Source organism: Actinoplanes sp. NPDC051343, from assembly GCF_044455125.1.
GTDB lineage: Bacteria > Actinomycetota > Actinomycetes > Mycobacteriales > Micromonosporaceae > Actinoplanes.
In genome coordinates this window covers 453,406-511,076 of the sequence record NZ_JBITEL010000005.1, presented here as the reverse complement: position 1 = coordinate 511,076, position 57,671 = coordinate 453,406, and the positions used below count along the sequence as shown (strand labels likewise).

The window sequence follows — 57,671 nt, the reverse complement described above, 5'->3', positions numbered from 1 at the left end:
GCGGCGCACCCTTTCAGGCGCGCCGCCCCCGGCGTACGGGGAAAGGCCTCAGCCCTCGAAGGGGCCGAACTTGACCACCGTGACCTTGATGTCGGCGCCGCTGGGCGCCGTGTAGGTGACCGCCTGGCCCGCGGCGGCGCCGAGGATCGCCTTGCCGAGCGCCGACTCGGGGCTGTAGACCGTCAGGTCGGTCGTCGAGGCGATCTCGCGTGAGCCGAGCAGGAACGTCTCGGTGTCGGTGTTGTCCTCGTCGAAGTAGATCGTGACGACCGAGCCGGGCGTGACCTCGTCGGCCGTCTGCACCTCGCCGACCTCGGCGTTACGCAGGAACTCCTTGAGGTATTGAATGCGGTGCTCCTGCTTGCCCTGCTCCTCGCGGGCGGCGTGGTAGCCGCCGTTCTCCCGCAGATCGCCCTCTTCGCGGCGGGCGTTGATCTCGGCGGCGACCGCCGGCCGGGCGGCGATCAATTCGTCGAGCTCAGCCTGCAACCGGTCGTAGGCGTCCTGCGAAAGCCAGGTCTTCTGCGCCTCGGAACTGGACACGGTTGATCTCCTTGCTGGGACGGGGCAGTTTCAAGATCAGTGCGTCCGTTCAGCCGAGTGGTGCCGCTGTGCTCGTGTCGGGCTGAACGGAGCGAATCACCAAGCTTACCAGCGGTACGCACCGCGCCTGGATTGCTCGATCTTGCACCATTTCGGATGCGCGGGGATCCGCTAGTCGGCTGCTTGACAACCCAGTACGTAGCCCGCGGCGGCCTTCGCCTTGGTCGGGACCGGTTCCTTGGCGTCGATCGAGGTGGCGTGGCCGACCGGGCGCACCACCACGTCGCGGTCGCCGAGGTCGTTGCCGCCGAAGTCGCGGGCCTGCAGCGCGCACCGGGCGGGCGCGCCGGCCGGCACCGTGACCGTGAAGTGGATCAGGATCTGCGAGTCGGTCGGCGGGTCCCACCCGACGATCTGCGCCTGGTAGGTGGTCTGGCCGAACTGCTGGTAGAGCTTCACCGTCACGGCCAGCGAGGCGGCGATGACCACCGCCAGGATGATCAGCGGTACGACCGGGCGGCGACGGCCCTCGCGCCGGTGGCCGTAGCGGCCAGGAGGAAAGACGGCCGTGGTTGTGGCGCGTGTCTCGCTCACGTGACGACCTCTCATGCGTTTGTTGTCGGGGGGATCGGCCAGAATGGCAGAGTCCATCTTCGCAGCCAGTCCCAGCCGCTTCCGGCGGGGTCCGGGGGAGCAGGGAGTTTTCGGTGCCTGGAACCAGCACGGAGCAGTTGCGGCTCATGGCGGTGCACGCGCACCCCGACGACGAGTCGAGCAAGGGCGCGGCGACCACGGCTCGTTATGTGGCCGAGGGCGTCAAGGTGCTGGTTGCCACTTGCACCGGCGGCGAGCGTGGCAGCGTGCTCAACCCGAAGATGGAACGTCCCGAGGTGCTGGCGGACATCGCCAACATCCGCCGGGCCGAGATGGCGCGGGCGCGCGAGATCCTCGGCATCGAGCAGGCCTGGCTCGGTTTCGTCGACTCCGGGCTGCCCGAGGGCGACCCGCTGCCGCCGCTGCCCGACGGCTGCTTCGGCCTGGTCGACCCGGAAGAGGGCGCGCTGCCGCTGATCAAGCTGATCCGGGAGTTCCGCCCCCACGTCATGACCACCTATGACGAGAACGGCGGCTACCCGCACCCCGACCACATCATGTGCCACAAGGTGTCGGTCATCGCCTTCGATCGGGCCGGCGACCCCGACTACCACCCCGAGCTGGGCGACCCGTGGCAGCCGAGCAAGCTCTACTACAACTCCGGGTGGACCCGCGCGCGCATGCTCGCGCTGCACGAGGGCATGCTGGCGGCCGGTCTCGAGTCGCCCTACACCGAGTGGCTGGAAAAGAGCGAGGACCGCCCGGACCGAGGCGACAAGATCACCACGCGGGTCGAGTGCGGCGAATACTTCGAGGTCCGCGACGAGGCGCTGCGGGCCCACGCCACGCAGGTCGACCCGGACGGCTTCTGGTTCAAGATCCCGCTCGAGCTCCAGCAGAAGGTGTGGCCGACGGAAGATTTCGAGCTCGCCCGCTCGCTGGTCGACAGCCCGGTCCCCGAGTCCGACCTGTTCGCCGGCATCCGGGAGTCGGTGGACGCCCGCTGATCAGCAGGCACCCGGGGTGGTAGGCGGCGGGGGCAGTAGGCTTCGTTGCATGCGCAGCTTCGCGGTCAACAACTTCGGCGACACCCGGTCCGGTGGCCTCGCCGGGCCGATGGGCCTCTTCGTGATCGTGTTGCTCTGCATAGCAACTGTTCTGCTCATTCGCAATATGAATAAGCGCTTGCGTCGGCTTCCCGACAGTTTTTCCTCGCCTGAGCAGACGCAGCGTGAAGCTGAGATTGCCCGGCTGAACGCCGATCTCGACCGTCCGGACGCCGGAACGACGCCTCGCAACGTCGAGGAACCTCGATCGGCGACCCCGGTCGAGGGCGCGGAAGACGAGGTCAAGGCCGTCAATACTGAGGGTGACGGTCTTTCCGCCGACCGCGACGAGCGGCACATCTGACCACGTCGAAGGTCGTCGAAGCGCCGCGCGCGTCGGAACGCAGGGTATTCGTCAGACCGATAGGTGACACGCGTCCTTCGCCTACCCCTGTTGCGTTCATCGGGATTGATTTAGCCTTCCGGCCGGGGGGCTTAAAAGCCCCTTGACCCTGTGCGGAAGGGGGCGTTGAAAATGACCATTCCTCGCCCCCGGCATTCTCAACTGCAGATGCACGTGCATCCGCGAGTGCCGCTCATGAACTGGGGGAACTCATGAGCGCGCCGCCCGTGAGCCAGCCCGAGGTGCGTCGATCGTGGCTCGATGTGATCGGCCTTGGTGGACGGCCGAAAGCAGTTAGGGTCCTTACCGCGGTAATTGTCGGAGCGGCCGTTCTAATCGCTGTTGCCGGCACCTTGATCGCGACGCCCCTTCCGTCCGGTCGCCCATTCCCGGCGGCGGCCGGCATAGTCGCTGCCACCGTGCTCGCGGCGGTCGCCCAGCTGGCCCGTCTGCGCTTCCGGCTCGGCCGGGGCGTGGTGTCGGTCGCCTGGGGTGAGGCGGCCTTCATCGTCGGCTACATCGTGGCGCCCACCGGCTGGTTGCCGCTGGCGACCCTGGTCGGGGCGTCGATCGCCTGGGCCGTGCTCTCCTGGCTCAACGAGCACCGCAACGTCGCCGACGTGGCCCACCTCACCGCCTCGCTCAGCCTCGGCTCGACCGGCGCCGCCGTCGTGACCTCGCTGATCGTGGGCGACGCCGGCCCGGTCAGCGTGCACATGCAGGTCGGCCTGACCGCGGGCGCCGCCGTCTACCTCGTGATCACCTTCGCGCTCGCCGTGATCACGCTCCGGCTGCACCGCGACGCCGACACCCGGCAGATCCTCGCCCGTGTCCCGTACGCGAAGGTCCCCATCTTCGTCGGCAACGTGATCATCGGCCTCGGCGCCGTGTACGCCCTGTTCCGCCAGCCGCTCTGGCTGGTCGCGTTCGTGCCGTTCCTCTGGCTGCTGCAGCGCAGCTACCGGTTCCACCTGCGGGCCGAGGAGGAGCGCCGCATGTGGGAGGCGTTCGCCGAGGCGACCGCCGCGCTGCCCGGCGGCAGCGTCGCCGATGTCGCCGCGTCCGGGCTCAACGGTGCCCTCACGGTCTTCGGCGCCCGGCGCGCCGAGATCGAGGTACGCGGCGTGGACAGCATGACGCGCTACGCCAAGGACGGCCCCGGCATCGAAAATCCGGCCGCCGGACTCCCCGGCCCGGCGATCACCCGCACGATGGCGGTGGCCGGCGAGGTGATCGGCGAGCTGACCGTCTGGCTCTCCGAACCCACGCTGCCGGTGCCCCGCGACGAGGCCGCGATCTCGGCCTACGGCGATGCCCTCGCCGGTGCCCTGCACGACGCGGCGGGTCGCGGGCGGGTGGCGGCGCTGGAGGAGAGAGTCGCCTACGAGTCCGTGCACGACCTGCTCACCGGCCTGAAGAACCGCACCACCCTGGTCACCGAGGGCGACCGGGTGGTCCGATCACTCGAACGGGACAAGCCGCTCGCCCTGCTGCTCCTCGACGTCAACGACTTCCGCGAGGTCAACGGCACGCTCGGACACCGCTGCGGCGACGAGGTGCTCAAGCTGGTCGCCGGGCGGCTGGCCGGCCTGGCCCGCGCCGGCGAACTGGTGGCCCGCACCGGCGACGACGAGTTCGCTCTGCTCGTACCCCAGGTGCCCACGCTGGCCGACGCGGCCGGCACCGGCCTGCCGCAGGCCCTGCGCCGGGCCCGCGAGGTGGTCGAGGCGCTGTCCCAGCCGATGGAGGTGTCGAGCGTCCGGCTCGCGGTCGAGGTCGCGGTCGGGGTCGCGGTCACACCGGCCGGGCGGACCGACATGGTCGAGTTGGTGCGCCGGGCCGCCCTCGCGCTCGACCAGGCCAAGGAGGACGAGCTGGCGGTCGCGACCTACGACAGCGGGCAGGACGCGGTCACCACCGACGGCCTGGCGCTGCTGGCCGAGCTGCGGGACGCCCTCGACGCCGACGACCAGGTGGTGATGCACCTGCAGCCGGCCGTCGACCTGATCACCGCGGCGCCGACCGGGGTCGAGGCGCTGGTGCGCTGGAAGCACCCGCGGCGCGGGCAGCTCTCGCCGGGCGAGTTCATCCGTACGGTCGAGCACACCGAACTGCTGGCCCCGTTCACCCGCCGCATCCTCGACCTGGCCCTGTCGTCGGCCGCCGAATGGACGCAGGCCGGCATCGACCTGCCGGTGTCGGTCAACGTGGCCGCCCGCAGTCTGCTCGACCCGACCTTCCCGGCCCAGGTCGCGGACGTCCTGCGCCGGCACCGCATGCCGGCCTCCAGCCTGGTCCTGGAGATCACCGAGTCGGTGGCGGTCAGCGAGCAGGACATCGTCGACGACGTGCTCGGCGAGCTGCGCGAAAGCGGCATCCAGCTGTCCCTGGACGACTTCGGCACCGGCTACTCATCGTTGGCGATCGTCACCCGGGTACCGGTCGACGAGATCAAGATCGACCGGTCCTTCGTGGACGACATGATCGACCTGCCGGCGGCCGAGGCGGTCGTGCGGGGCGCGGTCGAACTGGGGTCGCGCCTGGGCGTACGCGTCGTGGCCGAAGGCGTGGAGACCACCGAGCAGCGGGCCGCGCTGATGGCCCTGAACTGCCCGACCGCGCAGGGCTACCACTTCTGCAAGCCGATGCCGGCCGACCGCATCGTCGGCGCGCTGATCCGCCTCAACGAGACCGCCCAGGATGCCGAGATCGTCCAGCTCCGAGCGGACGACGCTTCCTAGACGTGCAGGTCCCGGCCGACTCCGTGCGCCGGCACGCCGCCGCGGTGGACGCGATCGCCGCCGACGTCGAGCAGGCCGCGGCGCCGCCGCCGAGGTCACGATGGACACCCAGGCGTACGGAATGCTATCTGCTGTCGATGGCCATCGACCCGCTCGGCACGCTGGTCGACCAGCAAGGCGCGAAACGCTGCATTGGGCACATGGGTCATCGGCGCCTTATCGTCGTCGTGGCCCGCCATAGACTTTCACAACCGGCGAAATCACCCGAGAACCGGCTGAACAGCCGTATCCGTGGTCCCTGCGGTGAAGGCCGGGAAGTGGTTGAGGGCACATCACGTTCCTTGCCGCGCACCAACTACGCCATTATGGGTTTCCATCGGCTCGCGGCCGTAGTATAGTCCACTTCGCCCAATCGCAATTGGTGTTCGTGAATTTGCGACGGGTCCATCTCGAATTGTAAAAACGTAACGGGGAGTGGTCAGAAGTGCGTAGGTATCTGAAGCGATTCGCCATCACGGCTGCGTTGACCGTAGCGACGACCGCCGGCATTTCCTCGCCCGCGTGGGCGGCCAATTACGGCAGCTACCAAAACGAACGTCAGGGTGCCTGCCTTGACAGCAACAGTTCCGGCGACGCCTACACGCTGGGGTGCAACACCGGGCAGTACCAGGACTGGGACATCCAGAACATCAGCGGGAACCTGTACTACCTCAAGAACAGGGCGACGGGCCTTTGCCTCGACGCGAACTCGTCGAACAAGGCCTACACGCTTTCCTGCAACGGTGGCACAAACCAGCGGTGGGAGCGGGTCGGCTCCGGCTACGGCGAGTGGAAAAACTACCAGACCGGAAAGTGTCTGACGTCCAGCGTATATGCCACGAAGCAAGCCGTGTTCACGGATACCTGTGACAGCACGCGTCAGACCCAGCGCTGGGCCAAGATTTAGTAAATAGTCCCTCCCAGGCACTGCGTCCTCGTGTGGACGGCGCAGTGCCTGGGATGTTTTATTGCCGGCGCTACTGGCGGCCGTGTCATTTCATGCACTCCGCAAAGACCCTGTTTCGACATCGTCATGCGGGGAGTTCGGCGATGACTCGCCGGGAGCCGGGTACGGCGATTTCGTTGATCGTGGTGTTGCCGAACCGGCGGGGGCACATGGCTTCAGGATGCCGTAGACGATGCGCTGCGCACGGGTCGACGGCCGCGCGCCCCTCGACGGCCGGATCAAGCCTGGTCGCAGGAAGTACGCGCGGGGGTGGGCTGCTGCGATCGCCTCTTCGGCGCGGCCCTTGACCCGGATCCACATGGTCTTGCTGGTGCGGTCGGCGCGGTTGGCCGAGACGTACAGGAAAAGGCTTTGGGGTTTGCGCGCAGCGCCGTTGTGGCCGCCGCGACCGCGAAGTCCTGGGTGATCCGCGTGTACTCCCGTTCGCTCAACCGGCCGACGGCACGCCGAGGCAGAACACGGTCGCGTGCGCGTCGGCGAACGTCGCCGTGTTGTTGAACATCCTTCTTCGGGCCTTGACGGGCGCGGCATGCTGTGCCACGCCCGTCCGGGCCGTCCGCCGGCTAGCCGGCCTTGTGAGTCAGCCAGGTCGTCGACGGTTCAAGAACCAGGTGCGTGCCGACCGCCTTGGCCTGCACCTGGTAGTCGCTGGAGAACAATCGCGCGCCCAGCCAGTTGAAGTCGTCCTTGACCGGATGGCGCGGGGTGTAGGAAACGAAGTTCGACGCGCTGTCGATGCTGCCGCTGCCGTCGTAGCGGGCGACCGCGGGGAACGGGTAGACCGGTCGCGTGCGGGTGACAGCGCCGGTGGAGTCGGTCTGCGACGCGACGATCTTGGTGGGCGTCTTGCCGCTCTCGGTCCACGCCATCACCGGGGTGAGCGGTACCGGCCCGAACGTCTTCGACGTGCGGCGAGATGTGCTGGTCACCCCAGCCGTGCCAGAGCACCAGCTTGCCGCCTTCGCGCTGGAACCGGCTCAGGTCGGGGTCGAGGGCGGAGAGGTAGCTGGAGGACTGCATCGCGTCCCAGAAGCCCGCGACCGTCAGCTTGAGGTCGGCGAGTTGCCAGTCAGCGTCGACGAACTTGGGATAGCCGAGATACCGCGCGTACGCCAGCACGAACTGCTCGCTGCCGACGGTCTGGCCCTGCGCGGTCGGGATGAACAGCGTCCAGTCCAGCTCGGAGCCCCACTCGTGGGAAATTGCCGGTTCGAGCCGCTTCCCGTCGGTCGTGACGGCGCCGTTGTGCAACCGCCGGACGACGCCGTCCTCGGCGCTGGTCAGGCAGGTCGAGGCGGCCCGCCCGGCCTTGCAGACCAGGCTGTACGGGTCGAACTGACACAAGCGCGGGTCGGTGATCTGCCCGTCGGTGAGCCCGTCGATGCCGTCGCAGGCGGCCAGCACCGCCTTATGGATCAGCGGCAGCTTATCGGCGAGCAAATGTACTTGCCCGTGCTGTCCAGGTTGGTCAGCACGTTCCAGGCATGGTGGAAGACGTTCTGCACGTCCATGTCCTGGGCCGGCGCGCCGGCCGCGATCCCGTCGAAGTCGCCGGGGTAGCGCTGGGCCTCCATGAGCGCCTCGCGGCCGCCGTCGGAGCAGCCGTCGAAATAGGAATAGGTTGGACTCCTCCCGTAAAACCTCGTGATGATCGCCTTTGCGGTCTGCGCGGTAACGTGCTCGGCCCGGTACGCGAAGTCGATGATGGCCTGCGGGCTGTCCGCCGCCCACGAGCCATCGTTCTGCCCCTGGTGGCCCATGTCGGTGGTGGCGCTCGCGATCTGGCCGTTGGTCACCGGGGTGCACGTCGTCGCCTGGGCGTAGTTGATATTGGAGCTGCCGCACTCGCCGCCGCAACCGGTCTGCAGTTAACGCTGAGTCCAGCCCTGAGTGGGCAGCCGCAGCACGATCGGCTACGCGGCCTGCCACTGGTGCCATGGAACTCGCAAAGGAAGTAGTCCCGCCCACGTATGACCCCGACAGATCTCCTCGGCCAGGCTCGGAAGTAGGACGAAGCGACTCCGGCGTAGCGGGTGGCGATCTGTTCTTCCGGGTTGTAGCGCTGCCGGTCGGGGATCATGAGTCGCGATGTGCCGCGGCCCATCGCCTCGACAACGGCGGTGTGATGGGCAGCGGGACGCGGTTCTGGTCATGGATCGGACCGGCGTGGCTGTCGAGGGATGCGTGCTGCACGGCTCCGTTTTGCTGAGCACTGTGGACGATGGGAGAGTCGCTCTTTCCAAAGGGCCGGACGGGGCCGCGATCGAAGTCTTTCGCCGAGCGCAGAGGCCACGGTCCTGAACGCGGTGGACAACCTCGACCGAGTCCGGGCGCTCAAGCAGTAGGCCCGGGACGCGAAGGTTAGTGTTCGTCACCAGCAGTCGCTGGCGACGACGATGCCGTTCGAGCTCGGTACGGCCTGATGGCCAGACAGTTGCGCAACGTTCGCCACGCGGCGGCCTCGGGCGCTTTGCGGCAGAAGGCAATCGAACTCGGGGTGCAGTTGCCACCCCGTACTGCCCATACGCGAGATGTTCACCAATACGGCGGGCGGCCTAGTGAAAGTCAACCGCGCGGCGCGATGATCTATATCGATCCAGTCCTTAACGTTCGTTAAATCGCTGGTTCGCGTTAACAAATCCGTCGCGCTTCGGTCGTCCAGCCGTCATATCGTCGGCGGTGGGGCCGCAGTCGGCTCCGGCCCCGATCCCACGATTTCATTCTGAGGTGACGTGGTGGGCGCAACACTCGTCCAAGCCGCCGGCGGGGCGGTCTGGCGCCACGACGACGGTATGACCGAGGTAGCCGTCGTGCACCGGCCGCGGCACCACGACTGGTCACTGCCCAAGGGCAAATCCATCCGGGGTGAGCACCCGCTCGACACCGCCTGCCGGGAGGTCCGCGAGGAGACCGGCATCCATCCCGTGCTGGGACCCCGACTGCCCACGCAACGGTACCGGTCACCCGCCGGAGACAAGATCGTACGGTTCTGGGCCATGTCCGGGCAGGACGCCGGATTCATCCCCACGGCCGAGGTCGACCAGACGATCTGGTTGCCAGTGCCCACTGCACGAGCCGTCCTGACCCACCAACGCGACGTCCCCGTCCTCGACGCGCTGGCCCGCGCCACCACGGTCGACGCCGTGGTGCTGCTGGTTCGCCACGCCAGCATTACCGGCCGGCGCGCTGCTCCAGCCGGCTCGCTCGACGCCTCGGGACGGCGGCAGGCCCAGGCACTGCGCCGCCTGCTACCCAGCTTCGCCCCCAGCCGGCTGCTGTGCGCCGACGACCGGCGCCGCGACACTCTCGCACCGTTGGCCACCCGGTTGCGGCTATCCGTCGCGTACGGGGACGATCTTCGTGAGGCGTGCGGACGTCACCGGCCCAGGAGCAACCCGCGTCTGATCCGCGACCTCGCCGCCGACGGAGGCACGACAGTAGTCGCTGCGCCCGGACCGGTGATCCACAACGTGATCGGGTCACTCACCCGGGACGACGCGGTCGCCCTGATGCCGGTCCGCCCCCAGAAGGGAAGCCTCTGGGCGCTCTTCTTTCACCGCGCCCGACTGATCGGCGCGGATTACTACCCCAACCTGGTGGGGCCGGCCGCCGCAGACGGGAACCCGTACGCGGAGCCGGCCGCCGCCTGACGAGCCTGCGGCGCGAGCCGTCCGCCCGGCCAGCAAGGTGCTCGTCCCCGGCACCCTGGCGTACTGGCGTTTCGACAACGGTGGCCCCGACGGCTCGCCACTGACCGCCGGCCAGACGATCCGCGATCTACGACCCGTGTCCATCTGAGGTTTTTTGCCGCGTCATGTGGGCGTATTCCCTCGGATCAGAGCGATCGATCGAATGTTATCAACGTCCTTTCGGGCGAATCTGCTCTCAACCCTCAGGTGGGTGGAATGCGCATCAGAAGACTCCTCTTCCGGCTCAGCGCCGTCCTGGCGATGGGTGCCATGGTCGGTGCGGCCGCCGCGGTGGCACCCGCCCAAGTCGCCCACGCCGCCTCGAGCGACCTGGTCCTCTCCGTCACGGCCGCCGACCTGGGCGTCTCCGCGGCCACGCTCCGCAGTGTGGTCAGCGAGGTGGCCGCGGAGGACACGCGCGACAGCATCTCGCTGGATCAGGCGGCCAAACGCTCACTCCAGGAGTTCGGGTACGACACGTCGAACTGGGCCAACCTCGACATCGCCGCGTCGGTCAGCGCCGGCGGCACCCTCACCATCACGCTGCCCGGCAGCGAGGTGTCGACCAACTCGAGCACGATCTCGAACACCGTTTCCACGATGGTCGGCATCTTCGTCACCTATGCGTTCCGGGCCGGCTGTGTGGCCGGCCTGACCGCCAATGGCGTTGGGGCGGCCCTCGTCCCGGTCATCTGCACGCCGATCGGGGCCGGCCTCGGCGCGCTCACCGCGTCGCTGATTCAGGGCGCCTTCGACGGCGACGTCAAGAGCACGGATTTCTGGACAAACACGATCATCCGGGTCGCCTTCGCCGTGGTCGGCGGGTTCAGCTGGGAGAAATACATCAGCCCGTGGGCCAAGACCGGAGGCGCGGACCTGGTCAAGCGGATCGCGTCCACGCTGAGCAGCTGGGCTACGACGATCAAAACGTTTTTCGCCACCGCAGCCGCCGTGCTGCAGGGCGTCGCCAACACGGTCGCGGATGTCGCCGCCCAGCTACCCGGCCGGATCGCCACCTTCGACGCGAGCCTGCCGGCCACCGGAGCGCTGCCCTGCGACACCTATGACGGTGACGGCGCGAACTGCGTCGGCTCGTACAGCACCGTACGGGCGCTCTACAGTTACTACGGCGGGCCGCTCTACCAGGTGCAACGCGCCTCCGACAACACCAAGGCCGACATCGGGCTGCTCACCATCGGCGGGTACGTCAACGCCTCCCAGCAGGACTCGTTCTGTGCCAACACGTCCTGTGTGATCTCGAAGATCTACGACCAGTCGGCGCAGTGGAACGACCTGACGCTGGCACCGAACGGCGGCGCAGCGGGCGGCGATCATCTGGCCGACGCGAACGCGCTGCCGGTCACGGTGAACGGGCACGAGGCGTACGGGGTGTACTTCGGCGGGCAGACCGGGTACCGCAACAACGGCGCGACCGGCACCGCGGAGAACGGCGAGCCCGAGGGCATGTACATGGTGGCCAGCGGCACCAACGTCAACGCTGGGTGCTGCTTCGACTTCGGCAACGCCGAGCGCAACAGCAACGACACCGGCAACGGCCACATGGACGCGGTCAACCTGGGCACCGAGTGCTATTTCGCGCCGTGCACCGGCTCCGGCCCATGGGTCGAGGCCGACCTGGAGAACGGCCTATTCTCCGGCGACAACGGCTCCAACCTCGCCAACAAGGGCAACAGCAGCAATTTCGTCACCGCGCTGCTGAAAAACAACGGCCAGACGACGTACGCGCTCAAAGGCGGCGATTCGCAGAGCGGCGGCCTGAGCACGTGGTGGAACGGCGGGCTGCCGACCCGCGGCGGGTACAAGCCGATGCAACAGGAGGGTGGCATCATCCTGGGCATCGGGGGCGACAACAGCAACTGGTCGGTCGGCTCGTTCTTCGAGGGAGCCATCACGTACGGCTACCCGACCGACGGCGCCGACGACAAGGTGCAGTCGAGCGTGGTCTCGGCCGCGTACGCCGGCAACTCGGGCGGGGTCGCGGCGTCCTCCGCGCCGGCCGCGGCGGGTCAGGCGGCGATCCACAGCGGGTACTCCAGTGTCTACACGGTGAACTCCGCCAACGCGCACCTGCAGGAGACATACCTGCCGAAGATGGGTGACCCGTGGAGCACCCAGGACCTGTCGGCCAAGTACGGCACGCCGGCGGTGATGCCGGGCACCAAGCCGGTGTCGGTCACCCACGACGGCTACACCAGCGTTTACACGGTTGACGCGGGCAGCGGGCACCTCCAAGAGACGTACCTGCCCGGGATCGGCGCCAACTGGATCTCGCAGGACCTGTCGGCCAAGTACGGCACCCCGGCGACCAGCTGGACGCCGACCGCGGTGGTGCATGACGGCTACACCAGCGTGTGGTCGGTGGACCAGGCTAACGGGCACCTGCAGGAGACGTACCTGACGAAGATCGGCGACCCCTGGCACAGCCAGGACCTGTCGGCCAACTACGGCGCGCCGCAGGTGGCGGCCGGGACGTCGCCGGTGGCGGTGGTGCACACCAAGTACACCAGCGTCTACACCGTCGATGTGAACCACGACGTGCAGGAGACCTACCTGCCGGCGATGGGTGACCCGTGGTCGACGCAGGACCTGTCGGCCAACTACGGCACCCCGAAGACGGCGGTCACGCCGACCGCGGTGGTGCACAGCGGGTACACCAGCGTGTACACGGTCGACGACCCCAGCCAGCACTTGCAGGAGACGTACCTGCCGAAGATGGGCGACCCCTGGCATACCCAGGACCTGTCGGCCAACTACGGGACGCCGGCGATCGACCCGGGCACCCAGCCGGTGGCGTTCGTGCACACCGGCTACACCAGCGTCTACACCGTCGACCAGGGCAGCCTGCATCTGCAGGAGACCTACCTGTCGGGCATCGGCGCGAACTGGATCTCGCAGGACATCTCGGACAAGTACGGCACCCCGCCGACGGACGACTCGCCGATCGTGCTCCTGCACCCGGACGCGGGCGGCGCCGTCACCTGGAGCAGCGTCTTCACGGTCGACGAGTCGAACCAGCACCTGCAGGAGACGTTCCTGCCCGCCATCGGCAACGCCTGGACGAGCAAGGACATCTCGGCTCAGTACGGCACCCCGGCCATCGCCACGCCGCAGGAGTCGGCGGCCTCGGACTGGACGGTCGCCCACGACGGCTACGCCAGCGCGTACACGGTCGACAAGAGCAACAACCACCTGCAGGAGACCTACCTGACCGCCATGAACCAGCCGTGGGCCACCCAGGACCTGTCGGCGAACTACGGCACCCCGGCGGTGCTTGGCGGGACGGCCCCGGCGTCGGTCACCCACGACGGGTACACCAGCGTCTACACCGTCGACTCCTCGAACGGGCACCTGCAGGAGTCCTACCTGACGGCGATCGGCCAGCCCTGGCACACCCAGGACCTGTCGGCGCAGTTCGGCACGCCGGCCTCGAACACCACGCCGAGCACGCTGTACCACGACGGCTACACCAGCGTGTATACCGTCGACAAGGGCACCGGCCACCTCTGGGAGACTTACCTGTCCGGCATCGGCGCGAACTGGGTCTCGCAAGACCTGACCGCCAAGTACGGCACCCCGGCCGTGCTCGCGGGCACCGCGCCGACGTCGGTTATGCATTCCGGCTGGACCAGCGTCTACACCACCGACGCGAACGGACACGTGCAGGAGACCTACCTGCCCGCGATCAACGATCCGTGGGTCAGCCAGGACCTGTCGGCCAAGTACGGCACCCCGGCCAGCATCACCGGCCCGGGCGTGCTCGTGCACGACGGCTACACCAGCGTCTACACCGTCGACTCGAACCACGACCTGCAGGAGACCTACCTGCGGGCGATCGGTGACGACTGGGTCACCCAGGACTTCACCGCCAACTACGGCACGCCGACCGTGGCCTCGGGCATGACCCCGATCGCGCTCTATCACACCGGCTACGCCAGCGTTTACACCGTCGACCAGTCGAACAACGACGTGCAGGAGACCTACCTGCCCGCCATCAGCGACAACTGGACCAGCCAGGACCTCAGCTCCAAGTACGGTACGCCGGCCGCCAACCAGCCGCCGTCCGTGCTTGAGCACGCCGACACCACCGGCGCCCTGACCTGGACCAGTATCTTCACGGTCACTAAGTCGAACTCGGATCTCGAGGAGAGCTACCTCTCGGGCATCGGGGCCAACTGGGTCGCCCAGGACCTCTCGGCCAAGTACGGCGTCCCGCAGGTCTGACCTCCGGGAGACCACCGGCGGGTGGGCGTCCGATGCGCCGCCCACCCGCCGCATGCCGTTCTGACCGCGACACGGCCGTCATCGACGACCGGGACGATCGCGTCGTGCACGAACGGCGCCGCGTCGCTCGCCAGGAGGCGATCACCGCGGCGATCTCGCGGCCGTTCCGCGGCGGCCGGCCGACCGGCGGCCGCCAGCCGGTCGAGCGCCGCACCCATGGCGGCGGTTCCTTCGGTACGGGTCGGCCCGAGGCTGACCGCGTTGGCGCGGATGCGAGGTCGGGCACCCCGTCTCGATCACGGCGGTCGAGGGCGCCGGAGTCCTCGTCCCGGCGGGCGAGGGCCGTGACGATCGCGTTGGAGACCGCAACCGCGGGGTCACCGCTCGCTGTTCGCCGTCATCGTGCTGGCGCTCCTGGTGGTCCCCTGGTCGTGGCAGTGGTCGCCTCGCTGGCCCGGACGTGGAACGACGTGCTGCCGGGCTCGCTGACCACCGCCCACCTGCGCGGAGCCCTGGACGCCGGGAACCTGGCGAGCCTGTCCACCAGCATCCAGACGGCACTCATCGGCGGCCTGGCCGCGGTGGCAGTCGGTGCCTGGGCCGCACTCGCGACCGACCGCCTGCCACGGCGGTTGCGTGCCCTCAGCGACGCGCTCTTCCACCTGCCGTTGGCCCTGCCCAGCGTGGTGATCGGTTTCGGCCTGCTGGTCGCGTTCAGCCGCCGGCCGATCCTTCTCAACGGCACGAAGTGGATCGTGGTAGCCGCGCAGACCATGCTCGTACTCGCCTTCGCCTACAGCACCGTCTCCGCGGACCTGCAACGGCTCGACCGGCAGCTGCCCGACGTCGCCGCGAGCTTGGGCGCGCGGCCGGCCCGAATCCTGGCCTGGGTGACGCTCCCGCTGCTGCTCCCGTCGATCACGGCCGCCGCGGCGCTGGCGGTGGCGCTCTGCATGGGCGAGCTCGGCGCGACGATCATGCTCTATCCGTCGAGCTGGCCCACCATGCCGGTCAGCATCTTCGGCCTTTCCGACCGCGGCAGGGTGTCGGCGCCAGCGCCGACACCCTGCTGCTGCTCGTGGCGACCGCGCTGCTGTTCCTGGCGATCGGCCGGATCCGGTGGGTCAGCGGCCTACGTAGTCGCGGATCCGCGGAATCCAGGTCGCCAGGCCCGGCACCACCCGGCCGACTTCCTTCGCGGCCTCGTCCGTCCGCCGCAACGCGATCGCTGCGGGGGCGTCCGGCCGGGCCGCGAAGGTTCTGGCCTCGGGCAGCGTCATCGCGTCACCCTGCCGCACCAGGCTGAGCCGGCTCGCCTCGGAAAGTTCGTACTGCTCGGTCGCAGCCAGGTAGCGCTTGGCGGCGACGTGCAGGCCGACCAAACCGGCCACCCGGTCGCCGAAGAGCGGCCGCATCGCCGCCGCCCCGACCCGCGCGTGGTCAGGATCATCGCCGCCGACCGCGTGACCGACGGCGTGGACCATGCCGGCCAGCTGCAGGCCGAGGTCACCGGGGTAGCGGTCGCGAGGGGTCTCCAGGTCGTTCGTCACATAATGATCATGGACACCCTCGTCTATGTCCCGCCGCGCCCCACCCCTTGGAATAGGTCATCTAGGCGGCGACAACCTCGAGAAACCTCGTCATATCCCACCGGACGCCGCTACCCACTGGCCCGAACCGGACCCGCTGGCCGCCGAGTTGGCGGTGCAGCACCGCGAGTGGGTGACGTAACGCCACAATCTCCGTGTCCCTGTCCCGGTCACTGCCGAAATAGCTGCAACCATGCGAATGTCTTGTGATTGCTGGGCACGCCGCTCGCAGCAGTAGGAGACAGCGTCATCGCGTAGTCACCGACAACGATGGGCCTGTGCAACGTCGGGCCGCGCGTGTTCGGCGGGTTTTGAAGGCCGGCTCTTCGAATCGTTCACTTGCCGGAGCCGGTGTGCGGGTACGCCGGCTGCGATGAGCTGGTCGGCGATCGTGGACGACGAGTGGTCGAGAAAGACAGCGACGTTGTGGTCGTCGCCGATGTGGCAGGCGGCGGCGAGGCTGCCGAGGTTGATCGAGTCGAGGTCGGCGACGTCGTTGAGGTCGATGACCAGGCGAAGGGGCCGGGTGTGCCGGACCGCGCGGACGACGGTGCGGCGGATTTCGGCGGCGTTGTCAGGGCCTAGGACGCCGCGCAGTTGGATGACGACCGTCCCGTCGGAACCGATCTTAACGTCGACCGTCGCACCGGTCATGCTGTCGCCTTTCGTTCACCTCCGCGTTCCGGCTTGTCAGGGTAAAGGTCAGTCTTTGTCAGCGTCGATGGCCGTGGAAAGAATTCACCAGGTCACGACCCGGCTACGGAAGATCGAGAAAACGGCCGGTTGGCTGGACCATTGTGGCGCCCATCGCTGGGGGCGCGGGCGGCGATGACGGGATTGGCCCGCAGGTACGCGGTCAGCGGTCGCCCGTCATCGGTCGGCATGAGTCGGGCGTGCGCATGACCCCCCATGGTTGTCTTAAGTTCACCCAACAGCGGGCATTTGCCGGGTTACTTGGGGGTATGGGTGTCGTTATGGGTCCTGCGACGCTGGTTTTGAACGCCCGGGAGCTGACTCAACGGCTGCTCGCGGAGTTGCCCGAGCGGTGGCGGCACAGCGTAGGCGTGGCTCGGCAGGCCGAGCGCCTCGGGAATGCGGTGCCCGGCGTGGCGGAGTTTGAAACGCTGGTCGCGGCGGCCTGGCTGCACGATATCGGCTACGTCGAAGCGTTGCACGACAGCGGTTTCCATCCTCTCGACGGCGGTTTGCATCTGCGGCGCCTGGGTTGGCCGGACCGGATAGTTGCTCTGGTGGCCCATCACTCTGAAGCGAGGTGGGTCGCCGAGGCTCGGGGTCTGGCCGACCGGCTGGGCGAGTTTGCGTGCGAACACAGTGCCGTGGCTGATGCGCTTGCCTACGCTGATCAAACCGTCGGCCCCAATGGCCGGGTCATGGGCTTGGAGCAACGCTTCGAAGACATGCTGCGCCGGCACGGCCCGGACTCACCGAACGCTGCGGTGCACCCGCGGCGGGCGCCTCTGCTGCGGGCCGCCGTAAAGCGAGTCGAACAACGGTTGTCCGGTATAGACCCGGCAACCTGAGTCCTGGACTGCGCCTAAGGAACCGGCGGTTCGACTGGCCCACGGGCCCGGCGTCGAGGGCAGGCGCTGGAGGTGAACCCTGCGCTAACAACGGAATGTTCCGAGTGGGATCGGGGCATTGACGGGGGAGAGCCGTCACGACGACATGCGAGGTGTGCGATGACTGATTCCGCCGCGACCGGTGGTCTCGTCGACCCGGAGATCGTCCTGCAGCGCGAGGTCGAGACCCTCGGCCAGCGCTTTCCTGAGGTGGACCGGGCGGAGCTCTCCGATCGTGTCCACGGGACGTACGAGCATCTCAAGGGCGAGGCGACCGTCGACTCCCATCTGGTGGCCATGACCGAGAAACAGGTTACCGAGGATCTGCGCCACAGAGTGGAGACCGTCCATGTTCGCGGCGACGACACCGTCTGAGCGGGCTGCCTCAGATGACGGGGAACCGCTGGGCCGGACATATCGCGGTGGTCGGGCTGGGTCCGGTCGTCGAGCACGGTGAGCGGCCGGCGAAGTCGGTCACCGGCGAAGAGTTCGAGGTCGCCGCGACAGTGTTCCGCGAGGGTCACGACGCGGTGAGCGCCGCGGTTGTGCTCACTGACCCGGGCGGCTTTGAACACCAGACAGCGATGACCCGGGTCAACGCCGGGCTCGATGCCTGGTCGGCCACTGTCAGCGCCGATCAGCCCGGGCTGTGGTCCTACCGGGTCCAGGGCTGGTCCGACCCGTACGGCACATGGCACCACGACGCCGTCATCAAGGTCGGTGCCGGTGTCGACGTCGCACTAATGCTCGAAGAGGGCGCGCGAGTCCTGGAGCGGGCCGTCGCCGAAGTGCCTCGTACCAAGGAGCAGATCACAGCCTTGGCGAACGCGATCGTGGGTTTGCGCGACACGGCACAGCCTCCGGAGAGCAGGCTGGGCGCCGGCGTCTCGGCCGAGGTGCGGGCCGAGTTGGCCGTCCGGCCCCTACGAGAGTACGTCACGTCGTCGCCTGAGTATCGGTTGCTGGTCGAGCGGGAACGGGCCCTCTACGGAGCGTGGTACGAGCTGTTCCCGCGATCGGAAGGCGCCCACCTCGACGAAAGCACCGGACGGTGGCGCAGCGGTACGTTCGCGACCGCGGCCCGACGCCTGGACGCCGTCGCCGCCATGGGCTTCGACGTGGTCTATCTGACGCCGATCCACCCGATCGGGGTCGTCAACCGCAAGGGCCGCAACAATTCTCTGCGGGCGGAGCCGTCCGACCCCGGCTCCCCGTACGCAATCGGGTCGTCCGAGGGCGGCCACGACGCTATCCATCCGGACCTGGGCACGTTCGAGGACTTCGACAGCTTCGTGGGCCATGCGCGTCAACTGGGGCTTGAGATCGCCCTCGATCTCGCCCTCAACTGCGCCCCCGACCACCCGTGGGTCACCGCCCACCCGGATTGGTTCACCACGCGGGCCGACGGCTCCATCGCGTACGCCGAGAACCCACCGAAGAAGTACCAGGACATCTACCCACTGAACTTCGACAACGATCCGGAAGGTCTGTACGCCGAGATCCGCCGCATCGTTCGGGTCTGGCTCGATCGCGGGGTGACGATCTTCCGGGTCGACAACCCGCATACCAAGCCGCTGTGGCTGTGGGAACGGCTGATCGCCGATGTGGCCACCGAGCAACCGGGCACGATCTGGCTTGCCGAGGCGTTCACCCGCCCACCCATGATGCACGCCCTCGCCAAGGTCGGCTTCCAGCAGTCCTACACCTACTACGCCTGGCGCCACACCCGGGACGAACTGCAGCAGTACTGCGCCGAACTCGCCGGTTCCGCCGCCGCCTACATGCGGCCGAACTTCTGGCCCACCACCCACGACATTCTGACGCCGTTCATGCAGCACGGCGGCCAGGAAGTCTGGAAGATGCGGGCCGCGCTAGCTGCGACCCTCTCACCGAGTTATGGCATCTACGCCGGCTACGAGCTTATGGAACGCGCTGGCCGGCCCGGCGCCGAGGAACAGCTCGACAACGAGAAGTACGAATACAAGGACCGGCGCTGGGCGGAACGTGACGCCGCCGGGACGACGCTGGCCCCGTACCTCACCACGATCAACGAGATCAGGCGCGCCCATCCAGCACTGCACCGGCTCCGCAACCTGCGCTTCCACCAGGCCGACGACGAGAACGTCATGGTCTTCTCCAAGTCCCGCCGACTGTACGACCGCGACGACGTCATCGTGGTGGTCGCCAACCTCGATCCACAACACACCCGCGACACCTGGATCCACCTCGTGATGCCGGACCTGGGACTGGACTGGCACGACCGCTTCGTGGCCCACGAACTGATCACCGGCCAACACTGGAACTGGACACAACACAACTTCGTCCGAGTGGGGCCGGCCACCGAACCGGTCCACATCATCCACGTCGGCCCCGAAGGCATCACCAGCCCACGGTGAAAGCGGCCGCCGCCGCGCCCCGACATACGCATCGATCGTCCCACCCACCGAAACGCCGGACCGCATCGATCGCGAGTTCCTCGGCGTGATCGAGTAGGGGGCGCTGCACGGCGGGTATCCGTCGTTCTGCAACGCCGCCGCCTGTCCCGTGCTGCTCATATAGTCCACGTAGTTGGCTGCCAGGGCGGCGCCCTCGGCCCGGTAGTAGGCGTGCTCGACCGTCCAGAACGGGTAGCCCGCGACGATGTCCTGGATCGTGCCGGCGCGCCGGTCGAGCGTGGCGATGAGCAGGCTTCCGTTCGCCTGCGTCGCGTCGGAAGCGTCCGCGTAGCCGATGGCGCCCTCGAGCCTGCCGACCCGGCTGACCGCGGCCGCGGTCGAGCTCTCCTCGCAGGAGAGCGTCTTCCTCTTGTCCACGTCGTCCTGGTCGACGCAGTTGGTCGAGGTCCGCTGGCCGTCCTGGCGGTGACCGAGTCATCGGCCCGACCGTCGGACATCGCGACCCGCTGCACCTTGTCATTGCCGGAACGAATCAGGGTCGACGGCGCATAGACGCTGGTGAGCGGCGACGGCATGCCGCTATGCCGGGCGATGTCGAGGTCATCGCTGCTGTCCTCGCCCGCAGCATCCCGGCCACGATCGTCGCGACGTTCCGGGCCGGATTGCTGCTCTTGTCCGTCGGCACGTTCACTCGATCAGCGACCCCGTTGTGCAGACGGCGCCAACGCCATACGCCCCACCGCAACGAGCCCGGCGGCCGTTCAGGCGAAGGCCGTGAACCGGTGCCACCGGGCGCTGTCGTCGTCACCCAGCACGGTGCGCAGCCGGTGCTCGAGTTGCTGGCTGGTGACCGGATCGGCCGGTAGGCGCGGCAGGAGATATATGGCCAGCTGTAGATCTCGTAGCCGGCGCAGGATCGGCCAGCAGGGCGCATTAAGTAGATCGAAACCGTACCGTTCGGCGAATCTCTCGTAATCGGCGCGTTCGCGGCCGAACCGCGTTACGCCGTGCGCAGCGGGGACGAGGTCCGTTTCGCGGGGCCCCCGGGCGATGGTGTCGAAATCGCAGAGCACCACTCGGCCAGTGGCAGTACGAAGGAGATTTCCTGGGTGGGCGTCTCCGTGGATCGTGCCGGCAGGTAGGGCCCAAGTCGCGGTTGCCAATCCGTGCTCGATCTCGTCACAGCACGCGAGCAGTCGCCCGATCAACTGCGGCATCGAAAGCCCGAGATGCACGCGGGGCCATGTCGAGTCGGCCGTGCTGAGGGGCATCAGTAAAGCCCGGATCGCGCTGACCAGGTTCCAGGAGGCAAGGTTAGGCAGCTCGACCCTGTGCAACGTAGCCAATGGGCGGGCAAGAGCTGCAGCGGGGAGGCGGTTCGGCAGGATCGGGTGAAGCGTCCACGCAGTCGCCCACCAGCCGGCGGCATTGACCGGCTGCGGTACTCCGGGAGCAAGGTGGGCTACCGGCACACCTGCTGCAGTGAGTGCGCGCGTGATTCGTATCAGGTAGTCGACTGGTTCGGGGGAGAGCCTGAGCATGATCCCCGCCTTCGGTAGGCGAAAGAGTGCATTGGCGGAGTGCTGCACAAAGCGCGCGTCGCTGCCGTCGAGCCCCATCTGATGGCAGGCATCCGCTACGACGTCATCCATGCCCGGCAACGTAGTACTCCTGCATGATATGGCCCGCTACTGGACGGCGTTCCGAGGGCGGAGCGAGCAGGAAGAGCGAGTCATGCCGCCCCAGGACAAGCTCATCGCCAATGGAGGCCGATCGGATCGTCTACACCGGGCACTGGTTGCGCCGGGAGGGTTTCGCACCGCGGCAGCCCTGGCGGCGGGGTCACCGCCCGTCCGGTAGGACGGTCGGTCGAGCCGCTACTTGCCGGTCAGGAAGTCCTGGGTGGACAAGGCGCGGTTCACGATGCGGACGTCACCGATCCAGCCGTGGAAGATCTGGTCGACGGCGCCGTTGTACTCGTGGCCGCCCAGCAGCCAGGGCAGGCCGAGGGTGGCGATGCCAATCGACAGGGTCGACGGGTTGTCGGCCACCGGGCTGCTCTCCACGTACATCCTGGTGTGTCTGCCGTCGTTGACGACGGCGATGTGCCACCAGACCTGCTCGAACAGGCCGTGTCCCCAGTTGGTGGTCGGGTAGGTCTGGCTCAGCGGGTAGGTGTTGAACTGCGGCTCGCGGCCGTTGTTGGAGAGGTTGAGCGCGGAGATCGGCTCGTCGGGGTCGGTGTTCTTGCCGCTCTTACCGGCGTCCGAGGCCTTGCCCCGGCGGCTGAGGATCGACATCCAGCCGTTGTTGCCGGCGTCCCAGTCCAGTGGGATCTTGATGAACGCCTCGATCGTGTAGCCCTTGCCGAACGTCTCGGCGTTGAGCGGGGCCTTGGCCGAGGTGGTCAGGTAGGCGCCGTGCAGCGGGTTCTTGCCGCCCACGAAGCGCAGGCTGGCGTGCGCGGGCTGGTCCGGGTGGTGGTCATTGGTCCAGGTCAGCGCGTCGGCGGCGGTCCCCGGGGTGGTCGCGACGGTCAGGTCGTTGCCGTGACCGGAGAGATCGCGGATCGTCTGGCCGGCGGTCAGTGGCGAGCCGTCGGGGCCACCGTTGTCGAAACGCCAGTACGCCAGGGTGCCGGGGACGAGCACCTTGCTGGCCGGGCGGACGGCCCGGACCGGGACCGGGCGGAAGCCCGCGAAGCGCTCCTGGAAGTCGATCGTCATCGAGAACATGTCGACCGCCGTGGTCAGGCGGGCCTGCTCGGTGGCCAGCGCGGTGCGTTTCTCCGGATCCTGGGCCAGGATCCACGGCGCGACCGTCTCGACGTCGATGGTGTTGCGGTCGAGGTCGAAGTGATAGAGCCGCAGCATGGCGGCGCCGCCGAAGTAGCGGTTCTGGTAGTTGGTGATGTGCAGGTGGACGTCGTGGCCGGCGGCGTTCTGCTTGGTCATGCGTCCCGGCGGCCAGTAGTGGCCGTTGAGGGTCAGGAAGACCTGGTCATTGGTGGTGATCAGCTCGTCCCAGATCTGCTGACCGTAACCGGAGAAGACCGCGTTGTTCTCCGGGTCGCCGGCCTCGTACGGATAGACGTTGTCGTCGTACGGGGAACCGACGAGATCGTGGGTGGTCAGGATGACCGGCAGCTTGGGGTGGTCCTTGATGACCTTGTCGGCCCACGCGAAGCTCTGCGCCGTCATCCGCCAGTCCAGCGCCAGCAGCAGCCACTGCTGCCCGGCGGCCTCGAAGATGTGCGCGGTGTTGTAACCGGTCGGATCGGACCCGGCGAACGTCTTGGAGTGCTCGAACCGCTGCGGCCCCATGGTCGTCAGGTACGGCGTCGAACCCCGGCTGTCGTCACCGCTCACGTCATGGTTGCCGGCCAGCACGCTGTACGCGACACCGCTCTTGTCGAGCAGGTCGAACGCCCTGCCGACCTCCGCGAACGAGGTCGCGTCGGCGTCCTCGGTCAGGTCGCCGAGGTGCGCCATGAAGACGATGTTGTTGCCTCCGGCATCCCCGCTGTTGTTGATGATGTAGCGGAAGGACTCCTCCTGCGGCTCCCGGTTGATGCTGTTCTGGCTGCCCCAGTAGAGGAACTGGGTGTCGGGCATGACCGCCAGGGTGAACTGCCGGCTCGTCGGGTCCGGACGCCACTTACCGGCCTTCTCGCTTTCTGTGCCGGAGGCGAAGGCGGGCAGAGCCGAGGCGAGCGGGCCGGCAGCCGCAGCACCGGCGCCGGCCAGCGCCGCGGAACGCAGGAAGTCACGCCGGTTGTGCCCTGCCGGGGACGATGAGTCACCGTGATGAACGGACATTGCTCTCCCTATCCGGGCCGAATGGGTCAACGGCTCGGACGCTAGGCCGAGAGCGACAATGCGGAACAGACACCGGATGAACAGGCATTGATCAACTGTCAGCTGCTTCGATCCCCGGGAAAGTTGTCACCGTCAGTGATCGTCGAAGACGGATGGGTGCAGGATCAGCCACGGCAACATGAGCCCTACCCACGGACGCGGTCGGGGCTCCCCGCGAGTAGGCGTACGTCGACAGTGCCTCCTCTTACACGCCTGAAGGCGATCGGGCTAAGTCGAGCTAATCGTGCGAAAGCCCGTAAACCGAAGAAGTGCGTTCACTACGTGATGGCCGATGAGTGAAGTATGTAGATAAATCAGGCGGCCGAGCCGACGGCCTTTGAATATCGATATTGGCACTTCGCGATGTGAGAGGCTGATCAACGTGAACCGATTGGGTGCTGCGACCTCGCCGTATCTCCTCCAGCACGCCGAGAATCCGGTGGACTGGTGGCCGTGGTGCCCGGAGGCGTTCGAGGAGGCGCGGCGCCGAGATGTCCCGGTTTTGATCTCCGTCGGCTACGCGGCCTGCCACTGGTGTCATGTGATGGCGCACGAATCGTTCGAGGACGAGGGCGTCGCCCGGCAGATGAACGAGGGCTTCGTCGCGATCAAGGTGGATCGTGAGGAGCGGCCCGACGTCGACGCCGTCTACATGACCGCCACGCAGGCGATGACCGGGCAGGGCGGATGGCCGATGACGGTCTTCGCCACACCCGACGGCGACCCGTTCTTCTGCGGCACCTACTTCCCGAAGACCAACTTCCGGCAGCTGCTCGGCGCGATCAGCAAAGCCTGGCAGGAGCAGCGCCACGAGGTCGTCGCGCAAGGTGCCCGGGTCGTCGAGGCGATCGGCGGAGCCCAGCTCGCCGGCGGGCCGACCGCACCGATCTCGGCCGAACTCCTCGACGCGGCGGCGTCCGGACTGGCCCAGGAGCACGACGAGCTGCACGGCGGATTCGGCGGGGCGCCCAAGTTCCCGCCCCACATGAACCTGCTCTTCCTGTTGCGGCACCACCAGCGCACCGGGTCGGCGGCGTCCCTGGAAATCGTCCGGCACACCATCGAGGCGATGGGCCGCGGCGGCATCTACGACCAGCTGGCGGGCGGGTTCTCACGCTACGCGGTGGACGCCACCTGGACGGTGCCGCACTTCGAGAAGATGCTGTACGACAACGCGCTGCTGCTGCGGGCGTACACCCAGGTGTGGCGCCTCACCGACGACCCGTTCGCCCGGCGCATCGCCGACGAGACGGCCGCGTTCCTGCTGCGCGACCTGGCCACCCCGGCCGGCGGACTGGCGTCCGCCCTCGACGCCGACACCGAGGGCGTCGAAGGGCTGACGTACTCGTGGACGCCGGCCCAGCTGATCGGGGAACTGGGCGAGGAGGACGGCACCTGGGCGGCCGACCTGTTCAACGTCACGACCGCGGGCACGTTCGAGCACGGCAGCAGCGTGCTGGTGCTCGCCCGCGACATCGACGCGGCGGCCCCCGACCTGGTCGAACGGTGGCAGGACGTACGCGCCCGGCTGCTGGCGGCCCGCGAGCGGCGGCCGCAGCCCGCCCGCGACGACAAGGTGGTCGCCTCATGGAACGGACTGGCGATCACCGCGCTGGCTTCACACGCCCAGCTCACCGGCTCCGCCGCATCGCGTCACGCGGCGGTGGCCCTCGCCGAAATGCTCGCCGACCGGCACCTGGTCGACGGGCGGCTGCGGCGGGTCTCGCGCGACGGCGTGGTTGGCGCGCCGGCGGGCGTGCTCGACGACTACGGCTGCGTGGCCGAGGCCTTCCTGGCCGTGCACCAGCTCACCCTGGACGGGCGCTGGCTCACCCTGGCCAAGCAGCTGCTCGACGTGGCGCTCGCACACTTCGGCAACGGGGCGGGCGGCTTCTACGACACCGCCGACGACGCGGAACGCCTGGTCACCCGGCCCGCCGACCCGACCGACAACGCGACACCCGCTGGGCAGTCGGCCCTTTGCGCGGCCCTCGTCGGCTACGCAGCCCTGAGCGGCGAGACGGCCTACCGCGAAGCGGCCGACGCGGCGCTGGCCACGGTCGGGCCGGTGATCGGGGGACACCCGCGCTTCGCGGGCTATGCGGCAACGGTTGCCGAGGCGGCACTCTCCGGGCCGTACGAGATAGCAATCGCGACCGAGTCGCCGGAGAGTGACCCTCTTGTCGCCGCCGCCCGGCGGCATGCCCCGCCGGGAAGCGTGATCGTCGCCGGCCGGCCGGACCACCCGGGGGTTCCGCTGCTGGCCGACCGCCCGTTCATCAACGGCGAGGCGGCGGCCTACGTGTGCCGCGGCTTCGTCTGCGACCGCCCGGTCACGACGGCCGAAGATCTCCTCGCCCGCCTCACGTCATGACCGGGGAGAGCGCCGATCAGTCGAGGAAGCTCGTCGGCGACTGCTCGAGCAGATCCTCGAGCGACATCTGGCCGGCTGTCTCGTAGGTGTCGTTCGAGCCGAGCCGGAAAAGCGTCACGGTGTTCCGCGGGTCGCGTGCAACGGTCCAGTAACCAGGAATGCCGGCCTTCGCATACTCCGCCACCTTGACCAACTGATCGATTGCCTCCGACCCGGGCGAGATGATCTCGACCACCGCGAGGAGATCGGTCGTCGCATTCCAGACGACAGCCGGTGGCTGCGGCCTTGACCAGATCACGAGATCGGGAATGCGGCCGCCGTCGACCGTCCGCCCGGGAATACGGATGCCGGCGACCTGCGCGATCTGTCGCCGGGGAAAACCGGCGGCAATCAGCCATGCCATGAGATCGGTGGCGATGAAGCCATGGGCGTTATCGGGGGGTGGCACGACAGAGAGGGCTCCCTCAGGACTGGTTTCGTAGCGGTGCCCGTACTCGTCCGCGGCGATCATCGCGGCGAGATCGTCGAGCGTGACCACGGCAGGCATGTACCGACCGACTTCCTGAGCGCTCATGCCTAGATGCTACGAGCCCGCCGGGCCGGTCGGAGAGGCCTGTGGATAACGCACTACGCTGGGCGGACGATGGATATTCGAACCGGTCTGCCCGTGGTCGGCATGGTGGGGGGCGGGCAGTTGGCTCGCATGACGCACCAGGCCGCGATCTCGCTTGGTCAGTCGCTGCGGGTGCTCAGCGTGTCGGCGGACGACAGTGCGGCGCTCGTCGCCAGTGATGTGCGGATCGGGGAGCACACCGACCTGGCCGCGCTCCGCGAGTTTGCCAAGGGGTGCGAGGCGGTCACGTTCGACCACGAACACGTGCCGACCGCACACATCGAGGCGCTCGAAGCCGAGGGCGTCAAAATCTTCCCGGGGTCGCGGGCGCTGGTGTTCGCGCAGGACAAGGGCATGATGCGGGAGCGGCTGGCGGCGCTCGGTGCGCCGGTGCCGCGGTGGGGCCGCGTCGGCTCGCCCGACGACATCGAGACCTTTGCCGGCGGTGTCTGGCCGGTCGTGGCCAAGGCGACCCGTGGCGGATACGACGGCAAGGGCGTGTGGACGCTGAACTCGCGCGACGAGGCAGCGGCGCTGGTCGAAACCGGCACGTCGCTGATCGTGGAGGAACGGGTGCCGCTGCGGCGGGAGCTGGCGGCGCTGGTCGCCCGGTCACCGTTCGGACAGGTCGCGGCCTACCCGATCGTCGAGACCGTGCAGCGGGACGGCATCTGTGTCGAGGTCCTGTCGCCCGCGCCCGGTCTCGACGAGGCGCGCGCCCTGCAGGCGCAGCAGCTGGCGATCGACCTGGCCAACGAGCTCGGTGTGGTCGGGCTGCTCGCGGTCGAGCTGTTCGAGACCGACGCCGGCATCGTCGTCAACGAGCTGGCGATGCGGCCGCACAACTCCGGCCACTGGACGATCGAGGGCGCCCGCACCTCGCAGTTCGAGCAGCACCTGCGGGCAGTGCTCGACTACCCGATGGGCGAGACCACGCTGACCGCCCCGGCCGTGGTGATGGCCAACGTGCTCGGCGGCAAGCCGGGCGGCATCTCGATCGACGAGCGGCTGCACCACCTGTTCGCCGAGGACCCGGGCGCCCGGGTGCACCTCTACGGCAAGCAGGTGCGGCCCGGCCGCAAGATCGGGCACGTGACCGTGCTCGGCGACGACATGACCTCGGTGCGGGCCCGGGCGGCCCGGGCCGCTCAATGGCTGCAGGAAGGCAGATAATGGCACCCGCTCCCGTCGTCGGCATCATCATGGGCAGCGACTCCGACTGGTCCACGATGGAGGCGGCCGCGGTCGCGCTGACCGAATTCGAGGTGCCGTTCGAGGTCGGCGTGGTATCTGCCCACCGCACCGTCCACAAGATGGTTTCCTACGCTTCATCGGCTGCGGATCGCGGCCTGCGGGTGATCATTACCGGAGCCGGCGGGGCGGCTCACCTGCCGGGCATGGTCGCCGCGCTGACGCCGCTGCCGGTGATCGGGGTGCCGGTGCCGCTCAAGCACCTCGACGGGATGGACTCACTGCTCTCGATCGTGCAGATGCCGGCCGGCGTGCCGGTGGCAACGGTGTCGATCGGCGGGGCGCGCAACGCGGGCCTGCTTGCGGTGCGGATCCTCGGGGCGGCCGACCCCGCACTGCGCGCCCGGATGGTCGACTTCCAGGCCGGGCTCGAGAAGATGGTGGCCGAGAAGGACGCCGCGCTCCGCGACCGACTGATGTCGTGATGCGGCGCTGGAACCAGAGCCTGATGCTGCTCGCCGCCGCCGTGGTGATCGGCGGCTTCGACGCGGTGGCCGGCTCCCGGTGGACCGCGTTCGGCGTCTTCGTGTTCCTCCTGGCCGCTGCCCTCGTGGTGTCGCCGTTGATGTTTCCCCGCCCGATGACCGACGAGGCGGCGCGGGTGGCCAGCGACGACGACGGGCGACCGATCGTCTACTGGCGACCGGGCTGCCCCTATTGCCTGCGCCTGCGCACCCGCCTGGGCCGCGACGCACGACGCGTCCTGTGGGTCGACATCTGGGCCGACCCGGACGGCGCGGCGTCGGTCCGCGAGGTCACCGGCGGCGACGAGACGGTGCCGACGGTGATCGCGGGAGAACGCTCGTTCATCAACCCGGGCGTCGACGTCGTCCGGGGATTGCTGCCCTGACCCGGTCCACCCGGGAATCCGGTTGTCCGACCGGGCGGCGGGGACGACCATGGCGGCATGGTGGTGAGATCGCCGCTTCAGGGCGGGCTTCCGCCGACCGGCGCGGTGGACGGCGCCGTCGTCGAGATCGCCTGTGACGAGTCCGGGTTCTCGGGCACCAACCTGCTGGATTCCCGCACGCCGTTGATCACGCATGCGAGCGTCGACCTGAGCGGGGACGAGAGCGTCGCGTTGGTCGCGGCGCTGCGATCCGAGTTCGGGGAGCTCAAGTCGGGACCCTTCCTCCGCCGGCGAGGCGCGGCCGAGGCGGTCGAACGGTTTCTGGCGGTACTGCCCGGGCGCGCCCGCGTTCACCTGATCGACAAAGAGTTCTTCCTCGTCACCCGGGTCGTCGACCTTCTGCTGAGCGACGCCTCCTACGCGGCCGGCACCCGGCTGACCGAGGCGCAGAGGCCGGCCGCGGTCGCTCTCTATCGGGTGGGGCGGTCGGCGGGCGGCGATTGGACCGGGTTCCTGACCGCGTTCGTCGAGCTGGTCCGGACGAAACGGCGAAAGCCGGGCGACGAGGCCGCGGCACAATTTCTGCAGGCCCGGGACGCTCTCGCGGGACACCGGCTCGGCGCATCGGCCGAGGCCGTACTGGGCGGGCTCGGCGCCACCCGCGTACGCGATCTGGCCGCCCGCCTCGACGACGGTGACCCGAGCATCCCGCCGCCACTGGAGCCGATGCTGCCGGCGCTGGCCGAAACCGTCCTGTCCTGGAGCGGCGGCCAGCGGCGGGTGCTTGTTGTGCACGACGAGCAGAGCGCCCTGACCGCGGGCCGGTTGACCCGGCTCCGGCGGGTTCTGGCCGACGCGAGCCCGATATCTCCCCTGGCCGGTCTGACCATGGTGGACTCGCGCGACGATCCGCGGGTCCAGGTGGCCGATCTGCTTGCCGGGGTCGCGCGGCGGTTGCCCGGGACTCTCATGCTCCAGCCTCTGATCACACCGACCTCACTGCGTGATCCCGGAGCCTGAGGGCGCTTTCTCCTGAGACGCTGCCGGGCCCTGGAGGGACTTCCGCGTCCAGCGAACGCGGAAGCTTGGGCAAGAACGCCAGCTCGACGGTGGCCGGGCCCGGCCGGGTGCCGCCGGCGGCCTGGGCGGTCTCGTGCCCGAGGCCGCGATCGTTGCCTGGGGCGGTTATCCGCGCCTGGCGCCCGTAGCCGGCTCGACCTGGGCATCCGTCGGGCTTCCAGCGTCACCGACGCCGCGGTGCGGTTCTGCGCCGGGAGGGGGCACAGTGCCGGCCGGGCGGGGTCGCGGCGCCCGGCGGGGTCGCGGTGCTGGCCGGGTCTGCGTTGCTGGGGTCGGGCGCCGGGCTGGTCTCTGCCGGGAAGGGTCGCGGTGTCGGCTGGTTCGCGCGGCGGGGTCGCGGTGCCGGGCTGGACTGCCCCGCTGGGGGTCGCGGTGCCGGTTGGGGTGAGGATTCGATCACGACGCCGAGCTCGAGCAGGACGGACCGGGTCGGGCCGGATAGTCACGGCGCGTCGGGAGCCACTTGAACGCGCCGGAACTGAGACATTTGCCGGGCCCGCCCGGAACCGGCGCAGAGGGGCCGAGTGGCAATCGGCCCGCACTGTCGAGGCGGGACTTTCTGATACTTCCGTATTTTCTCGAAAGGGTGACCGTCGGTCACCGCATCTTGATCAGGGCGCCGCGGAAGCGTTCCTGGGTGCGGCGCCGGCTTTCGCTGGTTGCTCCGATGAAGAGCAGGATCACGCCGACCGGCACCAGGACCAGCCATGGGCCGACCAGGGTTGCGGCGAAGGTCAGTGCGGCGATCACGGTTGCCGCGGCGCCGACGACCACCGGGGCCTGCTGGCGGGTGATCGAGCCGACGATCAGCGTGCCGACCGCGCCGAGCAGCAGGAGGACCTGGCGTACCTCGTTGTCGTGGTTGGCCACCACGATGCCGACCGTCGGGACGAACGCGGCCAGCAGCGCCGGGCCGTACGCTGCCCAGCTGCTCAGGTCGGGGCGGGTGCGGGCCTCGAAGATGCCGACCAGCAGGGCCATCGCCGCGAACGGCAGGGTGTAGGCCTCGGGGACCGCCACGTCGGCCAGCGCGATGAACATCCACCAGCCGACCACCTCGAAACCGACCGCGGTCCAGAAGAGCAGCCGGCGCTGCTTGGCCCGCCGGTCGCGCCGGGTGGCGGCCAGGCCGAGCACCGCGCCCCAGGCCGAGAAGAGTGCGGCCAGGTGGGCCGGTGAATCGTAGGCCAGGGCGCCCGCGAGCAGGGCCGACGCGTAGCCGCTCCACTCGACGGTCATCGCCTCGATGCGGTACTGCGGGAGGCCGAGGCGGGGCAGCGCCGCCTCCAGGATCAGCAGTGCGGCACCGACCGCGAGCACGCCGAACGCGGCCCACGAGCGTTCCATGCCGGCCGCGATCGCCACGGTCAGCACGAAGAACTGGCCCATCACGGCGGCGAACAGCCAGCCCAGCACGCGGGCCGACTGGCTCTTGCCGACGATGGCGGCGACCAGGCCGACCGCGACCGCGCTGCCCAGCGTGAACAGGGTCAGCCGCTGCTGGGCGAGGCTGCCGGCGAGACCGGCGCCGCCGGCCAGCAGACCGATCACGAAGACCACGTTGCGGGTGGTGCGCAGCAACGAACCCCGGCCGGCCGGTGGCGGGGTCAGCGCGAGTCCGAGCATCGTGATCGTGAAGACGGCCAGCGCGGCGGTGGTCGCGGCCGGGAACGGCAGGCGCCAGGCGATCGGGGCGATCAGCAGGGTCACCGCGATGCCGGGCAGGATCACCGGGACCGCCTCGGACGCCTTGCCGCCGAACCCGATCGCGGCCAGCGCGGCCGCCCCGGTGAGCAGCACGATCGCCAGCACGCTGGTCGCGTCGACGTAGCCGGGGGAGGGGTGGGCGAGCGACGCGATCGGACCGTCCCAGATGTGCTGCGCCTGGGCGAGCGGGTCGATCAGGGCGGCGCGCAGGGCGGGCGCGATCGAGAAGATGGCGAGAACGGTCGGTACCAGGGCGAGGACGACCGCGCTGGTGGCCGGGTCGACCAGCCAGCGGCCGCTCAGCCCGATCGGCCGCCGGGTGGTCCAGCGCGGCGTGCGGCCCTCGGCGGCGTACCGGCGGCTGGAGACGGTCAGGCCGGGCGCCGGCGTGGCTCCGCGATAGAGCTCGGCGAGCACGCCGAGGAGGGCGGCCGCGGCGGCGTAGAGGGCGGTCGGGTACGGCGTCGGTATCGAGGCGAACGCGGTGACGGTCGCGCCGAGTACCAGGCCGACGGTGGCCCACGGCAGGAATTGCGGGAAGTATCGGCCGCCGAGGGCGAGCAGGGCCAGGCCGAGCGCCGACGCGGCGAGCGCGGCGGTCAGCACGACCTGGGCGTTGCGGCCCTGGTCGGCGGCGAGGGAGGCGAGCACGCCGGGCAGCGCGAGCAGCACCGCGCCGGTGGCCGCGCCACCGATCTGGGCCCGGTGCCGCGGCATGCCGGTGTCGTCGCGGGCCATGTCGGCTTCGGTCGACGACGGCGTCCAGAAGCGGGGGAGTCCGCGCACGGTCGCCTGTTCGTCGGCCAGTTCGTCGCTGTTGAACGCGACCGGGGTGCGGGACAGGGCCGCCACCAACAGGCCGATGCCGACCACCAGCAGCAGGCCGAGGCCGGTCGACCAGGGCATCACCAGGCCGGCGCCGACCGCGTAGAGCAGGACCGCGGCGGCCGCGGCGGCCCGGGCCAGCGCGGCCCGCGGGTCGGAGGCGGTCACCGAGGCCACGCCGTAGGCCAGCGCGACCGCTCCGCCGATCAGCAGCGGCGACCACCAGGGCAGGCCGAGCGCGGCCGGGGCGCCGATCGCGGCGAGGGCGCCGCACAGCGCCGAGATGTCGAACGACCACGGCCGGGGCGCCGCCATGGCCGCCGCGAACGCGACGACGGCCAGCGTGAACGGGGCCTGCCAGGCACCGGCCGCCGGGTGGGTGGAGTAGTTGCTGAGGTCACCGGCCCAGAGCCCGCCCGGGAAGGCCAGGTTGCGGAACGCGCCGGCCAGCGCCAGGTAACCGGCGAGCGCGCCGACGACCACGCCGGCCACCGCGAGGCCGCGTACCGGGCCGCGCCGCCAGTCCTCCGGCAGGACGGCCACGCCGAACGCGACCAGCAGCACCATCACGCCGGCCACCGCGAGCGGGGCACCGGGGAAGGCGAGCGCGGCGACCCGGGACAACGCGCCGATGATCGCCACGGTGGCGGCCGCGGCGGCGATGTCGGGGCCGTCGAGCACCCGGTCGCTGCGCCGCCCGTTGTCGATCGACTTGGCCGCGAACAGCAGGCCGGCCGCGACCAGAAGCAGCGCGCCGACCCAGATGTCGGGCCGGGTGGCGCCGTCGGCGAGCAGGGCGGCCAGGGCGAGGGAGACCGCGCCGAGGCCGGTGCCGATCGTCAGCGGCAGGCTGACCTCGCGCCGGGCCACCTGGAACACCGCCGCGTAGCTGAGCGTGCCGGCGACGGCCAGGAAGCCGAGGGCCAGCGCGGGGACGGTCACGGCCTCGGTCGCGGGCGGGCCACCTCCGCGGTCGGAGACGGCGAGCGCGCCGGTCACCACGGCCCCCGGCAGGGCCAGCGCGGTGGCACCGGCCGCCCAGTCGCCGACCATCCACGAGTAGAGGCGGATCGGGATCTGGCGGGCGGCCACCGCGACCATCACGCCGGCCCCGGCGAGCGCGGTCAGCACGGCCGCGGTCAGCCAGGAGGCGCTGAGGGCGGACGCGGCCCCGAACAGCCCGACGACGCCCGCCGCGACCACGTGGGTGACGGCGATGCGTTTCGTGTTGGCGGCCAGGCCGGCGGCGCCGATGGCGATCGCGGCGAGGATCAGGGGCCAGGGCGCGGTCGACCATTTCAGGCCGAGCGAGGCGGGCACGGACAGGGCGGTCAGGGCCACGCCGATCACGGCGCCTTCGTGGCGTACGCCCGGGGGCAGCGCAACCGCAGCGGCGATGGTCAGCAGGAGAGCACTGAAAGCGAGCAGCCAGCCGGCCGGGCCGGCCGCCTCGGCGATGTGCCGCGCGTACTCGGCGGTGTCGGCCCGCCAGATCGGCCGGGCCGCCTGTACCGGGGCGAAACCGGCGCGGATCGCGGCGATGCCCACGAAGATGCCGATGAGGGTCAGCGCGATCGCGGACGCCACCTCGGGGCCCCGGCGGACCTGGGGCGGGATCAGGCCGACCACCGCGCCGCTGAGCGCGACCGCGGCGGCGGCCATCGCCAGCGTCCAGTGCGGGGACGCCACGTCGGCGATGCGGGCCGAGGCGCCGATCACCGCGAGCACCAGGACCCCGCCGGTGATGTTGCGGGCCATCAGGTTGTCGAGCAGCCGGGCGGCGGCGACCGCGGTGACCGCGGCGAGCACCAGCACCAGGCCCGAGCGCAGCGCGTCGGGCACGACTTCGGCCTGCAGCAGCGCGGCGGTCGAATAGAGCAGGGCACCCGCCCCGGCCAGGCAGAGCAGCGCGAACGTGAGCTCGCGCAGCCAGTCGGCGGACGGCGGGGTGGCGGGCGGGGCGACCGGCACCGATCCGGCCGCGGGGGCGTCGGCCGGGCGCGGGCCGGGGAAGATGCGCGTCGGCGCCCACCAGCGGCGCTTGCGGCCGGCCAGGCCCGGGATGACCAGGTCGGGTTCCTCGGGCGCGGACTCCGGCCGGGGTTCGGGGTCGAGGTCGTCTCGGCGGGCGTAGTCGGTTTCGCCCGCGGCCCGGGCCTCGTCGGCGTCGGCCGGCGACTCGCGGTCGGCGGCGACCGGGCGTCCGATCGGCCACTGCGGCACCAGCCGGCCGCCCCGGATCACGGTGGTGAGCAGCAGCAGGTCGAGCAGCGCCACGACGGTGAGGGCAAGTGCCCAGCCGGCCGCGCTCTGGATCATCGGGTAGGCGAGCAGCGGCGGCACCGGCTGCACGGCGATGACCGTGGCATATCTCGGCGCGCTCAGCCGGGTGAAGGCGGCGTAGAGGAAGCTCGCCACCGCGGTTATCGCGAAGCTGATGCCCAGATAGAGCGGGGACGAGACGTCCGCCCCGCCCGCGATCGCGGTGCCGTGCAGGGCGAACAACGCCAGCGGCAGCAGCACCAGGCCGACGCCGGAGATCGTCTCGGCGGTCGAGCTGAGACCGGCCCGGGCGATGCCGGGCGCGGCGACCAGGGCGATCAGCGTGGCGACGAAGAGGATGGTGGACCGGGCGACCGGGTTGCTGACCGCGACGCCGGCGAACACGACCGCGGCGACGCCGATGAGCAGCGCGCCGATCGCGAGCATGATGTTCTGCACCGACTGCTGGGACGCCTCGGGCGGGTGCACCTCGGCGGTGGTGAAGCCGGGCCGGCGCGGCGGTGCCGGGCGCTCCTCGATCGGCGGCGGGTCGTCGGCGAGCAGGGTGACCCCGTCGGTGGCCACGCCGGGCGGGCCGGTGTGGGCCGTGCCGGGCTCGGCCCAGTCGGGCACGGTCCGTCCCGCGCTCCGCGTGGTCCGGGCCGAGGGCCCAGCTGAGGACCCAGTTGAGCGCCCGGCCGAGGGCGGCGGGGCCGGGTCGGTGCGGCTGCGGGTCGTGGGCGGTGGAGGTGCGTCCGTACGCGCTTGGCCGGTGGGCGGCGGCGGGGCGTCGGCCCGCGTCTGGCCGGTGGGCCCCGGTGGCGGCGGGTTATCGGCGCGTGGCCGGCCGCCGGGCCCGGGTGGCGGTGGGGCGTCCGCGCGTGGGCCGCCGCCGGCCCCGGGCGGCGGTGGAGCGTCCGCGCGTGGGCCGCCGCCGGCCCCGGGCGGCGGTGGAGCGTCCGCGCGTAGCCGGCTGCCGGGCCCGGGCGGGGGCGGTGCGTCGGGCCGGCCGCGCCGGGGCCGGGCCCGCTTGCCCTTCTGCTGAGTGTTGGCGTGCGAGAGGATGTCGCGCTGGAACTGGGCCGCCTGGATCTTGGCGGCGATCTGGGTGCGCTCCTTGGCCGCGGCGATGTCGCGTTTCTTGAGGTCCGCGATCGAGGCATCGATCCGCGCCAGGTCGTCGTCGTAGCCCTGCGGCTCCTCAGCCTGCGCCACCGAACCCCCTCGCCCACCTCTAAATCCGGATGACTAGAGCATGCCGGTCCGACACCTCATTAGAACAGGCTCAGGCCGGGCGAAGATGACAGAAACTGCTCAGCCTCGCGGTCGGATGCGGAAACCTCCGTCCCCCGGGCGTGTTCTGGCGCACAACGCAGGAGACCTGGCACGCGCACGCTACGCGCCGGTAACATCGCGCCCGGGACCGCCGATGGAAGGGCTTGGCCATGAGTGATTTCGACGTCTACCAGCTGCCGGAAGACCACGAGGCGATCCGTGCCGCGGTGCGCGAGGTCTGCGACGCCAAGGTCGCGCCGCACGCGGCCGAGGCCGACGAGACCGCTGAGTTCCCCAAGGCGTCCTACGACGCGCTGCGCGCCTCCGACTTTCACGCGCCGCACATCCCGGCCGAGTACGGCGGGGCCGGCGCCGACGCGCTGGCCACCGCGATCGTGATCGAGGAGGTGGCCCGGGCCTGCGCCTCGTCGTCGCTGATCCCGGCGGTCAACAAGCTCGGCACGATGCCGCTGCTGCTCTCGGCGTCCGCCTCGCTGAAGGAGAGGTACCTGCCGAAGGTCGCGTCCGGCGAGGCGATGTTCTCCTACTGCCTGTCCGAGCCCGAGGCGGGTTCCGACGCCGCCTCGATGACGACGAAGGCCGTCCGGGACGGCGACTTCTGGGTGCTCAACGGCGTGAAGCGCTGGATCACCAACGCCGGGGTGTCGGAGTTCTACACGGTCTTCGCCTCGACCGACGCCTCGGCCCGGTCGCGGGGCATCTCCGCCTTCGTCGTGGAGAAGTCGGACGAGGGTGTCAGCTTCGGTGCCCCCGAGAAGAAGCTCGGCATCAAGGGCTCGCCGACCTGCGAGGTCTACTTCGACAACGTACGCATCCCGGCCGATCGCATGATCGGCGAGGAAGGCACCGGGTTCGCCACCGCGATGCAGACCCTCGACCACACCCGCGTGACGATCGCGGCCCAGGCGCTGGGCATCGCGCAGGGCGCGCTGGACTTCGCGAAGGGGTACGTCAAGGAGCGCAAGCAGTTCGGTAAGCCGATCGCCGATTTCCAGGGTGTGCAGTTCATGCTGGCCGACATGGGCATGAAGCTCGAGGCGGCCCGGCAGCTGACCTACGCCGCGGCGGGCAAGAGCGAGCGCGGCGACGCCGACCTGACCTACTTCGGTGCCGCCGCGAAGTGCTTCGCCTCCGACGCCGCAATGGAGATCACCACCGACGCCGTCCAGCTCCTCGGCGGCTACGGCTACACCCGCGACTACCCGGTCGAGCGCATGATGCGCGACGCCAAGATCACCCAGATCTACGAGGGCACCAACCAGGTGCAGCGCATCGTGATGGCCCGCCAGCTTCTCAAGGACTGAGCGGACGCAATGCCGCGACCAGGGCGTCGAGGGTGCCGTCCCAGGCGCTGTCCGACACGGCCGAATAGTTCACGACCAGAGCGTCCGGCGTTGCGCCGCCGTGAAACTCGCCGAGGCTGCTGATCTTCAGCCCTCGGCGGGACGCGGCCTGCAGCGCCGCCTTCTCGGTTCCGGGCGGGAGCACCAGGACCGCCTGCAGGCCGGCCGCCATGCCGGTCACCCGCACCTCGGGGGCGGCCCGCGCCAGGGCCGCGATCAGCTGCTCACGCCGGCGCCGGTAGGTCTGCCGGCGGACGCGTACGTGCCGGTCGAAGGCGCCCGACCGGATGAACTCGGCGAGCGTCAGCTGATCGAGCACACTGACCGTCTCGACGGGGCCCTTGGCCGCCGCGACCTCCGGGAGCAGGTGTCCGGGCGTCACCGTCCACGCCGCGCGGATGGCCGGCGCCAGCGACTTGCTCGCCGTGCCGAAGTAGACGACCCGGTCCGGGTCGAGGCCCGCCAGGGCGCCGACCGGCTTGCGGTCGTACCGGAACTCGCCGTCGTAGTCGTCCTCGAGGATCAGTCCGCCGGTGGTGCGGGCCCAGTCGAGGACCTGCGCCCGGCGTTCGGGGGAGAGGGCGACCCCGGTCGGGAACTGGTGCGCGGGCGTCAGCAGCACGGCGGCAACGTCGCGTAACTCGCCGACGCGTGCGCCGTGCTCGTCGACCGGGATCGAACCGACGTCCAGGCCGGCGTCGACGAGCAGGGTCCGATAGAGGTCGAGCCCGTACGCCTCGACGGCCACCGCCCGGGCGCCCCGGGCCCGCAGCGCCCGGGCCACCAGGGCCAGTCCATGGTGGAATCCCGAGCAGATGACGATGTGCCGGGGATCGGCGGACACGCCTCGGGCGCGGGCGAGGTAGTCGGCCAGGGCGGCGCGCAGCTCGATCCGGCCGAGCGGGTCGCCGTACCCGAAGGCGCTGGGCGGTGCCGCGTCGAGGGCGCGGCGGGCGGCGGCGAGCCAGGCGGTCCGCGGGAATTCGGCGTAGTCGGGTGCCCCCGGCATCAGGGCTTCGATCGGCCGGGGCGGCCGGGTTGGCCGGGGAAGGACTGCGGTGGCCTGCGGTTCGGCCCGGCGGGCGACGCGGGTGCCCGAGCCCTGGCGGGCCGTGAGCCAACCTTCGGCGACCAGTTCGGCGTAGCTTTCGGTCACCGTGCTCCGGGAGACGCCGAGGTCGGCGGCCAGGGTGCGGGACGCGGGCAGGCGGGTGTCCGGCGTCAGGCGCCCGGAGCGTACTGCTTCGCGCAGCGCGTCGGTGAGCCCCGCCCGCAGTCCGGTGCCGCTCAGCACGAGGTGGAGATCGGCGCCAGAATTGGTCTGCGATTCCGCCATGGAAGTGGACTCTACTATAATGCCATTCGCTGCCTAGCGTGGTTGGCATGACGACAAAGGCCCTGGCCGGCGCGGCGCTGGCCTTCAACAGCATCTATCTGGCGGCCGGCGCGCTGACCCCGCTCCTGGTGGTCTATCGCCGGCAATGGGACTTCCCGCCCGCGCTGCTCACAGTGGCGTTCGCGGTCTACGCGCTCGGCTTCCTGGCCGCCGCACTCACCCTGGGCTCGCTCTCCGACTACGTGGGCCGGCGGCCCGTGCTGATCGGCGCGCTCGCGGTCCAGCTCGCATCGAACCTGATGTTCCTCTTCGCGACGAACGTCGGCTGGGTCATCGCGGGACGCGTCGTGCAGGGCGTGGTCAGCGGCGCGGCCACCGCGGCCTTCACCGCGGTCCTGGTCGAGCTGGCACCGGCCCGCCGCAGAGCGCTCGGCCCGATCCTCGGCAGCGTCGCCCTCACCGGTGGTCTGGCCCTCGGCTCGCTGCTCGCCGGCCTGGGCATCCAGCTCACCTCGCACGCCAACGCGGTCGCGTTCGTGGCGCTCAGCGTGCTGACCGTGGCCGGTGGCCTGGCGATCCTGGCCGCGCCCGAGACGATCAGCCCGCGCCCCGGGGCGCTCCGGGCGCTCATCCCCGACGTCGCGATCCCGCCCGCGGCCCGGGCCGAGTTCCTCGCCGCCGCACCCGTGGTCGCCGCGGTCTGGATGCTGGCCGGGCTCTCCGGTGGCCTGGCCCCGAGCATGGTGCAGAGCGTCTTCCACCGCGACAGCGGTCTGCTCGACGGCCTGGCCGGATTCATCGCCCCGGCGGTCTCGGTGGTCGTCGGGCTGTCGTTCGCGCGGGTCCGGCCGCGGGCGGCGATGAGGATCGGCATCTACGCGTCGATCGCCGGTTCGCTCGGCATCATCGGCGGCGCCGCCTCCGGCCACCTTCTCGCGATGTTCGCCGGTCAGGCGGTCGCCGGCCTCGGATTCGGCGCCGCGTTCACGGCCGCGCTGGGTCTCGTCATCCCGCTGGCCGACGCGCACCGGCGTGCGGGCGTGGTCGCCGGCCTCTACGTCGTCTCGTACGTCGGGCTCGGCGTGCCCGTCGCCGCCGCCGGAACCCTCACGGATGTGCTCGGGGTCGTGCCGACCGTCGGCTGGTACAGCGCGGTCGTCGTGGTCCTGTCCCTGATCAGCCTGGGCGCACAGAGGCGCCTGGGGAACCGAAAGGAAGGTAGTCAGATGAACCGTCGTGTGTTCCTGGCCGGGGCATCCGGTGTGCTCGGCCAACGGCTGATCCCGCTGCTCATCAAACAGGGCTATGTCGTCGGAGGCATGACCCGCTCGGCCGGCAAGACCGAACTGCTGCGCCACCTCGGCGCCGAACCGATCCTCTGCGACGTCTTCGACGCCGACGCCCTGATCCGGGCCGTCCACGACTTCGCGCCGGACGTGATCCTCAACGAGCTCACCGATCTGCCGGACGACGCCGCGAGCATCGGCGCCCACGCGCACCTGAACGCGCGCATCCGGACCGAGGGCAACCAGAACCTGATCGAGGCTGCCCGGCGGGCCGGGTCACCGAAGATCCTGGCGCAGACCGTGGCCTGGCAACTGCCCGACGGCCCGGACGCCCGGGCGGTGACGGAGCTCGAGCGGTCGGTTCTCGCCGAGGGCGGCGTCGTGCTCAGCTACGGCCAGTTCTACGGGCCGGGCACCTACAACGAGGACCGCCTGCCGGCCGAACCGCGGGTGCAGATCGACCGCGCGGCCGAGCGGACGGTCGATGCCCTCGACGCGCCGCCCGGCGTCGTGCTCATCACCGACTGACAAACACCTTTTCCGTACGCGCGGAGCCCGGGTTCACGGCTTTTCCACCCGGGCTCCGCCGTTTCGTGCGGCCGCCCCGTCATCGATGCCGAGCCGTGAGGTCAAGACCACGCGCGCAGCAGTTCCGCCGGTCCGCACACGGCATCCAGGCCGGCGGCGCTGACCCCTCGCACACGGCCCGGTCCGGCAGCGTCGACGAGTTGACGGCGTCGATGAACGACTCGAGTTCGACGTGGGTGGACGCGCCGGCCGCGGTGAAGAACGCCGCCGGAACCGCCGCGCGCCCCGTTCGGCCGCCTGGTGATCGCGCGAAAGCCTGGCTAGTTAGCGGACGGTCAGGACGCGACCAGGCCGGCACAGAACCGGACCTGGTTGCGCCCGTTCCCCTTGGCCTCGTACAGCCCGGCGTCGGCGTCCGCGGTGAGGTCGGCGACCGTACGCCCCGGGCCCGGCACCTCGCACGCCACGCCGATGCTGATCGTCACCACCCCGCCGGGAGCCGCCGGGTGGGGCTGGCCCAGGGCGTGCACGGCCTGCTGGATCCGCGAAGCGATCTCGATCGCCGCCGTCCGGTCGGCGCCCGGGAGCACGACCGTGAACTCCTCACCGCCGTACCTGGCGACCAGCCCCGAATCGGGCACCACGCGGGCGATCGTGCGGGCCACCGTACGCAGGCAGCCGTCGCCGGCCGCATGGCCGAGCCCGTCGTTGTAGAGCTTGAAGTGGTCGATGTCGATCATGGCCACGGCGAGGGGCGACGCCGTCTTCCAGGCAAGCTCGACCTCCTCGTCGAGGCGGCGCCGGTTGGCGAGGCCGGTCAGCGGATCGGTGCCGCTGAGGATCTCCAGCTGGGCGTTGGCCAGGCGCAACTGTTCCGTACGGTCGGCCACCTTCTGCTCGAGCGACGCGTAGAGGGCCGCGTTCTCCATCGACACGACCAGTTGGCTGGCGATGATGCGTACGGCGTCGAGCCGGTCCTCGGTGAACGTGCCGCGCCACAACCGGTTTTCGAGAACCAGCATCGCCCGGCCCACGGTCAGCGCGAGGACCGCGCAGAGGTCGAGCCCGTCGAAGTAGGGGTCCTGGCTGAACCGCGGATCGTCGGCGGCGTTGTCGAGCACCAGCGCCTCCCCGGTCCGCTCGGCATAACGCACGATCGACAGCGGCACCCCGGCCGAGCTGATCACGGTCCGCCCGTCGGTCCAGTCGCGCTCGCCGTCGTCGCGGGTCAGCAGGTGCACCCGGGTCGCGCCGGTGAGCGTGGTCAGGATCTCGACCACCCGATGGCGCAGCCGGGCGAGGTTGGTCTCGGAGCTCAGGGCGCGGGACGCCTTCACCACCGCCATCAGGTCGACCGCCTCGGACGCAAAGCTGGTCGAGGCGCCGATGCCGGCCGCGAACGCCGCGGTGCGGGTCGCCCGCAGGAACGGGAACTCCCGTTCCTGGGCGCCGGCCTTGGCGTTGGCACCCCAGTCGCTCCACCGCTCCTGGGCGTCGCGCAGCAACCGCTGGCCGAGGTATTCCATGTCCGAGGCGAGGTGGTAGCGGGCGGCCCGTTCGGCGATGAACGCGTGCTGCCACGGGCGCCGTCGGCGGGCGACCTCGCGCAGGGCTGCGTCGAAGAGTGATCCGGCGGCCGGGTCGCCGTCGGCCCAGGCGCGTTCCGCGTCGAGGAACAGGGCGACGTGCCGGAAGTTGGCCGGCGCCTCGACGACCCGCGCGGTCAGCCATTCCCGGATCTCGTCGACCTCGTCGAAGCGGCGCGCGGACAGCAGCGCCATGCCCTGCACGAGGCGGGCCGTCGCCGTGAAGTAGTTGCCCTCGATGTACGGCATGAACCGGGTGATGCCGGAGGCGTGCGTGACAAGCGCGGTGACGTCCCCGAACAGCATCGCCGCCAGCCCGCGCGTGATGTGGTGGTAGGCGGCGGCCATCGGGTTGTCCGCGAGGTCGGGCTCCGGCGTCACGGCACCGCCGACCAGCGCGGAATGCATAACCGAGAAGGCGGTCATCACCGCCGAGTTCTGCTCGTTGCCCACCTTGACCGTGAACGCGGTGGCCCGTGTCAGCTCGGCCTGGAATGCCGACAACGTCGGCGCGCAGTCCAGCAGGGCCGGCACGGTCGTGTGCGACGTGAAGCAGGCGAACGCCAGGTCTCCACTGTGCACCAACCGTTCGTGCGCCTTCTTGGCCAGGTCGACGCTGTGCTCGACCGGCTCCGACCAGTGCGTCGTGCTCACCGAGGCGAGGAACCGGGCGGCCGCGGTCTCCGCGTCCCATCCGCGGGCCTCGCCGATCGCCTCGACGTGCCGCAGCACCCGGTATCCGGTCTGGTAGTCGCCGCGGAACAGCACCGACGCGACACCGGCGTGCGCCAGCGGCACGATCAGGGCCGCCGACGGCCCGTGCGAGGTCCAGATCCGCTGGGCGGTCGCGATCAGCCGCACCATCGCCGTGTGGTCGCTGAAGAAGGCCGGCGGCATCATTCGCATGACCAGCGGGCAGGCGGCGACGGTGGCGGGTTCGGACGTGTCCGGCCGGCCGAGGTCGTGCTCGGGCCGCAGTCCGGCGGCCCAGTCGCGCAGGCCGTCCAGTCCGAGGTGGACGTCCAGCCGGACGGTCACGCCGAGCCGGGACAGGAGGTCCATTCCCAGGGTCAGCGCGTCGGCCGCCCGCCCGCGGACGGTCAGACTTTCGATCTGTACGCCGGCCGGCTCGGCCAGGGCGATCGGGTCGAGCCGATCCGCCAGTTGGCGATAGAGCTCGTCGGCCTCGGCCGGGCGGCCCAAGCTGTAGAGCGCGCGATGCCGGTCGATCAGCAGCCGGTCGAGCAGGGCGGGATCGGTGCACAGGCCGACCGCGGCGGCCAGGTACTGCTCGGCCACCGGGTAGTTGATCATCCGGAGGCCGGCCGCGGTCGCCCGGAACAGTTCGGCGATCTCGTGCCGCCGGGCGGCCCCGCGGATCAGGTCGGCCGCCGGAAGGTACTGCTGGGCAGCCACCCCGGCGAACTCCGGCCGGCCCGACAACCGCTCGGCCAGGACCAGGTGCACCAGGCGGTGGGCTCGCGCGGGCAGCAACGCGTACGCGGCCTTCTGGACCCGGTCGTGCCGGAAGCGGACCTCTTCCTCGCTGACCACCAGGAGTCCGTCTTCCAGCGCCGGCGCCAGAAGTGCCGAGACCTCGGCGTCGGAGATGCCGAGGGCGAGGCCGAGCAGGCCGAGACCGGTCTCGCCGCCCAGCGCGGCCATCACCGTGAGCAGCCGTTGCGACGACCGCGGAAGGCGGGCCAGGCGGGCGATCAGCAGATCGCCGATGTCGCGGTCGCCGACCCAGTTGAGTACGGCCTGGGTGTCCCAGCACCAGCCCTCGTCGGAGGAGGTGAGCACGCCGCCGGTCCGCAGCCCGTTGACGAGCTCGACCGTGTCGAACGGGTTGCCGCCGGTGCGGGACGCGATGGCCGTGGCCAGGTCGGCGGCCCGGGCCGCCGGCATCCGCAGCGTTTCGGCGAGCAGTGTGGCCAGGTCGTCGGGCGGCAGGTTGCGCAGGCACAGCTCGACCGGCGGCGGATCGATCCGCTGCCAGCGCGACAGCACCGCGGCGAGTGGATGCGCCGCGTCGACCTCCTCCTCCCGGTACGCCCCGATCAGGAACAGGCCCGGCAGCCCCTCGTCGGCCAGCAGCGCCTCCAGGAATGCGATCGGCGTCGCGGCCGCCCACTGCAGGTCGTCGACGACCATGATCAGCGGCCGGGCCGGCGAGGCCACGATGCGGATCAACGCCAGCGTGCCCTGGAACAACCGGCCCTGGATCTCGGCCTGGTCGCCGCTCGGCTCCTCCGGCTCGACCTGCAGCAGCGGGCCAAGTTCCGCGATGACGCTGGCGACGATGCCGGCGTTGCGCCCCAGCGCGGGGGCCAGCGCGGTCCGCAGGCGTACCAGGTCGGCTTCGCTCTCGCCGAGCAGCAGACGGACCAGCGCGCGCAGCGCACCGGCGACCGCGTCCGAGGTCGGATCCTGCCGGTACTGGTCGAACTTGCCGGTCACGAACCAGCCGCCGGCCGCGGTCACGACCTGCCGCAACTCGTTGATCAGCACGGTCTTGCCGACCCCGGACGGGCCGCTGATCAGCAGCCCGCGCAGGCGGCCGGAGAGCGCGTCGTCGAACGCGGCGTGCAGCCGGGCGATCTCGGCGTCCCGGCCGACCAGGCGCGACGGGGCGACCAGGCGGGACGGGAAGTCGCGGGTACCCAGTTCGAGGGTGGCCTCGCCGGCGTGGGCCAGGTCGTGGGCGCAGCCCTCGGCGCTCTGGTAGCGGCGGTCCGGTTCCTTCTCGAGCAGCCGGGCGATGATGGCGGCCAGGACCGGCGGGACCTCCGGGTTGAGGTCGGTGACCCGGTCCGGGCGGCGGGCCAGGTGGTCGTGCAGGAGCTTCAGCGGGTCGGTGCTGGTGAACGGCGGCCGGCCGGTCACCATCTCGAACAGGGTTGCCCCCAGGGCGTACAGGTCGGAGCGCCGGTCGACCGCCCGGCCGGTCCGGCCGGTCTGCTCCGGCGCGAGGTAGGCAAGGGTTCCGACGACCTGGTTCTGATGGGTGAAGCCGGGCCGCTCCTCGGCCGCGGTGGTCGACAACTCGAAGTCGATCAGCACCGGCTCGTCGCCCTCGAGGATCACGTTGGCCGGGTTGATGTCCTTGTGCACGACGCCGGCCGCGTGCACCGCACCGACGATCTTCGCCAGCCGGACCGCGATGCCCAGCATCCGGCAAACGTCGGGTTCGCCGGCGCGGATCCGCTCGGAGAGGCTCTCGCGGCCCGCGTCGACCAGCAGCAGGTCGGTGTCGCTGGGCGACGGCCCGGCCAGCCGGGGGACACCTTCGATTCCCCGAAGTCGTTCCAAAATCGCGTGCTCGCGGCGGCAGCGTTCGGCGGCGTCCGAGCCGCGCAGTTCTTTCCGGATGACGCCCGGCGTTCGCACGATGCGCGTGCGGGCGCTTTCGTAGAGCACTTCGACCTCGGCGTCCGCCATCCGCGACCTCATCCTCCGGGAGAGCCTTTCGCCCTATCGGCATTTCGGCCCGGAAACTGAGAGAGCGCGTTCAGCCGGGCATGCGTACCGCCGGCAGGATCGACAGCGCAGCGACGCCGAGCACCCACCAGAAGCTGTGCGCGAAGGCGGTTTCCGGCGTATCCCGCCGGCTGAGCGTCTGCAGCACGACGGCGAAAACGGCGGCCCCGAGCGCCGAGCCGAGCCGCACCAGGATCGTCGCCGCCACCGTGGCCTGCGGAATCTCGCCTCTCGGCACGTCACGATAGGCGCCGGCCATCACCAGCGGCGTCACCAGGCCATGACCCAACCCGATGACAAAGGCCGCCGCGATTCCCTCGCGCATCTGGGTGTACGCGAAGAGCCCGGTAACCACCAGCAGAAGGCCGGTTACGGCGGGGCCGCGGATCCCGAATCGTTCGCTGATCCTTCCGGCCTGGGTCATCGTGACAATCGCGCCGGCGCCCACCGGGGCGACCAGAAGTCCGGCGCTCAGCGTGTCGCCGCCCCGAACCTCCTGGGCATAGAGCGGAATGAGCAGCAACGCCCCGAACATCGCGATCGAGTAGCCAAAAATCGTGCCGATGGACGTCGCGTACGCCCGTCCGGCAAACAACCGCAGGTCGACCAGTGCGCGATGGCGCCGCCGCAACGCGTGCACGACGAACCCTCCAAGCAGGAGAATGCCGAGAGTCTTGCCGATCAGTCCGCCGCCGGCCAGTCCCCAGATCAGAATTGCCGATCCGGGGGAGAGCAGCGCCAGCCCGACGATGTCCAGCCGTCCTTTTCCGTTGCCCTTACCCCGGTCCGTGTCCGGCAGCCGGCGCACCGCCAGGATCAGAGCGGCCGCGCAGATCGGCACGTTGATCAGGAACATCCACCGCCACGACAGGTGGTCGAGCAGTACCCCGCCGAGAACCGGCCCGAGCATCGGCGCGAGCATGCCCGGGATCGACACGACGGCCATCGCGCGGGCCATCCCCTGCGGTCCCGCCTCCTGGGCCAGGATCGTCTGCGCGGCCGGCATCAGCAGCCCGCCACCGACGCCCTGCACGACCCGGAACGCGATCAGGCTTCCCACCGACCAGGCCGCCCCGCACAGCACCGAACCGGCGATGAACAGGCTCAGCGCGGTCAGCCAGACTCTGCGGCCGCCGAACCGTTCGATTGCCCAGCCGGTGATCGGGATCGTCATCGAGAGCGCCAGCAGATAGCCGGTGAGCACCCACTGGATCGTGCCCAGCGAGGTGCCGAGGTCGCGGCCGAGCACATGCAGGGCCACGTTCACGATCGTCGAGTCGATCACCGTCATGATGGCGCCCAGTGCGATCACAAGATTGATCATCGTCGCCTCCCCGTACGATGTATCGGTTTACCGTACACCGTATCGCGGTAGGGTGACGACCGTGGCTCAGCAGGAGAAACGGGTGCCGGTGTGGGCCCGCGAGGACACCCGTCGGCGCACCACGCTGAGCCGCTCCGCGATCGTGGCCGCGGCCATCGCGATCGCCGACGCCGAGGGCATCGACGCGGTCTCGATCCGCCGGGTGGCGGCCGACCTGCAGGCGCGGGCGATGAGCCTCTACACGTACATCGAGCGCAAGGAAGACCTGCTCGACCTGATGGCCGACGAGGTCGCCACCGAGACCCTGGTGGCCGACCTGCCGGCCGACTGGCGCGAGGCGACGCTCGCCCTCGCCCGCCAGGAGCGGCAGGCCACGCTGCGCCATCCGTGGCTGGTCGAACTGGTCACCCGGCGCACGATGGTCGGCCGGGTCGGCCCCAACATGCTCCGGCACAGCGACCAGTCGGTGGCCGCCCTGGCCGGCCTCGACGCCGACCCCGCCTGGAAGTGGCGGCTGCTCACCGCGGTCGGCGACTACAGCACCGGCTTCGCCGTACGCGAGGCCCGCGAGCGCGAGGCCGCCCGCAGCGGCCAGAGCGAAGCCCTCGAGCCCTACCTGCAGCGCCTGGTCGAGGGCGGCGACTACCCCCACCTGGCGCCGCTGCTGGGTGCCGCGCCGGCCGGCGACGACAACTTCGAGCGTGGCCTGACCTGGCTGCTCGACGGCTTCGCCCGGGAGCTCGAGCCCTAGAAACGGCCGATGGCCAGCACCAGCGCGAGCGCGCCCAGCACGATGTTGAAGGCCACGTTCGGGAACTCCCGCCGCCGGCCGTGGGTGACGACCGCGCCGACCATGACCACGAACAGCCCGGCCGCGGCCAGCGGCGTCAGAACCGGGGCGATGTCGAGCGCGCGGGGCAGGATCAGCCCGATCGCACCGAGCGCCTCGACCGCCCCGATCAGCCTGATCACCGGCGGCGCGAACGGCTCCACCCACCCCTGCCCCGAAGCGGCCAGTTGCTCCTTGCCGCGCACCAGCTTCAGCACCCCACTCGCCAGAAAGACGGCGCCCAGCACAATCGCGACGATCCACAGAAAGACGTTCATGCCGCAACTATAAGCGGACTTTACCCCGCTTAGCCACTACCCAGTTATGATCGCCACATGAGCGGGCTGCCGGTGACCCTGGGAAACCCGAAGCCGGAACGCGCCGACGCCGCCCGCAACCGCAAACAGCTGCTGGCCACCGCCCGGCAGATGCTCTTCGAGTCGGGCCCCGACCACCTGACGATGGACGCCCTGGCCGAACGCTCCGGCCTCGGCAAGGGCACCGTCTTCCGCCGCTTCGGCACCCGCGCCGGCATCTTCCAGGCCCTGCTCGACGAGTCCGAAACCGACCTGCAACAGCACCTGCTGTCGGGCCCACCCCCGGTCGGCCCGGGCGCCGAGCCACTCTTGCGCCTGATCGCGTACGGCCGGGAACGCGTCCGCTGGCTGATAGCCAACCGCGACGTGGCCCGCTTCGCCCTCGACGGCCGCCAGCCGGTACCCGGCACCGGCCAGACACCGGTCTCGCTGACCCACATCCGCATGCTGCTGAGGCAGATGAACCTGGCCGGCCTCAACACCGACCTGCTGGCGATCCAGCTGACGGCCGCCCTGGACGGCCCCCTCCTGCTCTACGTCTCCAACGACACCCTGACCACCAACGCCACCATCGAGACCCAACTGAGCGACGCCTGGCAAACCTTGGTCGAGCGCGTCTGCGGCCCCGGCGCTCAGTCGGGGAAGACCCCGTTCGTCGCTGGATAGCTCGACCACCAGCGGTCCTGGCGGTGCTTGATCAGGACGCCGTCGATGCGGGTCAGGAGGAGAAAGTCTCCGTTGAAGACCAACGCGGCATCCTCATGGCCGGTCTCCAGCGCCCTCCACACGATCGCCAACATGTTCACCACGGCCCACTCGTGGTCGGCATTCTTGTCGATCCGGAACCCGACCGACACATAGGTGTCAGGCTCCCATTCCCAGACGCCTTGGTCCGCCTCGGCCTCGACGTAGCCGTGCTTTCCGGCACGAATGGTGACTGAGAAACCGTGGCTGTCGGTCAAGTCCGCCCACAGCACCGGAGCGATCTCGGGATCGGTCTCGGCCGGCACCGGCAGAGCCCGATTCGCCACCTGTTCCGGAGGGGTATCCCCGGCAAGCGTCAGCCGATATTCCAGCGCCATGGCTCATGACCTCAATCATTGTCCGGGTGGAGATCCAGTTGGACGATATCGCCGTCCGGCGTGATCGCTTTGGCCTCCTTGAGCCCGGGGATGGTCCAGTCGGCGAACTGCCGCCGGAGGGCCGCGAAATCGCCGGTCCAGTCCTCCATATTGATCACCACGCGTTGCGTCTGCGTCCGCTCGCGCACCTTGTCGTCGACCTCGGACCAAATGCCCCGCACACTCTTGGCCGCACTGGGCGAATAGCAGTCGAACACGCGGCCCTCGAGTAGGTAGTCGGGATCAGATGTCGGTTTGCCAAGGTCGCCGGTGGCTGCCCGAGCTTGAGCAACCTCGGCGCGCGTCGGGTTCTGCTGGACCCGGAAGCCCTGATCGGCCAGCGTCACCGCGGCCGAGTTCTCGCGATCGAGTGATCGCTTGACGTCGTCATCCTGCTTGGCGCCGATCCGCGTCGGCGGACCCTCGGGCCGGCCGCCGGTTGGCCCGCTGCCCACAGTGACGAGATCCGATGATCTGCCGGGCCGGCCGGATTTGGCGGCGACGGCCAGTGCCTCCTGGTTGGCGCGCACGCTGTGTCCGCCCTCCACGTGCGCGTGGGGGCGTGGGGCCTCGGGCCCCTCCCCGCCCGCGCCGTGCGAACGCCCGTGGCCCGGCATCGCCGTTTCAGCCCTCGAGCAGGGTTCGCAGGTTGGTGAGGCTCGTGATCAGGGCGCTCGTATAACCGAGGATGCGGCCTGCCCACTTCACCACCGCCGCCGCGATCTGGGCGGCCACTACCGGGATCGTGATGACCAGCAGGGACTCGCCGGCCCAGACGATGACCCGGGCGACCAGGTCGGCGATCAGGTCGCGGACGATGTCGCGGGTGAAGGTGACCAGGTTGCCGGCGGCCTCGGTGGAGGCGGACATCGTGGCGGCCAGGACGCTCAGGCCGGCCAGTGCGTCCACGTTGTTGGCCATCAGCGACTGGTAGGTGTCGGCCGCCGCGCCCTGCCAGTCGGGCAGGTCGCCGGTCAGGCCGGCCTGCAGGTCGGTGGCCATCGACTCGAGTTCGCCGGAGAGGTTTTGCCAGGTGGCGGCGTGGGCGGCCACGCGGTCGGGGATGCCGGCCAGCCTGTCGAGGACCTCGCGGAGGGGTTCGAAGTATTCCAGGGCCCAGCCGAGCCCGTTGGACAGCAGAGCGCTGAACGGGTCGAGCGCGGTGGCCGCCGCCTCGACCGCGAACGAACCGCCGGCCAGTGTCCGGTCGACCCAGCTGCCGCCCTTGACCGTCTGGTAGACGCCCTGGAAGCTGTCGACCAGGGACGCCCCGGTGGTGCCGGTGCGGTAGTTGCCGGAGGCCGAGGCGACCAGCGGTGACGTCGTCATGGCGTGCCCCCGGCCTGGCGCAGGCGGTCGGCGGCCGCGCTGTCGGTGCGGTCGTAGTCGTCGCCGGTGGTGACCAGGGCCTGCCCGGCGAGGCGCAGATTTTCCTCGACGTACGCGATGAGCTCGTCCTGGCGTACGTGCCGCTGCTCGAGGATCGCCGAGATCCAGCCGCACAGCATCCCGTACGCCGCGGAGTCGGCGTTGATCGCCGCGCTTGCACCTTTGACCGCGCCGAACCGGTCCTGGATCGCTCCGAGTTTGGCGGCGTGCGCCCGGATCTGGGCCGCGTCGGCGGTGAAGCCGTCAGTCATCGGGGAGCTGCCGCTCGAGCCGGGCGGCGATGGCCTGGGCGGCCACCGAGTCGGGGCCCATCGTCTCGACGACGATGGCTCGCGCCTGCCGGGCGGCGTCCGCCCGGGCCGTACGCATCGCGGCCATCACCGCACGCTCGATCGTCGATGGGGCGAACTGCCCGACGCGCTCGCCGAACCGGATGCCGACCAGTACGCCGTTGGCGTCGATGGTGACTTCGACCAGGTCGTTGTCGTCCTTGCCGCGCACCCGCAGCTGCCCGAGGCGCTCGCTCATCGCGCCTGTGTCGGCGGCCATCCGGTCGATCCGGCTCTTCCAGCCCCGCAGGTAGGCCTGGGCGGCGTCCGGGTCGAGGATGTCGGGGGTGTCGACGGTCATCGCATCCTCCAGCGGCAGATCGACCCGAGGCTATCAATGCCTCGCCACCGGTTTACGCCGTCGGAAGGGTTGGCTAGCGTTTCGAGGATGCGCTCAAAAGACCCAGGCCCCGCACCGTCGGGGCGGCGCGGCGCGGGGCCTGGGCGCCCCGCGCCGTACACCAGCCGGGCCGCTTGTCGTCCCGGATCTTGCCGGGTACGACCCCCCGTTCAGCAGCCCGGGCCGCTGCGCGGAGCCGGCCCACAGCCGATCTGGGAGCCATGGGCCGACTCGCGTGTCACCGACTATGGCGTCCGCTGTGGCGTCGTGCGGAAAGTCCGAACGAACCCGAATGGTCACTCGGTGTGATTCCCGACAAGTCGCAATTCGTGACGCTGCCCGACCCGGGACCGGCGACGACGCTGGACGCTCTGGCCGAGACGCTGCGCAGCCTGAAGGCGTGGGCCGGCAACCCGTCGTACGAGACCATCACCGGCCGGGTCAACGCCCACCGGCCGGTGACCGAGCAGGTCGGCAAGACGACCGTGGTCGACTGCTTCCGTCCGGGCCGCCGCCGCGTCGACGCCGAGCTTGTGGTCGCGGTCGTCGAGGCACTGCACGCCGACCTGGGCTACGTCACCCAGTGGCGGCAGGCGCTGCGCGTGGTCAGCGGCGAGACCCAGGCCGCCGCCCAGGTGCGCGTGCAGGACACCCTGCCCCAGGACCTGCCGATCTTCACCGGACGGGCCGCCGAGCTCGACCGGCTGCGTGAGCTGGCCAAACGGAGCCCGGCCGTGGTGATCTCGGCGCTGGCCGGGATGGCCGGCGTCGGCAAGACCCAGCTGGCCGTCCACGTCGGACATCAGCTGGCCGCCGAGACGAAGTTCGACCGGATCCTCTTCGTCAACCTGCGTGGATTCCACCCCGATCCCGCGCAGCCGCCGGCCGATCCGGGTGCGGTGCTGGACGGGTTCCTGCGCCTGCTCGGCGTGGCCGGTCAGAACGTGCCGCACCAGCTGGAGGCGCGCACCGAGGCGTTCCGCCAGAAGTTGACCGGCCTGCGCAGTCTCGTCGTGCTCGACAACGCCTCCGACGAGAAGCAGGTGGCGCCGCTGCTGCCGGACGTGCCGGGCTGCGTGACCCTGGTGACGAGCCGTCGCGACCTCGGCGGGCTGGGACCGGCGGCCCGGTTCCCGGTCGACGTGTTCAGCCCGGACGAGGCGCTGCAATACCTTGCGGTGGTCGTCCCGCAGATCCCGGCCGGCTCCGACCCCGGTGCGGCGGCCCGGATCGCCGAGCGGTGCGGCCGTCTGCCCCTGGCGCTGGCGCTGGTCGCCGGGCACATGCGGGCCAAGCCGGGCTGGACCCTGACCGATCATGCGGACTGGCTCGACGAACGCCATGCGGACCGGAGGCTCGACTCCGGGGTGGAACTCGCGCTCGAGGTGTCGTACCGGAACCTGCCCGCCGGGGAGCGGGAGCTTCTCCGCCTGATCGCCCAGCACCCGGGCCAGGATTTCGACGTCCGGGCGGCGGCCGCGCTGGCCGGCATCGATCTGGCCACCGCCGAGGCCCGCATGGCCGAGCTCACCGCCGACCACCTGGTGCAGATCACCGTGCCGAGTCGCTACGGCCTGCACGACCTGGTTCGTGCCTACGCCGTCGGCCGCTCGGCCGACGAGGACCGCCGGGTCGACCGGCGGGCGGCCGTCACCCGCCTGTTCGACTACTACCTGAGCGTCGCCGGTGCCGCGATGAACCGTTTCGACCCGGTCGACCGGCACCGCCGGCCGGCCGTGCCGGAACCGCCGGTGCCGCCACCCGACCTGGCCGACCCGCTGTCCTGGCTGGAGACCGAGCGGCCCAATCTCATCGCCGTGGTGACCCACGGGGTCCGCGAGGGGCGGCCCGGGCACGCCATCCGGATGGCCGCGGTCCTCTACCGCTACCTGCTCGGACGGCACCACGGCGACGCCCAGTTGGTGCATGGGCAAGCGGCCGGTGCGGCCCGGCAGGCCGGCGACGAGATCGAGTACGCCCGGGCCCTGTGCAACCTGGCCACGGCCGATGTGTACCTGGGCCGTCACGAGATCGGCGTCCGCCATCTCGAGGAGGCGCTGCGGGTGCTCCGGCAGGCCGGCCACCCGTCCGACGAGGCGCGCGCCCTCAACAATCTGGGCATCGCCGAGACCCGGCTGGGCCGCTACCGCGAGGCCGCCGAGCACCACCGGGAGTCGCTCGACGTCTACCGGGTCGTCGGCGACTCCGCCGGCCGGGCCCGCGCCCTGGTCAACCTGGGCAACCTGGATTCCCGGCTCGACCGCCAGGACGACGCGGTGGCCCACTACGGCGAGGCGCTGGAGCTCTATCTCGAGTCGGGCGACTCGCAGGGAGCGGCGGGCGCGCTCAACAATCTGGGCGGCGCCGAGGTGAAGCTGGGGCGTCTCGACGCGGCCGAGCGGCATTTCCTTCAGGCGCGCGACATGTTTCGCGAGCTGCACAGCCCCAACGGCGAGGCCAATGTGCTCGACGGCCTCGGCAGCCTGTTCACCCGGCGGGGCGACTTCGAGCAGGCGGTCGACTATCACCGGCAGGCGCTCGCCATCTTCCGCCGGATCAGCGACCGGGACAGCGAGGCGTGCGCCCACAACGGTTTGGGGGAGGCCTATCAGGCGGCCGGGGTCCTCGACCGTGCGCGCCAGGAGTTCGCCGAGGCGCTGGCGATCGCCTCGGAGGAGGACGTCGACGACCGGGAGGAGCAGGCCCGGGCCTATGCCGGGTTGGCGGTGGCTGAGCCTGGCAAGGCCCGAGAGCATTACGCCGCGGCCCGTGAACTGTGGATGGAACTGGGTTCGCCGCGGGCCGATCTAGTAGCGGAACGAGCCGACGAGCGTACGTAGTCTTTCGGAGAGCGAGGCGAGCCTCGCCGCCGCCGCCTCGGTCTCGCCGGCGCCGCCGGTCGTGCTCGTCGCGGCGTCGGCGACGCCGGCGATGACCCCGGCGATCTCCCGGGAGCCGTACGCGGCGTCGCTGACCGAGCGGCTCATCTCGTTGGTCGTCGCGGTCTGCTCCTCGACGGCGCTGGCGATCGTCGTCGAATAGTCGCTGATCTTGTTGATGACCTCGGCGATCTGCTGGATCGCGGCGACCGCCTCGGCCGTGTCGGCCTTGATGGCGCCGATCCGGCCGCTGATGTCCTCGGTCGCCCGGGCCGTCTCCTGGGCCAGCTCCTTGACCTCGCTCGCCACCACCGCGAAGCCTTTCCCCGACTCGCCGGCCCGCGCCGCCTCGATCGTCGCGTTCAGCGCGAGCAGGTTGGTCTGCTCGGCGATCGCGGTGATCGTCCGCAGCACCTCGCCGATCTCCTCGCTGGACGTGCCCAGCTTGCCCATCGTGGTCGTGGTCCGCTCGGCCACCTGCACCGCCGCCGCCGTGACCCGGGCCGCCTCGGCCGCGTTCTCGGCGATCTGGAGAATCGACGCGCCCATCTCCTCGGCGCCCGCCGCGACGGTGTCCACGTTCTCCGAGACCCGCCCGGCTGACTCGGTGACCAGCCCAGCCTGCTCCTGCGAGGCCCGCGCCGACCCGGCCAGCCGCCCCGACACTTCGGTGATCTCGGTGCTGGCGGCGGTCAGCTCGTCGGCCGCCGTCGCGATGCCCCGGACCGTGTCGGCGACCTTCTGCATGAACCGGTTGAACGCCGCACCCAGCTGACCCAGCTCGGTCGGCGACTCGTCGACCCGCTGGGTGAGGTCGCCGTCCCCGTCGGCGATCGCGGCCATCCGGTTTCGGAGCCGGCCGATCGGCGCCACCACGGCCCGGGCGACGAGGAACGCGACCAGGCAGCTGACGATCAGGGCGGCCAGCGCGAGCAGGATGGCCCGGTTGCGCAGATCGGTCACCGGCTTCAGGATCACCGACTGCGGCACCGAGAGCACCAGCGACCAGGTGTCGTTGGCGCCGACCGCGATCGGTACGGCGACCAGCAGGTTACCGCCGGCTTGCAGCCGGGCCGGTTTGCCGCCGGCGATCGACTGCTGGGCGGCGGTTGCCGCCTTGCTCTTCAGCGGCTTGGTGAGCTGCTTGGCGTCGGGCCCGGCGACGACGTTGCCGGCCGCGCTGACCAGCGTCACCTGCCCCTGCCCGAACGGATTGTCGTCGGCGATGAGCTTGCTCAGCGAGTCGAGGGTCAGGTCCGCCCCGGTGATCCCGGCGAACTTCCCGCTCCGCATGACCGGCTCGACCGCCGACGTCATCAGCACGCTCTCGCCGTTGACCTGGTACGTGTACGGCTCGAGCACCATCTCCTTGCCGCTCTGCTTCGGCGTCAGATACCACGCGCCGTCGGTCGGATCGTCCAGCCCGGTCAGCGCTTCGACGACGATCCCGCCGCTCGGCCCGCGGTGCCAGTAGGGCGCGAACCGCCCCGCCTTGTCGCTCCCGGTCCTGTTGTGGTTCTCGGCGTCCCGCCCGTCGAACCCGTTCGGCTCCCACGCCGACCAGGCCCCCAGATATTCTGGGTGCGCGGCGAGCACATTGTGCAGCGTCTCGTTGACGGTGTCCCGGGAAACCCGATGATCGGACAGCGCCACCATCGTCGTCCCGAGCGTCCGAGCCGTCCCGAACGCCGCATCGAACTCCTGCTTGACCTGCGCCGCCCCGACTTCAGCCGACCGCTGCGCATCATCGAAGGACACCGCCTTCAAACTCCGCGACGCCCCCACGGTCAGCACGCTGACCAGCACGGCAACCGAGACGAGCAGCAGCGCGGTCAGGCTCAGGACGAGCCGCGTCCTGATCGTCATGCGGGACATCGGGCCTCCAGCGAGATCAACTCTGCTTTTCCCTGATCGGCCCGCGCGGTCATTCCCTGAGCCGGGCCACCGCGCTGACACGCTCGGCCACACCCGACGACCTAGATTCCGTACGCGGTTCCGCCTCTTCCACCCGGTCGTCCTAGAGCTGGTCCTGGGGAACGGCCCCCACGAATCCGTCTCGGCAGCCCCGCCTCCCGCACCGCGTCAAGCCGTCCTCGACAAACTCCGGAACCCGCCGAAGCCACCACCACGACGCGTCTCGCCGCGGCCGCGCACCCTCCCGGAACAACAATCCCGGCCCGTGCCGGCGACCTTTCCCTGTTGGCGTCCTTGGAGATCAGCACCCCACGAAGCGCCGCACCCACCAGCAGCCCGTTGACGAACACCACGAACTCAGCCGCAGTCTCCCGCCCGCGCCGGGTGCCGTCTTGCTGACGCCGGCCTGTTGTGGACCACCAGGAGTTGGGCCGCAGTTCCAGCCTTCCGCCGCACGGGGTGTCGTCTTGCTGCTGCCCGGGTGGGCCCGTTGTGGAGCACCACGAACTGGGCGAACTCCGGCGGCTGCCGGCGCCTGCTGGAGGACCATCCGCGGAGCCCGTTGTGGACACCACGAACCGGGCCGCAGCCGCAGACTTCCGTCGGTGGGTGTCGTCTTGCGATTGCCGGGCCGGACTGCATCAGCAGACCCATCGCGTACCGGGAAAGCGGCATCAGCGAACCTGCCGACCTGGCCCTGGGGACGCGCAGCGCGGGGCCCGTTTGGGGGCACGGCGAATTCGGCCGCAGTTGAACGAGCAGAAGGGTCCCTTCGCGGAGGGTTGGCGCGGGGTGCGGTCTTGCGGTTGCTGGGTGGCGCGTTGTGGGGCGCGGTGAATTCGGAGCAGGTCTTGGCGCGGGATGGTCTTGCGGTTGCCAGGCGGATCCACTGTGGAGCATCACGAACTCAGCGACCGCCTCAATCCCTGGCCAGCACCGGATTTCGCAGCCTGCACCTCACGGCCTCGCTCAGTGGCAGGCACCGAGGAGCGTCGCTGCTCCTTCCGGCGGCTGCCGGCAGGAGCGCCATGCGGTAGCTCTCAAGCGACTTCGCTCGTCGCCCATGCACGGCGGCGGATGTCGCGTCTGGGCCGGGACGACGCCCGGCGGTGTCATGAAGGGTGTGGCGGCGATAGTCGTGCTGGTCTGCGGCGGTCGAGCCGACAACCCGATCCGGCGTCCATTCTTCCGGCTGAGCGAGATCAATGGGCACCCCTGTGGACGAACTATGCCACCGCGGGCCGTGGCGCTCGACGGATCAGGGGGCCGTAGAGCAGGCCGCCCACCAGGAACAATGCGGCCAGTACGAACCAGCCGGCCGTGTGGAGGCCGAGGACGCAGGCGGTGATCAGCGGCGGGGAGACGGTGTCGCCGATTTGGCGGCCGGCGAAGTAGGTGCCCTGGTATTGACCCTGGGCCGTCTCGGGTGCCAGTCCGAAAAGGATTGCCCAGCTGCCGGTGGACATCTGGAGTTCGCCCCATACGTGGATGACCGCGGCTGCCATCACCAGCAGGCCGACCGCCAGGCTGGGGAGCCCGGCGGTCAGGCCGAACACCGCGCACGCGAGGGCGATGATTGCGGCGCCGCGGCGGGAGACCCCGGCGCCGGCGGTCGCGCCGTCGATGCCCCGGGTGGCGCGGACCTGCAGCAGGACGCAGCCCGCTGTGTTGATGACCAGGGCGACCGAGATCAGCCACAGCGGGGCGTGTGTGCGCGCCGCCAGCC

General features: G+C 70.3%; 40 protein-coding genes and 3 pseudogenes (1 of these 43 running past the window's edge). 22 read left to right on the top strand and 21 right to left on the bottom strand.

Features of this window, described 5'->3' with window-relative positions; genetic code table 11:
- Positions 1 to 48: 48 nt before the first annotated feature.
- Together greA and ACIA5C_RS19740 are read right to left on the bottom strand one after the other, a co-directional pair.
- Positions 49 to 543 (bottom strand): transcription elongation factor GreA, encoded by a 495-nt coding sequence (gene greA, locus ACIA5C_RS19745; protein ID WP_396056508.1) that lies wholly within the window; start codon positions 541 to 543, stop codon positions 49 to 51.
- Positions 544 to 714: 171 nt separating this feature from the next.
- The gene (locus ACIA5C_RS19740) at positions 715 to 1,137 is read right to left on the bottom strand and encodes a DUF4307 domain-containing protein (protein ID WP_396056506.1); all 423 of its coding nucleotides are present in this window, start codon (positions 1,135 to 1,137) and stop codon (positions 715 to 717) included.
- 146 nt (positions 1,138 to 1,283) lie between these two features.
- Between ACIA5C_RS19740 and mca the strand changes: the two genes are divergently transcribed.
- The 5 genes from mca (at position 1,284) to ACIA5C_RS19715 (ending at position 6,273) form a co-directional block, all read left to right on the top strand.
- Positions 1,284 to 2,144 (top strand): mycothiol conjugate amidase Mca, encoded by an 861-nt coding sequence (mca, locus tag ACIA5C_RS19735; RefSeq protein WP_396056676.1) that lies wholly within the window; start codon positions 1,284 to 1,286, stop codon positions 2,142 to 2,144.
- A gap of 49 nt (positions 2,145 to 2,193) precedes the next feature.
- Positions 2,194 to 2,547 (top strand): hypothetical protein, encoded by a 354-nt coding sequence (locus tag ACIA5C_RS19730; RefSeq protein WP_396056504.1) that lies wholly within the window; start codon positions 2,194 to 2,196, stop codon positions 2,545 to 2,547.
- Between the two features lie 251 nt (positions 2,548 to 2,798).
- On the top strand, positions 2,799 to 5,327 hold the full coding sequence (locus ACIA5C_RS19725) for a putative bifunctional diguanylate cyclase/phosphodiesterase (protein WP_396056502.1): 2,529 nt from the start codon (positions 2,799 to 2,801) through the stop codon (positions 5,325 to 5,327).
- A 44-nt stretch (positions 5,328 to 5,371) separates the two neighbouring features.
- Complete coding sequence (locus ACIA5C_RS19720; RefSeq protein WP_396056500.1) at positions 5,372 to 5,725, top strand: hypothetical protein; 354 nt, start codon at positions 5,372 to 5,374, stop codon at positions 5,723 to 5,725.
- Positions 5,726 to 5,811: 86 nt separating this feature from the next.
- A complete protein-coding gene (locus tag ACIA5C_RS19715; protein WP_396056498.1) occupies positions 5,812 to 6,273 on the top strand; it encodes an RICIN domain-containing protein in 462 nt (153 codons plus the stop codon).
- A 623-nt stretch (positions 6,274 to 6,896) separates the two neighbouring features.
- On the opposite strand, the gene ACIA5C_RS19710 is transcribed toward ACIA5C_RS19715, so the two are convergent.
- Both ACIA5C_RS19710 and ACIA5C_RS19705 read right to left on the bottom strand, forming a co-directional pair.
- On the bottom strand, positions 6,897 to 7,262 hold the full coding sequence (locus ACIA5C_RS19710; protein ID WP_396056496.1) for a tannase/feruloyl esterase family alpha/beta hydrolase: 366 nt from the start codon (positions 7,260 to 7,262) through the stop codon (positions 6,897 to 6,899).
- A 37-nt stretch (positions 7,263 to 7,299) separates the two neighbouring features.
- Positions 7,300 to 8,162: pseudogene (locus ACIA5C_RS19705) on the bottom strand (tannase/feruloyl esterase family alpha/beta hydrolase); the annotation flags it as partial.
- Between the two features lie 906 nt (positions 8,163 to 9,068).
- On the opposite strand from ACIA5C_RS19705, the gene ACIA5C_RS19700 reads away from it, so the two are divergent.
- The 3 genes and pseudogenes from ACIA5C_RS19700 to ACIA5C_RS19690 all read left to right on the top strand — a co-directional run.
- Complete coding sequence (locus ACIA5C_RS19700; RefSeq protein WP_396056494.1) at positions 9,069 to 9,983, top strand: bifunctional NUDIX hydrolase/histidine phosphatase family protein; 915 nt, start codon at positions 9,069 to 9,071, stop codon at positions 9,981 to 9,983.
- Between the two features lie 255 nt (positions 9,984 to 10,238).
- The gene (locus tag ACIA5C_RS19695) at positions 10,239 to 14,264 is read left to right on the top strand and encodes an arabinofuranosidase catalytic domain-containing protein (protein WP_396056492.1); all 4,026 of its coding nucleotides are present in this window, start codon (positions 10,239 to 10,241) and stop codon (positions 14,262 to 14,264) included.
- 387 nt (positions 14,265 to 14,651) lie between these two features.
- Positions 14,652 to 15,381: pseudogene (locus ACIA5C_RS19690) on the top strand (ABC transporter permease); the annotation flags it as partial.
- Positions 15,382 to 15,388: 7 nt separating this feature from the next.
- Here the strand turns inward: ACIA5C_RS19690 and ACIA5C_RS19685 are convergent.
- Positions 15,389 to 15,790, bottom strand: a pseudogene (locus ACIA5C_RS19685) (metal-dependent phosphohydrolase); the annotation flags it as partial.
- A gap of 321 nt (positions 15,791 to 16,111) precedes the next feature.
- Positions 16,112 to 16,507, bottom strand: coding sequence for an STAS domain-containing protein (locus ACIA5C_RS19680; protein ID WP_396056490.1), 396 nt, complete (start codon positions 16,505 to 16,507; stop codon positions 16,112 to 16,114).
- A gap of 320 nt (positions 16,508 to 16,827) precedes the next feature.
- Here ACIA5C_RS19680 and ACIA5C_RS19675 point away from each other — a divergent pair, with 320 nt between their 5' ends.
- From ACIA5C_RS19675 to ACIA5C_RS19660, 4 genes are all read left to right on the top strand, one after another.
- A complete protein-coding gene (locus tag ACIA5C_RS19675) occupies positions 16,828 to 17,394 on the top strand; it encodes an HD domain-containing protein (RefSeq protein ID WP_396056488.1) in 567 nt (188 codons plus the stop codon).
- A 159-nt stretch (positions 17,395 to 17,553) separates the two neighbouring features.
- A complete protein-coding gene (locus ACIA5C_RS19670; RefSeq protein WP_396056486.1) occupies positions 17,554 to 17,808 on the top strand; it encodes a three-helix bundle dimerization domain-containing protein in 255 nt (84 codons plus the stop codon).
- Positions 17,809 to 17,822: 14 nt separating this feature from the next.
- A complete protein-coding gene (locus ACIA5C_RS19665; protein WP_396056484.1) occupies positions 17,823 to 19,829 on the top strand; it encodes an alpha-1,4-glucan--maltose-1-phosphate maltosyltransferase in 2,007 nt (668 codons plus the stop codon).
- 334 nt (positions 19,830 to 20,163) lie between these two features.
- Positions 20,164 to 20,298, top strand: coding sequence for a hypothetical protein (locus ACIA5C_RS19660; protein WP_396056482.1), 135 nt, complete (start codon positions 20,164 to 20,166; stop codon positions 20,296 to 20,298).
- A 292-nt stretch (positions 20,299 to 20,590) separates the two neighbouring features.
- Here the strand turns inward: ACIA5C_RS19660 and ACIA5C_RS19655 are convergent, their stop codons facing one another.
- Both ACIA5C_RS19655 and ACIA5C_RS19650 read right to left on the bottom strand, forming a co-directional pair.
- Entirely contained in the window at positions 20,591 to 21,481 is an 891-nt protein-coding gene (locus ACIA5C_RS19655) for a phosphotransferase family protein (protein ID WP_396056480.1), read from the bottom strand.
- A 225-nt stretch (positions 21,482 to 21,706) separates the two neighbouring features.
- The gene (locus tag ACIA5C_RS19650; protein ID WP_396056478.1) at positions 21,707 to 23,647 is read right to left on the bottom strand and encodes a LamG-like jellyroll fold domain-containing protein; all 1,941 of its coding nucleotides are present in this window, start codon (positions 23,645 to 23,647) and stop codon (positions 21,707 to 21,709) included.
- 421 nt (positions 23,648 to 24,068) lie between these two features.
- On the opposite strand from ACIA5C_RS19650, the gene ACIA5C_RS19645 reads away from it, so the two are divergent.
- Positions 24,069 to 26,060, top strand: a complete 1,992-nt coding sequence (locus tag ACIA5C_RS19645; RefSeq protein WP_396056476.1) for a thioredoxin domain-containing protein — start codon at positions 24,069 to 24,071, stop codon at positions 26,058 to 26,060.
- 16 nt (positions 26,061 to 26,076) lie between these two features.
- Here ACIA5C_RS19645 and ACIA5C_RS19640 read toward each other — a convergent pair whose 3' ends face one another.
- The gene (locus ACIA5C_RS19640) at positions 26,077 to 26,634 is read right to left on the bottom strand and encodes a Uma2 family endonuclease (protein WP_396056474.1); all 558 of its coding nucleotides are present in this window, start codon (positions 26,632 to 26,634) and stop codon (positions 26,077 to 26,079) included.
- A gap of 69 nt (positions 26,635 to 26,703) precedes the next feature.
- Between ACIA5C_RS19640 and ACIA5C_RS19635 the strand changes: the two genes are divergently transcribed.
- From ACIA5C_RS19635 to ACIA5C_RS19620, 4 genes are read left to right on the top strand one after another with little or no spacing between them, the layout of a single operon-like run.
- Entirely contained in the window at positions 26,704 to 27,846 is a 1,143-nt protein-coding gene (locus ACIA5C_RS19635) for a 5-(carboxyamino)imidazole ribonucleotide synthase (protein ID WP_396056472.1), read from the top strand.
- Positions 27,846 to 28,349 carry a 5-(carboxyamino)imidazole ribonucleotide mutase gene (gene purE / locus ACIA5C_RS19630; RefSeq protein WP_396056470.1) on the top strand — a complete coding sequence of 168 codons (504 nt, stop codon included), beginning with the start codon at positions 27,846 to 27,848 and terminating at the stop codon, positions 28,347 to 28,349. Before ACIA5C_RS19635 ends, purE begins: the two co-directional genes overlap by 1 nt.
- Positions 28,349 to 28,774, top strand: a complete 426-nt coding sequence (locus ACIA5C_RS19625; protein WP_396056468.1) for a glutaredoxin domain-containing protein — start codon at positions 28,349 to 28,351, stop codon at positions 28,772 to 28,774. The genes purE and ACIA5C_RS19625 overlap by 1 nt, the downstream gene beginning before the upstream one ends.
- A 57-nt stretch (positions 28,775 to 28,831) precedes the next feature.
- Complete coding sequence (locus tag ACIA5C_RS19620) at positions 28,832 to 29,794, top strand: hypothetical protein (protein ID WP_396056466.1); 963 nt, start codon at positions 28,832 to 28,834, stop codon at positions 29,792 to 29,794.
- Between the two features lie 657 nt (positions 29,795 to 30,451).
- On the opposite strand, the gene ACIA5C_RS19615 is transcribed toward ACIA5C_RS19620, so the two are convergent.
- Positions 30,452 to 35,863 carry an SCO7613 C-terminal domain-containing membrane protein gene (locus ACIA5C_RS19615; protein ID WP_396056464.1) on the bottom strand — a complete coding sequence of 1,804 codons (5,412 nt, stop codon included), beginning with the start codon at positions 35,861 to 35,863 and terminating at the stop codon, positions 30,452 to 30,454.
- A gap of 230 nt (positions 35,864 to 36,093) precedes the next feature.
- Here ACIA5C_RS19615 and ACIA5C_RS19610 point away from each other — a divergent pair, with 230 nt between their 5' ends.
- Complete coding sequence (locus tag ACIA5C_RS19610; RefSeq protein ID WP_396056462.1) at positions 36,094 to 37,248, top strand: acyl-CoA dehydrogenase family protein; 1,155 nt, start codon at positions 36,094 to 36,096, stop codon at positions 37,246 to 37,248.
- On the opposite strand, the gene ACIA5C_RS19605 is transcribed toward ACIA5C_RS19610, so the two are convergent.
- Positions 37,238 to 38,623 carry a PLP-dependent aminotransferase family protein gene (locus tag ACIA5C_RS19605; RefSeq protein ID WP_396056460.1) on the bottom strand — a complete coding sequence of 462 codons (1,386 nt, stop codon included), beginning with the start codon at positions 38,621 to 38,623 and terminating at the stop codon, positions 37,238 to 37,240. The genes ACIA5C_RS19610 and ACIA5C_RS19605 overlap by 11 nt on opposite strands.
- A 47-nt stretch (positions 38,624 to 38,670) precedes the next feature.
- Between ACIA5C_RS19605 and ACIA5C_RS19600 the strand changes: the two genes are divergently transcribed.
- On the top strand, positions 38,671 to 40,437 hold the full coding sequence (locus tag ACIA5C_RS19600) for an MFS transporter (RefSeq protein WP_396056459.1): 1,767 nt from the start codon (positions 38,671 to 38,673) through the stop codon (positions 40,435 to 40,437).
- Positions 40,438 to 40,772: 335 nt separating this feature from the next.
- On the opposite strand, the gene ACIA5C_RS19595 is transcribed toward ACIA5C_RS19600, so the two are convergent.
- Positions 40,773 to 45,464, bottom strand: coding sequence for a diguanylate cyclase domain-containing protein (locus tag ACIA5C_RS19595; RefSeq protein ID WP_396056458.1), 4,692 nt, complete (start codon positions 45,462 to 45,464; stop codon positions 40,773 to 40,775).
- Positions 45,465 to 45,534: 70 nt separating this feature from the next.
- Positions 45,535 to 46,827, bottom strand: coding sequence for an MDR family MFS transporter (locus ACIA5C_RS19590; RefSeq protein WP_396056456.1), 1,293 nt, complete (start codon positions 46,825 to 46,827; stop codon positions 45,535 to 45,537).
- Positions 46,828 to 46,888: 61 nt separating this feature from the next.
- Between ACIA5C_RS19590 and ACIA5C_RS19585 the strand changes: the two genes are divergently transcribed.
- Entirely contained in the window at positions 46,889 to 47,578 is a 690-nt protein-coding gene (locus ACIA5C_RS19585; protein WP_396056454.1) for a TetR/AcrR family transcriptional regulator C-terminal domain-containing protein, read from the top strand.
- Here the strand turns inward: ACIA5C_RS19585 and ACIA5C_RS19580 are convergent.
- A complete protein-coding gene (locus tag ACIA5C_RS19580; protein ID WP_396056452.1) occupies positions 47,575 to 47,934 on the bottom strand; it encodes a DoxX family protein in 360 nt (119 codons plus the stop codon). The two genes, ACIA5C_RS19585 and ACIA5C_RS19580, sit on opposite strands and share 4 nt — an antisense overlap.
- Before the next feature lie 57 nt (positions 47,935 to 47,991).
- Between ACIA5C_RS19580 and ACIA5C_RS19575 the strand changes: the two genes are divergently transcribed.
- Complete coding sequence (locus ACIA5C_RS19575) at positions 47,992 to 48,639, top strand: TetR/AcrR family transcriptional regulator (RefSeq protein WP_396056450.1); 648 nt, start codon at positions 47,992 to 47,994, stop codon at positions 48,637 to 48,639.
- Here ACIA5C_RS19575 and ACIA5C_RS19570 read toward each other — a convergent pair.
- From ACIA5C_RS19570 to ACIA5C_RS19550, 5 genes are all read right to left on the bottom strand, one after another.
- Complete coding sequence (locus ACIA5C_RS19570) at positions 48,606 to 49,055, bottom strand: SitI3 family protein (protein ID WP_396056448.1); 450 nt, start codon at positions 49,053 to 49,055, stop codon at positions 48,606 to 48,608. The two genes, ACIA5C_RS19575 and ACIA5C_RS19570, sit on opposite strands and share 34 nt — an antisense overlap.
- Before the next feature lie 11 nt (positions 49,056 to 49,066).
- Positions 49,067 to 49,624: a hypothetical protein gene (locus ACIA5C_RS19565; RefSeq protein ID WP_396056446.1), complete on the bottom strand. Its 558-nt coding sequence runs from the start codon at positions 49,622 to 49,624 to the stop codon at positions 49,067 to 49,069.
- Positions 49,625 to 49,718: 94 nt separating this feature from the next.
- A complete protein-coding gene (locus ACIA5C_RS19560) occupies positions 49,719 to 50,423 on the bottom strand; it encodes a WXG100 family type VII secretion target (protein ID WP_396056444.1) in 705 nt (234 codons plus the stop codon).
- Positions 50,420 to 50,734, bottom strand: a complete 315-nt coding sequence (locus tag ACIA5C_RS19555; protein WP_396056442.1) for a hypothetical protein — start codon at positions 50,732 to 50,734, stop codon at positions 50,420 to 50,422. Before ACIA5C_RS19555 ends, ACIA5C_RS19560 begins: the two co-directional genes overlap by 4 nt.
- Positions 50,727 to 51,113: a YbaB/EbfC family nucleoid-associated protein gene (locus tag ACIA5C_RS19550; protein ID WP_396056440.1), complete on the bottom strand. Its 387-nt coding sequence runs from the start codon at positions 51,111 to 51,113 to the stop codon at positions 50,727 to 50,729. The genes ACIA5C_RS19555 and ACIA5C_RS19550 overlap by 8 nt, the downstream gene beginning before the upstream one ends.
- Before the next feature lie 344 nt (positions 51,114 to 51,457).
- Here ACIA5C_RS19550 and ACIA5C_RS19545 point away from each other — a divergent pair, with 344 nt between their 5' ends.
- Positions 51,458 to 53,992, top strand: coding sequence for a tetratricopeptide repeat protein (locus ACIA5C_RS19545; protein ID WP_396056438.1), 2,535 nt, complete (start codon positions 51,458 to 51,460; stop codon positions 53,990 to 53,992).
- Here the strand turns inward: ACIA5C_RS19545 and ACIA5C_RS19540 are convergent.
- Positions 53,960 to 55,897, bottom strand: a complete 1,938-nt coding sequence (locus tag ACIA5C_RS19540; protein ID WP_396056436.1) for a methyl-accepting chemotaxis protein — start codon at positions 55,895 to 55,897, stop codon at positions 53,960 to 53,962. The genes ACIA5C_RS19545 and ACIA5C_RS19540 overlap by 33 nt on opposite strands.
- Before the next feature lie 1,274 nt (positions 55,898 to 57,171).
- Positions 57,172 to 57,671 carry the final stretch of an MFS transporter gene (locus tag ACIA5C_RS19535; protein WP_396056434.1) on the bottom strand. The gene runs 673 nt beyond the window's last position, so 500 of the gene's 1,173 nt are visible here — the last part of the coding sequence; its start codon lies beyond the right edge, outside the window — the gene reads right to left on this strand; it ends in the stop codon at positions 57,172 to 57,174.

What these genes read in the sequence shown, in the direction of transcription:
- ACIA5C_RS19555 (WP_396056442.1), bottom strand. Translation starts at nt 50,734, where the DNA reads ATGACTGACGGCTTCACCGCCGACGCGGCCCAGATCCGGGCGCACGCC.
- ACIA5C_RS19670 (WP_396056486.1), top strand. Translation starts at nt 17,554, where the DNA reads ATGACTGATTCCGCCGCGACCGGTGGTCTCGTCGACCCGGAGATCGTC.
- ACIA5C_RS19650 (WP_396056478.1), bottom strand. Translation starts at nt 23,647, where the DNA reads ATGTCCGTTCATCACGGTGACTCATCGTCCCCGGCAGGGCACAACCGG.
- ACIA5C_RS19595 (WP_396056458.1), bottom strand. Translation starts at nt 45,464, where the DNA reads ATGGCGGACGCCGAGGTCGAAGTGCTCTACGAAAGCGCCCGCACGCGC.
- ACIA5C_RS19675 (WP_396056488.1), top strand. Translation starts at nt 16,828, where the DNA reads ATGGGTCCTGCGACGCTGGTTTTGAACGCCCGGGAGCTGACTCAACGG.
- ACIA5C_RS19610 (WP_396056462.1), top strand. Translation starts at nt 36,094, where the DNA reads ATGAGTGATTTCGACGTCTACCAGCTGCCGGAAGACCACGAGGCGATC.
- ACIA5C_RS19600 (WP_396056459.1), top strand. Translation starts at nt 38,671, where the DNA reads ATGACGACAAAGGCCCTGGCCGGCGCGGCGCTGGCCTTCAACAGCATC.
- ACIA5C_RS19540 (WP_396056436.1), bottom strand. Translation starts at nt 55,897, where the DNA reads ATGACGATCAGGACGCGGCTCGTCCTGAGCCTGACCGCGCTGCTGCTC.
- ACIA5C_RS19625 (WP_396056468.1), top strand. Translation starts at nt 28,349, where the DNA reads ATGCGGCGCTGGAACCAGAGCCTGATGCTGCTCGCCGCCGCCGTGGTG.
- ACIA5C_RS19660 (WP_396056482.1), top strand. Translation starts at nt 20,164, where the DNA reads ATGGCGCCCTCGAGCCTGCCGACCCGGCTGACCGCGGCCGCGGTCGAG.
- ACIA5C_RS19550 (WP_396056440.1), bottom strand. Translation starts at nt 51,113, where the DNA reads ATGACCGTCGACACCCCCGACATCCTCGACCCGGACGCCGCCCAGGCC.
- ACIA5C_RS19680 (WP_396056490.1), bottom strand. Translation starts at nt 16,507, where the DNA reads ATGACCGGTGCGACGGTCGACGTTAAGATCGGTTCCGACGGGACGGTC.
- ACIA5C_RS19620 (WP_396056466.1), top strand. Translation starts at nt 28,832, where the DNA reads ATGGTGGTGAGATCGCCGCTTCAGGGCGGGCTTCCGCCGACCGGCGCG.
- ACIA5C_RS19635 (WP_396056472.1), top strand. Translation starts at nt 26,704, where the DNA reads ATGGATATTCGAACCGGTCTGCCCGTGGTCGGCATGGTGGGGGGCGGG.
- purE (WP_396056470.1), top strand. Translation starts at nt 27,846, where the DNA reads ATGGCACCCGCTCCCGTCGTCGGCATCATCATGGGCAGCGACTCCGAC.
- ACIA5C_RS19605 (WP_396056460.1), bottom strand. Translation starts at nt 38,623, where the DNA reads ATGGCGGAATCGCAGACCAATTCTGGCGCCGATCTCCACCTCGTGCTG.
- ACIA5C_RS19560 (WP_396056444.1), bottom strand. Translation starts at nt 50,423, where the DNA reads ATGACGACGTCACCGCTGGTCGCCTCGGCCTCCGGCAACTACCGCACC.
- ACIA5C_RS19580 (WP_396056452.1), bottom strand. Translation starts at nt 47,934, where the DNA reads ATGAACGTCTTTCTGTGGATCGTCGCGATTGTGCTGGGCGCCGTCTTT.
- mca (WP_396056676.1), top strand. Translation starts at nt 1,284, where the DNA reads ATGGCGGTGCACGCGCACCCCGACGACGAGTCGAGCAAGGGCGCGGCG.
- ACIA5C_RS19665 (WP_396056484.1), top strand. Translation starts at nt 17,823, where the DNA reads ATGACGGGGAACCGCTGGGCCGGACATATCGCGGTGGTCGGGCTGGGT.
- ACIA5C_RS19640 (WP_396056474.1), bottom strand. Translation starts at nt 26,634, where the DNA reads ATGAGCGCTCAGGAAGTCGGTCGGTACATGCCTGCCGTGGTCACGCTC.
- ACIA5C_RS19590 (WP_396056456.1), bottom strand. Translation starts at nt 46,827, where the DNA reads ATGATCAATCTTGTGATCGCACTGGGCGCCATCATGACGGTGATCGAC.
- ACIA5C_RS19695 (WP_396056492.1), top strand. Translation starts at nt 10,239, where the DNA reads ATGCGCATCAGAAGACTCCTCTTCCGGCTCAGCGCCGTCCTGGCGATG.
- ACIA5C_RS19725 (WP_396056502.1), top strand. Translation starts at nt 2,799, where the DNA reads ATGAGCGCGCCGCCCGTGAGCCAGCCCGAGGTGCGTCGATCGTGGCTC.
- ACIA5C_RS19575 (WP_396056450.1), top strand. Translation starts at nt 47,992, where the DNA reads ATGAGCGGGCTGCCGGTGACCCTGGGAAACCCGAAGCCGGAACGCGCC.
- ACIA5C_RS19655 (WP_396056480.1), bottom strand. Translation starts at nt 21,481, where the DNA reads ATGGATGACGTCGTAGCGGATGCCTGCCATCAGATGGGGCTCGACGGC.
- ACIA5C_RS19730 (WP_396056504.1), top strand. Translation starts at nt 2,194, where the DNA reads ATGCGCAGCTTCGCGGTCAACAACTTCGGCGACACCCGGTCCGGTGGC.
- ACIA5C_RS19570 (WP_396056448.1), bottom strand. Translation starts at nt 49,055, where the DNA reads ATGGCGCTGGAATATCGGCTGACGCTTGCCGGGGATACCCCTCCGGAA.